Raw genomic sequence first — 56,988 nt, 5'->3', positions numbered from 1 at the left:
TTCAAATGACGGGCCGGAGAACCACATGTAAACGCCCCGCTCAAGCTCTTCTCCGACCTTTATCGCAGCCTCGATCAAGGCATCTTTCAACTTGGTGTCATAGGCGGTGGTCATTCCGACGAAGCGCCGATCGGTGGGTTCTCCAATGAGTGGATTGAGGCCGGAGAAATTGATGTGATCATCGATCAGCATCAAACTGCCCGGCGCAAGATCGGCGCGGACCGAGCCAGCCGCATTGGTAAGTATAAGCGTCTCGATACCAAGACCGGCGAGCGAGGCGATGACGGGGCGCATGACGGCAGCATCGCCTTTTTCATAATAATGAGCCCTGCCAGCCAGCATCAGGACAGGCTTGCCTGAAAGGTAACCAACGACAACTTCCCCCGCGTGGCCGGAAACGCCGCTTTGCGGGAACTCGGGCAGGTCTACGTAAGGGATCCGCACCGCGTCTTCCACAGCGTTGACCAGAGAACCGAGACCAGAGCCGAGAATGAATGCGACGCGGGGGGTCAAGCCGTTCAGTCTCCGGACAAGAACCTCCGTTGAACGTGCTATCATGCGGCACCCTTGCCCAAAACATCCGCTTCGAAGCCGTAAGGGAAAATGTCCTTCATGGTCATCGTTTCGACGATGCCATTGTTGTCGCACAGATGCAGGCGGGCATCTGGTCCGGCAAACTCAGCCAGGCGCTGGCGGCAACCACCGCAGGGCGTACACTTCGCCTTCTTTTCTGCAACTACAGCGATATCAGTGATTGTACCGCCGCCACCCATGACAAAATGTCCGAGCGCGGTGGTTTCCGCGCACCATCCTTCGGGATACGAAATGACCTCGATGTTGCAACCGGAATAGATGCGTCCGTCGCTTGTGCGTATGGCTGCGCCGACTGGAAATTGTGAATAGGGTGAGTGCGTCTTCTGCATTGCTGCAAAGGCGGCGTCGAACAGGTCCTTCATCTTCTATCTCTCTTTCACATAGGCAACGCCACCTGCCTTGGGCGGTATGGCCTTGCCGATGAAACCGGCCAGGAGCACAACGGTCAATATATAGGGCAAGGCCTGCATGAACTGGACCGGCACCTCGCCAATGAGCGGCAGTGGATGGCCTTGCATGCGTATCCCCACTGCATCCAGAAAGCCGAATAAAAGACAGGCGAACATCGCCTGAACCGGGCGCCATTTGGCGAAGATGAGTGCTGCCAGCGCGATGTATCCTTTTCCGGCCGTCATGTCCTTGACGAATCCCGCACCCTGCGCTGTCGCCAGGTACGCGCCGGCGATGCCGCAAAGGACACCGCAGCAAATCACCGCGCGATAACGCAGCCACGGCACAGATATGCCGGCCGTATCCACCGCCGCCGGATTTTCGCCGACAGCGCGCAGGCGCAACCCAAAGCGCGTGCGGTAGAGCGCCCACCAGGTGAACGGCACAAGCAGGAACGCCAGATAGACCAGGACTGAATGGCCCGAGATCAGTTCGGAATAAACCGGCCCGATGACCGGTACGCTGCGCATCGCCTCGGCACCCGGAAGATTTATCGGGTTGAAACGTGCGGCGTTTGGCAGCGACGGTGTGCGCCCGCCTTGGCTGAACCATGCCTGACCGAGGATGACGGTCGTTCCAGCCGCGATGAAATTGATCGCGACACCCGAAACGATCTGATTGCCCCGGTGGGTGATGGATGCGAAACCGTGGACGAGCCCGAGCGCGACAGATACCAGGATCGCCGCGAGCAACGCGAGATAGGCAGAACCAAACCAGGTTGCAACTGCGCCAGCGGCAAAAGCGCCGGCCAGCATCTTGCCTTCGAGCCCGATGTCAAAGATGCCCGCGCGCTCGGAATAGAGTCCGGCAAGACAGGCAAGCAGCAAAGGCGCGGAGAGCCGGATGGTCGAGTCGAAAAGCTGAAGGATCGTAGTGAAAGAATCCATCAGCGATTTCCTCCTGCAACGACGGCCGCCGCGGATTGGTTTTTTTCACGTCCAAGACGATGGAAAATCCGTTGCAGGGCGGGTCGGAACATATGTTCCAGAGCCCCAGCAAAAAGGATAACCAGGCCTTGGATGATGACGATCATGTCGCGCGATATATTGGGCATGTCGAATGCAATCTCGGCACCGCCCTGGTAAAGCATGCCGAAGAGGATCGCCGCGAGAACGATTCCGGCCGGGTGAGACCTGCCCATCAATGCTACGGCGATACCGACGAAGCCCGCGCCTGCGACAAAATCCAGCTGCATGCGATGTTGCGCGCCCATGATCGGGTTCAGCGCCATCATTCCCGCCAGCGCGCCTGAGATCATCATCGTGATGATAATGATCCGCAGTTCGCCGATACCGGCGTAGCGCGCTGCCTTCGGACTGAAGCCCATGGTTCGGATTTCATAACCGAGCTTGGTTCGCCAAATCAGTATCCAGACGAGAAAAGCCGCGATGAGCGCCAGCAGAAAACTCACGTTCAAAGGCGCCGACCGCATGGAAAGCCCGACGAGTTCGAGCAACCATCCGAGGCCCGGCAATTGTCCGCCTTCTGCGAAGACGCGTGTCTCCGGCGCCTGGCTACCTGCCGGCTTCAGTGCTCCTACAAGCAAGTACACCATGATACTTGCAGCAATGAAATTGAACATGATCGTCGTAATGACGATGTGCGAACCGCGTCTTGCCTGCAGCCACGCAGGTATAAGCGCCCACAGCGCTCCGACCAGGGCCGATGCGGCGATCGCAATTGGAAAAGTCAGCCACCAGGGGAGAAAATTGCCGAGCCACAGGCCAACAACCGTAACACCCAGACCGCCGATATAGGCCTGGCCCTCCCCACCGATGTTGAACAGGCCGCAATGAAACGCGACTGCGACGCAAAGTCCGGTGAAGATGAAGTTTGTCGCATAATAGAGCGTGTAGCCGACGCCGTCGCCCGAACCGAATGCTCCCTTGACCATCAACACAGCCGCATCGATGGGGCTCTCGCCGACCAGAAGCACCACAAGTCCCGCAACCAGAAACGCGACTATCAGGTTGATCAGCGGGAGGAGGCCATAGTCCGCCCAAGCAGGCAGTTTGGCAAAGGGCTGGCTCATGGCAAAGTCTCTATGATTGCGTCGGACGTGGTGATGCGGGCGTATTCGCCGTTCAGGACCGATAGCGACAGTGCGTGCACATCCTCCGCGGACCAATGCTTGCCGCGGTGATCCTTCCTGTCGATGCTGGCCACCGCATCTTCAGGAATAGTCACTTCAAATCCGAGATTTGCCGCCATTCTTACAGTCGCATCGACCGAATTTTCCAAAAGTACGCCGGTAACGACAAGGCTGTGAACCTGCAATTCATCCAGCACATCCATCAAGTCGGTGCCGATAAAGGCATTGTTGGTCCGCTTGTCCACGACAGGTTCGCCAATTTGCGGGGCAACCTCGGGTTTGAATTCGTTACCATCTGTGCCTGGCCTATAAGGCGACGTTGGATCGGTCGAATCGTGCCGGATGTGGATAATGGGCAGTCGCCTCTCCCGCCACGCGGCAAGCAGTTTGCCGATCATAGCCTCCGCGTCCGGCTGGCCGCGCCTGCCCCACTTCGGGTCATCGATGGCGTTCTGCACATCCACCACGATCAGCGCCTGCGTTGTCATTGCGCTGCCTCCTGGTGTTCGACACCGGCCATCAGCAGGCCAAGCTCACCCTCGTCGGCATCGGAGAGGCGCTCGCCAACTATGCGTCCGGCAAACATCACGAGGATGCGATCAGAGAGCGAGCGTATTTCGTCGAGCTCGACCGAGACAAGCAGCACGGCCTTGCCAGCGTCGCGCATCTCGATGATGCGCTTGTGAATGAACTCGATCGCACCGACATCGACGCCGCGCGTCGGCTGGCCGATGATCAGCACGCCTGGGTCGCGCTCCATTTCACGCGCGAGCACAATCTTCTGCTGGTTGCCACCGGAAAAATTGGCGGTTTTCAAACGGGGATCTCCAGGCCGGATATCATACTTCTCGATCTTCTTGCGGGCGTCCGACTTGATCGCCTCCAGATCGAGAAACGGCCCATTCAGATAAAGCGGATCGTCATGATAGCCGAGGATCGAGTTTTCGTATTCCTCGAAGGCGAGAACCAGTCCCATATGGTGGCGGTCTTCCGGTACATGGGCGAGGCCGCGGTCACGCAACTCGCCGGGGTCCGCGCCTCCGGTGATGTCGATCAATTGACCGTCGAGGAGCACCCGGCCTGAAACGGCGGCGCGAATGCCGGCGATCGTTTCTATCAGTTGCGATTGCCCGTTGCCTGCCACACCGGCAATGCCGACGATCTCGCCTGCACGCACTGAAAACGACGTATCATCGACCATCACCACGCCCCGACTGTCGCGTACGGTCAAATTTTCGACGGAAAGCTTGACGTCGCCGGGTTTCGCCTCGCCCTTTTGCACTCTGAGGAGCACCCGGCGACCGACCATCAGCTCGGCCAATTCTTCGACCGTCGTTTCCGCGGTCTTGCGCGTTGCAACGACAGCACCTTGACGCATGACGGAAACATTGTCCGTCACCGCCATGATCTCGCGCAGCTTGTGCGTAATGAGGACGATGGTCTTGCCCTGACTTTTCAGTTGCTCGAGAATACGAAAAAGGTGATCGGCCTCAGGCGGTGTCAGGACGCCCGTGGGCTCGTCCAGTACCAGGATTTCAGCACCGCGATAGAGTGCCTTGAGGATCTCCACGCGCTGCTGCAATCCTACAGGAAGTTCTTCGATCAGCGCATCAGGGTCGACGTCCAGCTGGTATTCCCGCTCCAGCCGCTTCAACTCGGCGCGTGCCTTGGCAATTCCGTTCTTGAGGAGAGGCGCTCCTTCGACACCGAGCATGACATTTTCGAGAACCGTGAAGTTTTCGACCAGCATGAAATGCTGGTGCACCATGCCTATGCCGAGGGCGATGGCGGCATTCGGATCGGCGATGTTGCTGGCTATGCCATTGATGCGTATCTCGCCACTATCGGCTTGATAGAAACCATAGAGTATCGACATAAGCGTGGATTTGCCTGCGCCATTCTCACCGATAATCCCGTGAATCGTGCCCTTGTCGACACGCATATGAATATCGCGGTTGGCATGAACGGCGCCAAAGCGCTTCTCAATTCCAACAAGTTCGATCGCCGGTTCGGCCATATCCCCATCCGCTGTCTGTCAGCTTTTCGTCGTATAGATGTCTGGACCCTAACACGGGATTTTTTTCTTTCCAGTCAAGAAACACAGGAATAGACAAGCTTGTCAAAGATGGAGACGTGCTATGATAGCGGACGAACCCGAGCGAATGACCCGTCTGGAAATGCTCGTGACCGAGCATGAAAAGACAATCGACGAACTTTCCGGCCAGATCGCCGAGCAGTGGAAGGTTATCGAAGGCATGCGCCGCAAGCTCGACGCTCTGACCGACCGGTTCCTGGTGCTGGAAGAGCAGACAGCTCCCGATGTTCCCGTTACAAAACCACCGCACTATTGATCACGGCTTGGCCCTCAGCGCTTCAAGCATGAGTTTGGTTCCCAAGGCTCCCATGACCACGCCTGCACCGCGATCGATCCACCGCTTCAGCCGGATATAGACGGAACGTGCACGCGACCCCGAGAATGCGAAGGCGACGACAGCGTACCATCCTGCTTCTACACAGAAGAGCATGGGCGGAAGAGCGACGAGAAGCCACAGCGGTGGCGAGGGCGGCATGAGAGCGGCGAAGATGCTGGCATAGACGATAGATGTCTTCGGATTGCTGAGTTGCGTAACGAGCCCGAGGACAAAGGCGCGCGAAACTGAGATGCCTTTCTCCGTTGCCCCGGCGCCGGACATCTTCAATGGCTCGGCTGCGCCGCGCCAGATGCGAATGCCGATGTAAATCAGATAGGCCCCGCCAAGCAGCTTCAGGAAGAGATAGAGCCACTCGAACTGCATCAGCAACGCGGTAAGGCCGAGCACAGCGAGGGCGGCGAATATGGCGCCGCCCAGACCCATTCCCAAAGCGGAAGCAAGGCCATGGCTCCGGGACGTTGCGACGGCTATGCGTGAGACAAGCACGAAGCTGGGTCCTGGACTCATCGCACCGATGAAGATCGTGGCAAGAATGCTGAGAAGAACGGCAAATGCTGTCATCGGCATTTTCCCCAAAGGTCAATCTTCAAAGCCAAGACCGCCGGCGCTGAACCGGCTGTTTACTTGAACTGCTGTGCTTATTTGTACGGGCAGGCATTGTCCGAGAAATAGCTGTGAACCTTGACCTTGCCGGAAATGATATCCGCCTTGGCAGTTTCGACGGCTTTCTTGACATCATCGGTCATCAGCTTGGCGTTGTTCTCGTCGACCGCATAGTCGACACCGCCTTCCTTGACGCCAAGAATGCTTACACCGGCCGTGAACTTGCCATCCGCGGCATCCTTGAAGGCGTTATAGGTGGCAACGTCGACGCGCTTGAGCATCGAGGTCAAGACCTTCCCGGGATGCAGGCCGTTCTGGTTGGAGTCGACGCCGATCGCCAACTTGTCCGCATCGGCCGCTGTTTGTAGAACACCGATGCCCGTGCCGCCCGCAGCCGCGAAGATAACGTCGGAGCCCTGATCGATCTGCGACTTTGCGATTTCACCGCCCTTGGCAGGATCGTTCCAGGCAGCAGGTGTGTCGCCGGTCATGTTCTGGATCACCTTGGCGTCTGGGTTCGTAGCCTTGACACCGCCCACATAGCCACAACCGAAATTACGGATAAGCGGAACATCCATGCCGCCGATGAAGCTCACGGTTCCGGTCTTGGACGCCTTTGCGGCGATTACGCCGACGAGGTAGGAGCCTTCATTGTCCTTGAAAGCTACCGAACGCACATTGGGTTTATCAACTTCGGCATCGATGATGACAAACTTCGTTTCCGGAAATTCCGTGGCGACCTTTTCGACGGCGGCCGCGGCGGAGAAGCCGGCAATGACAATGGGCGAGTTGCCGTCAGATGCGAATTTGCGAAGTGCCTGTTCGCGCTGTGCCTCGTTCTGGATTTCAAATTCGCGGTATTTGACACCGGAGTCGGCTGTGTATTTCTCGGCGCCGTTGAACGCGGCTTCATTGAAGGATTTGTCGAATTTTCCGCCAAGATCGTAGATGACGGCCGGCTTGTCATCAGCAGCAAAGGCCGAGACGGACAATGCTGTAGCAGCCAGGAGACCAAGAACAATACGCTTCATTTGATACCAACCCTCTGGATTTTTGTTGAGCAAGGTTAACTTCTGTCGCACCTGAAACCGTTGCGGATGGTCCACCGCCAGCCGCCCCCGAGGGACAATCTTGCATGCCGGTTGCTAAAATTCACGTGGAATTTTGCCTCTTGGTCACATATCCTTGGAAAATCCAGCAACCCCAGTTCGTTATGTCTTCGCAAGGGGGCCAGCCACGCCGGTGCCGGGGGCGCGAGCTTCCGTGGTGAAGACAGCTGATCGGAACGTCGATTGGCGTCCCTCGAACATCCAAGGCACTCGGTTAACGGGCGGCAAAGCGGCCGGCTCCATTCTCGCGTTTGTAGCCTATCGCGTAGAACAGGAATGCGATTAGCGCAAAGACGATGAAGGTTGGCGTCTCGAGCACAAAGAGCATGAAGGGGTCCCAAAGCACAGGATAGAAGTGGCTCTTGATGCCTGTTTCAGCAAAAACGAGCGACGAAGGCGAGATGGATTGCCATGCGTTCTGCAAGGAGGTCATGACGATTTGGGATGCACCAACCGAGCGTGCCGCATCGAGAACGGCAGCGATGATCGACAGGCTTAGGGCGACATAGGCAAGAAGCCTGAATATGAACCGGATCACAGAGGTCTCCCTAAAATACAATATATCAAACAGCATCGACACAATTGTTTGTAAAGCTTGACCTCCGGTGAAGGAACTCATTTTTGCGACCAGTTCGATGGGACAAACTGACATTTCTGGAAAAATCATCAGCGTTTTCAGTGGGAAACTCGAGAATTTCACCCAAAGCAAGATTATGTTGAAATAGGAGTTGATCAAGTGCCTGTTCTGACTATAGTGCGCGCCGCACGGGGTCGCTGCCGGCTAACCACCTACGGGCCCTGTGCGCTTATCCAGAACTGAGTGACCGATGGTTGACGGTGCTCTTGAAGCCGGTATTCCGGCTGCATATCAACCCGACCGGCCAGATGCCGGCGTATTGTGGAGAGGTGGCCGAGTGGTTGAAGGCGCACGCCTGGAAAGTGTGTTTACGTCAAAAGCGTAACGCGGGTTCGAATCCCGCTCTCTCCGCCATTTCAAAACTATGTGCGAAGCATCGCCGGAAGCGAGGGTAAGCCTTTCCGCCCAATCGCACACTTGCGCACCATTTGCGTCCGGTTGCATCGAGATGAGTTTCGTGATCTCCCCGGTTAGGCCTCATCTCAACTGTGTTGGGTCCATGCGTTTTGCCATGAACCGCTCCAGGTCGGGTTCTATGGTGCGATCTTCCGTAGAAACCCTTGCCGCCCGGGATGATTCAAGCACGCGGCGTAAGACCTATGGACGTCCATGGTCAGACCAAAGTCTGATTACCCTGAAGTCGATGTTTGATATGGGTTGAATAGGATTGTTTGACGGCGAGGGTCCTCTGCATCTGGCGAGGACGGTTTTTCGCAGCAGTCAAACTCAGACGCTGAACAATGGCAGCGCCATAGATTGTGATTGAGTAGTACCAGGTAAAATCAGCCCAGGAGATATGGTCAGCCTTTTGTTTTTAGTGGTTTCGAGGTTCGCAGTTCCTCTGGCACAATTTGCGCGGCAAGGCATGGTGGTAATCACGCGCCACTGCTGGAAAGTGAATCGAATGGCGAGTGCTTCAAGAACGAGCAGACATGGCGGGCCGCAGACACTGTGGCATGGCGGCACTGCGCGATCCTGGGGCCGGCCATCAATGCTCTACGCAGAGGGATTCCGATGTCGGATGTGCGTTATCGGCAGTTGGATGGTCTAAGAGCCGTCGCTGTCGCGCTGGTGCTTTACGCGCACTTTTTTGCTACGGATGGTTCCTATTGGGGGCATGTCGGGGTGCGCCTGTTCTTCGTATTGAGCGGCTTTCTGATCACGCGGCTGCTTCTGGATGCCCGCGCGGCGGCGGAGTTCCAGCCGGCGACGGCACTCAAGTCGTTCTACATACGCAGGTCGCTGCGTATATTCCCTCCTTACTTTGCCATGCTTGCCCTCGTGTGGCTCGCCAGTCTCGAGGAGTCCAGAAGGGTGCTGGCCTGGCACGCGCTCTACCTCTCGAACTTCTGGTATGCCTTTCGCGATGAGTGGAGCCCCTGGGTGTTGGTTCACACCTGGAGCCTGAGCATCGAAGAGCAGTTCTATCTGGTCTGGCCGTTGGTCATTCTGTTGGCCCCAAGACGTTCCATCGAGCGGATTTGCGTCGGCGTCATCATCTTTTCGCTAGCATTTCGTCTCTATTGGCCCGTCACGGGGACACCCTCTCTGGCGCGTGATCTCTTGCCTCCAGCGTCGATGGATGCGCTGGCATGCGGCGCATTACTTGCCGCGTGGCGGACAAGAACTATGCTTATACCTCTCTGGGTGAGGGTAAGCTGGGTGCCGCTCGCCACCGCCTTTCTTGTTCTATTGTGGCTCAGGCCAGTGTCGTTGCCGATGACGCTGGACTGGGTCCGCTGGATAGGGCTTGAAATCCTTCCCCTTGTTCCACTCGTGATGATCGTCAATTACTGTGCGACGGGACTAAGCGGATATGCTGGGCGGCTGGCCGAAAGCCGGCCGCTAACAGGCTTGGGCCGCATAAGTTACGGCGTTTATCTTTTTCACGCGCTTGTCCTGGCATTTGTGGTCAAGGCGCAGCCATGGCTTCCCGTCAATGTGTCCGAGCAAGGCCTCGGCCGGTTCCTCGTCGCAGGAACAGGCACCCTGGTCGTGGCTGCGATATCCTGGATGGTTCTCGAAAAGCGGGTCAATGCATTCAAAGGCTTATTCCCCTATGTCGTTCCAAAAAATCGTCATACGGAGCGACGGGGCAGCGGCAGAGGTGAACATCTCCTCCCCGCCTGTTTACATGCGGCAAGCGAGGAGGGCGATGCCCTCGCCAAAACCACAATCATCAAAGAACGGATGAGCTGAATCCATGTCCAATCCCCTGGTCTCGGTCCTGCTGCCTGTTTACAACGGCGAACCCTATCTGGACGCGGCGCTCGCCAGCCTGGTGCGTCAGGATCATAAACATCTCGAGATCATCGCGATTGATGATGGATCAACCGACGGCTCGTTGAAGATACTGCAACGCCACCAGAGAGCCGACGATCGTATCCGCATCGTTTCGCGAGAGAACCGCGGTCTCATCGCAACTTTGAATGAGGGCCTGAGCCTCGCCAGGGGCGAACTGATCGCCCGGATGGATGCAGATGATGTCTGCTACCCTGCTCGGCTTTCCCGTCAGGTCTCGCTGTTCCAGGAGCATCCGGATATTGCCGTCTGCGGTACAGGAATCGATACCATTGTCGGCGAGCGTGTCGTCCGCGGCACGAGCGATCCCATCTACGGTTGGGCGGATCTGCGGATACTTTCAAAGTTCTTTACCATCTTCATGCACTCGACGGTGGTTTACAACAGGAACGTCATCCCGGCTGACATGCTTCATTATGATCCGCGGTACCTGCACGCAGAAGATTTCGATCTCTTCAGGCGGATCACGGAACGCTTTCCCATCGCCATGATGAGCGAGAGCCTTGTTGCCTACCGCATTCACGGCGAAAGCGTGACAAACAAACACAAGCGGCAGATGCGCATCACCCATCTGAAGATCGTCGTCGAAAACCTCGAGCGGGAGGGATTGATCGACAATGCAGGCGCCCTTGAGGACATCGCGGCTGACGTAACGGCAAACAATATCAGAAACGCCGCCGAACGCTTGCTCGCCCTCGAGGCCAACGTAACGGGTTTGCCTGCAGCGGTGCGCGCCAGCTACGAAATAGGCGTATTGAACCTCTTTTACTTCCTTTATCAGCTCATCGGTGATGAGCGGCAGCCCCGATTGATGCACGAGTTCCTGACCCACACGCAGAAATGGGGGCAAATCAGGCGGCGCGAACGATACGGTCTGCTGCCCGGGGCCTACCTGCCCTGGTTCAGCGATATGTCGGTTGCAGCAAACAGGCGGGTGGATGCCTTGTCGCGTTACCTGCAATCCGTGCCCGCCGCGCGCGTCCTCCCCCCTTTTAACCTCATCGGATGAGCGCGAATGGATAGCGAACTCCATCATACGGCCCGCTTTAATTCCAGCGTTACAGGAGCGGGGCCGAGAGCGGCGGCGTCGTTTTCAGATGAACCGGTCCGCGCGAGCTTCATTGTGTGCACGCGCAATCGTGCGGCAGCACTGGCATCGTGCATCAGCTCGATTGAAAGAGCATGCAGAGCCCATCCAACTTTCACCACCGAGCTCGTCATTGTCGATAATGGCTCGACCGACGGCACGACAGAATATGTGAGCCGCATAGCTGCGAGTTCGGAAACTGCGATGAGGCTACTGCTTCAGCCGCGGCCGGGGTTGGCTGCAGCACGCAATGCCGGGCTGGAACAAGCGCGCGGTCGCATCGTCATTTTTATTGACGACGATTGCGAAGTCGACAGGGACTACCTCCATGATCTGGAGCGCCACTACGCAACAGGTGATGGCTTGCTCATACGCGGCGGCCGGGTGGAACTGGGCAATTCCGATGATTTGCCCTTCACCGTCAAGCGATCGCCCACACGGGCGCGGCTCACATGTGACGTCCATCCGGGCGGTTTCGTGCTGGGTTGCAACATGACGATGCATCGGGAGGTCGCAGCGCGTATCGGGCTGTTCGACGAGTGCCTCGGCGCGGGGGCTCCGCTTCGCTCCGCGGAGGATACCGATTATCTCATAAGAGCGTTTCAACTCGGCGTCCCCGTTGAGTATGTGCCTGACATGGCGGTCTTTCATCATCACGGACGGAGCTCCCGCCGGGACGTCGAAAAGCTCCACAGGAACTACAGCCTGGGCAATGGCGCACTTTATGCCAAGCACATTCGCAGTGCGCCATGGTTGCTTCGCCATTTCCGGTGGACCGTGCGATCGGCTTTCCGGGAGCTTTTTGGCGGCGCCCGGTTCGATCCTGAGCTACACTTGTCGCACTGGCCCATTGTCTTGATGAACTTGCTGGGCGCTGCTGCTTTCGCAGGTTTTCGGGCAACAAGATGGATGCGCCGCCGGCAAGTTAATAACAACGAAGAGACAAAACTTCAGCTAAGGTGAATTACAATGCTGGGAATCCTACTGCCAGGCACGCAGATGCTGCGAGATGCGCTGGGGCGGCAACTGCCGCTGCTTGCAGCTGTGGTCGTGCTCGGCCTCGGCAGTGCTGCGCTCGAGGGCACTGGTATCGGCCTGGTCATCCCGATGCTGAGCATCATCGCCGGACATGATAATGACGCCGCAATGGGCGGTCTCTCGGCTGTGTTTCAGAACGTGGGGTCCGGATTGGCGGACGGAGAAAGGCTCATCCTGATCGCGGCGATCATCATTGCCCTGATCACACTCAAGAACATTCTCGCATTTTCAAACACAATGTTGACGAACTATATCTACGGCAAGGCCAGCCACTCCATTCGAAGCGCGCTCTCACGGCAGCTTCTTACGATCGGGTATCCTTTCTTTCTGCAACAAAGCCCCGGGCGCCTTCTCAACATCATCTCCAACGAATCATGGCGGGCTTCGGATGCAATCCAGACCGTTCTCGCAGCGATTGTGAACGCATCGGCGGCGATCATTCTCCTGGGCTTCCTGCTGCTTTTATCATGGCCGATGACTTTGTTTGTCGCAGTCGGCCTCGCGCTGGTCCAACTGTCACACGCCCTGCTCTCGGCCAGCCTGAAAGACCCGAGCCGCAGCGTGACTTCGCTCAACAGCGAACTCGCATCGCGAATGCTCCACCTCGTGCACGCAGGAAGGCTGATACGTGTCTTTGGACAGGAGGAGCGGGAAAAGCAGATATTTGACCGGGCGTCAGATGCCGTTCGCCGCGCAGGGTTTATCCTGCAGACGCGCCAAGGTGCACTTCCCCCGCTGACGGAGGTGCTGCATTCCGTGCTTTTCCTCGCGGTAGTGGTTGGCGCATGGTTCGTGAATGTGAGTTTTCCGGTCATCGTCGCATTCATCGTTTTGCTTTACCGGTTGCAACCGCATATGCGGGCGCTGCAATTGTCCTGGAGCCAAATTCAGGGATGGAGCGGTTCGCTCGAGGAAGTGAGGTGGTTGCTGGATTCGTCGGACAAGCCTGCGCCGCCAGCAGGCACGCTTCCCGCCCTCGGCTTGCATCAGCAAATGGAATTCAATGCCGTGACCTTCAGATATCCTGGCGCCGGTTCCCGCGCCACCGTGTTGCACTCGGCGAGCTTCTCGATCCGCAGTGGCTGCTCGACGGCGATTATCGGCCGTTCAGGTGCGGGCAAGACCACGGTGGTCAATCTTCTTTGCAGATTTGTGGATCCCGACGAGGGTCAGATAACTGTCGACGGGGTGCCGTTGGATCAGATCGACCCGACCCAATGGCGCAACCAGATAGCGGTTGCAAGCCAGGACCTGGAATTGGTGGACGGCACAATCCTTGACAACATCACCTATGGGCAGGATCTGGCAACGGAGGCCGAAGCGGAGCGCGCGGCAAAACTGGCCGAGGCACACGAGTTCATCCAGAAATTGCCGCAGGGATATCGAACGGTCGTCGGCTACAGGGGCGTCAACCTGTCGGCTGGACAACGGCAACGCATTGCGCTGGCAAGGGCTATGGTGCGCGATCCCGAAATCCTTATCCTCGACGAAGCGACCAACGCGGTTGATGGCCTCTCGGAAGCAGCGATCGTCGAAACGCTCAAATCGCGGGCGAGGCGGCGAACCACGATTGTAATCAGCCATCATCGAAGCACGATAGCATTTTGCGATGAAGTCGTGATCCTCAGCGGAGGCCGCGTCAGGGGGCAGGCTGCCTTCGCCGATGTCGCTTCATTGAGCATGGATCAACTCTACGAATATGAACCGTCGGGGCAGAAGATTGCCTCTGGCTGAACGTGCGCCGGCTCCGGTCGCTGCCATGGTCAAAAGTCGACCTAGACAAAGCCTGTCCAGCGGCCTGCAACTATGGCACTGACCCAGAATATCAGGGAAAGAAGTGCCGGTAATCGCACCTTCCAGTGTGTCTTGCCTTGCAAAAGTGCGAGCCGCCAATAGCGGTTGCGGCTCAGCAAGAGCGCATTGATGACAGCCAGGCCGATCACCCCGATCTTGATGAGAAAAGCGGTATTCTGAAGATACGCCATGGGCCTTACCGAGAAGAGCATCAAGCCGGTGACGGCGGCAAGCGCCACGCCTGCCGCCGCTACGCGCGAAAGCGGCGGGCCAAGCACGGTTATTGGATACTGTTTGAAAAGCCCGAGTATCTTGAGATCAAGCGTCACGATGGCGCCGAACAAAAGACCGACGGAGATAATGTGGGCGGCGTTGACAAGCAGGTAAGCCACCTGGAATCGCCGAAGGACCATGGCCCCGGGCCAGTCGGAGACCGCTTGCAAAAACTCCATCGGCGCCGCTCAGTTTGTCCGTATCCGATCGGGATAAATGTCGAATGTCTTCCCGCCCACAGAAATCCGGACTGCCTTCATGCGCTTTTCGCCTGGATCGCTGGACCGGTTTCCCAGTGCGGTGATCTCATCGCCAATCTTCGCGGAACCCTCGACGAATCCCGACCGCTCCGTTTGCCGCGGATTGCCCAGCTCCACACGCCACAAGCCGTCATTTGCAGTCTCCACGTCAAGCGTGGGGTGCGGCGGCCCAACATAGACCGCGCGGATCACACCCTTCAGTTCCAGCTGATCGGCCTCAGCCCAGGACCAGCCGTGATGCGCCGCAGCACTTGAAACGATCGCTATCGTCAGCATCACGCCGGCAAGAAACTTTCCATAATGACTTGTCATGATTTTTTGCCTCCTTTGCCGCGGCAGTTGCGAGGTTGAGACAAGAAGTGTGACACCAATCGCCTTCCAGTTCAAATGCACGGGCCGCGTGGTGACTGTGATTTCACCGATGGCTGCAGGGCAATGATGCCAGCGTCGGGGGGATCTCGCAGGCAGCGAAAATGCTCCCGCCAACGGGGGAACAAAAAACGCTCGTCGATGTTCAGCAGTACAAATGCATTAACGTCCCAGCGCCCTGCGTTGGCCTGAATTTGGAGAATCTCGATGCAGGAACATAACAAAAATTCGACAAAACCTCCTCGAACCCACGAGACTGGCTCTGACTCTGGAGCGCTGTCAGGGAGTATCGAGACAAAGCCGAGCCTGGACAATCTCAAGCGCAAGGCGGCGGACGACCTCGACACCGTAAAAGAAAAAGCGAAGGCGCAAGTTCGCAACGTTGCCGACAAGGCCGAAGAGGTCGCGTCGGAGCAGAAAAACATTGCCGCCCGCTACGCCGCATCCCTCGGCTCTGCCTTGCAGAAGGTGGGCACTGAAATGCAGAAGTCCGATGATGCGACCGTCGGCAAGTATGCCAAGGAATTGGGTTCCACCGTCCAGTCCTTTGCCAAGAATATCGAAAACCGCAAGCTCGGCGATATGGCCGGCATGGCCGAAGACTTCGGCCGCAAACAGCCTCTGGCATTTCTGGGCATGGCTGCCCTCGCCGGTTTGGCAGCCAGCCGTTTCCTCACGGCGTCTGCCCAGAAGCGTTCTACGTCTACAGCGTCTTCGAACTTGCGCTCAGACAACTCGTCGTCAAACTATGGAGGGCAACGCTGATGGCTGACCTCAATCAAAACAAGCCGCTTTCCGAATTGATCGGAAGCCTTTTGGCAGATGTGACAGGACTGATCCGGAAGGAAATCACGCTAGCCAAGACTGAGGCTTCCGAAAGCCTTTCGCGCGCGCTTGGTGGGCTGGAGACACTGGGCATTGGCCTCGTTCTTGCGATAGGCGCTCTTGGTGTGCTGTTGAGCGCTGCGGTCACGGGAGTGACGGTGCTTCTCGTCGGGCAAGGGTTTACTGAAACGGCAGCCAGCGCCCTGGCTGCCCTCATCGTCGGCCTGCTCGTCGGTATTATTGCATGGGCCATGATATCCAGGGGATTTGCGGCGCTTCGCGCGAACAATTGGAAACTCGAACGCACCGCCGCCTCCATTGGCCGTGACGCCGAGGTGGTCAAGGAGAAAACATCATGACATACACTTCCGAACACCAAAGCGCCGCCGATATTCAACGCGACATCGATGAGGACCGCCGGCGAATAGAAGAGCGCATCGATGTGATTCAGGATCGCATGTCGCCTGGTCAGTTGATCGATGAAGTCATCGGATACGTCAAGAACAGTGGTGGAGGCGAGTATGCCGCCAACCTCGGCAATGCGGTCAAAACGAATCCCATCCCACTCGCCCTGATGGGCGTGAGTATGGCGTGGCTGATGGCAGGTGCAGGATCGGGGAGCTCCGTCGAATATGACGAGCCTCCACGTTCCAGATCAAGATCAAGGGAATATCCGCTCGCCACTGTGAGTGGTGAAATCCGGCGGGTGGACCCTTCCACGCCCGATGATAGTTATACCCACTTCATGGACGACGCAGGCAAGCGTTACCGGGCAATGGCGGATAGCACGGGTAAACGTGCCGGGCCATTCCTGGATGAGGCAGGTACAGCCTATAGCGGCTTCGTAGACGCCGCAGGCAACCGCATTTCAAGTATCAAGGACCAAGCCGGTGCAATCTGGGATGGAGCCACGGACTGGCTTTCCGACACTTTCCATCAGGTCAGCGATGCTGCGGTCGACGTCACCGATACGATGGCTGCGAAGGCTCGTTCGCTGGGAGATGCCTCTGCTTCCGCAGGTGCGGGACTTCGAGATCAGACCGCGAGGCTGAACCAAACGATCCTTACGCACTTTCGCGACCAGCCATTGGTGGGCGGCGCAATTGCCTTTGCAGTTGGCGCTGCCATAGGTGCGGCTCTGCCTCATACCGAAACTGAGGACGCGGTAGTCGGGGACGCTGCACAAAACGTACGAGACAGTTTGGTCGAGAAGGCGGAAGAACTCCTGGACGAGGGCAAAGCGGAGGCATCCGAACTCTATGACCAGGCAGTTGAGGTTGCCGACGAGGTCTATGATGCAGCCAGCGAGCGTGTGAGGGATACGACCAACCGACCAGGCAGTTGAACTTCGATCATCAGATTCGCCAGGCTAACAGAACTCTACCGTGCCTTTGCATGAAGGCACGGTAGAGTTACTTTGAGGAGGAGTTGAAGGGCCGGTGACCCTTCGTGCTATGCTGCACTTCTTCGAAACATTCTCGCGATGGCAATCAATATGCAGGCGCCTATGAAGCCCGCCACGAGATAGCCGATCCAGCCGCCAAGTACCACGCCAAACATAGACAATATCGCATTCGCGATGAGTGCTCCGACAATACCGAGAATGATGTTCATGAACACGCCCATATTACTCTTCATGAACATTTCAGCGAGCCATCCCGCTATGCCCCCGATAATTATTGCAGCGATCCAACCGATTCCAGCAGTTTCCATCAGATGTCTCCAATTCCCGTTGTCTTGAACCCATCAACACAACCCCGATTTCACCGGATTGTTCCAAAGCCAACCCGTTCCGAGGGGTGGAAGCGTGGCACATCGCGGCCGGATGGGACGATTCAATGTGAGCACGTCGACCATGCTTTTACCTGGCAGCCGACCCATCAAACCTCGGATAATCATCCCGGTATAAAATTACCTCAGATTAAACTGTATTTTGCTGACATCCCGGCCGGGTCGGACAATGTCTCAAACGGTTGACTTGTATGTTCATTGCTTCCAAATGTCTGCCATTGGCGCAAAGTACCGCATCTCACTCCGCGATAGTTCGTTGAACTCTCTCAACATCGAGTGGAGATGGGATAGCGGTTGGTCGCGACTGGGTATGGTCAGTGAATTTTGGAGGCTATGCCTGCATTGAGAAAGACCCTTCTACGATACGTTGACAATCTCCTCCACGTTCGTCGCGCAGTCCAGTTCGAACCTGTAGATGATGGGGGTGCTGGTGCTACCGATCTGCAGTGGACAACACGCTCAGGACTTGAGCCTGGTCACTACAGGGCCTGTCTCAGGCTTCAAGACGGCATTTCGCCCCTGTCCAGTGAGCGTCTCCATGTCCGAAACCTCGAAGGTGGTTGGGAGACCACTTATCTGCAGTTTTCCACTGATCGCAGCAATCACGCCGTCGCTGACTTTTTTCTGCCACGCGGCGCAACAACCTTAAAGCTTTCGCCGAGGACGCCACCGGTTTCTTTCAAGAGCGCGAACCTTCGTCGTGTAGGATCCGTCGAGCGTTATTTGATGCTCGTCAAAACAATGGGCGCTCTTGCGCTAAAAAACAGAGGCGATATCCGCAGGCTTGGCGGATACGGTGTCTCCCTCATGCGCCGGAAAGGAATTCGCGGTCTCGTTGCTCACATCCTCTACCCAAAGGGCGAGGAGACACCCAATGGATATAGCCTATGGATCGAAACCTACGACAGCCTCTCCGAAGATCAAGTTGCGGGTATTCGCGCCGAATTGGCAGATGCGCAGATGCAGCCTCGCATCTCGCTGCTCCTTGCGATTTGCGATCCGGATGTCAGGCATCTGAGGTCGGCAATCGACAGCGTGGTTACGCAGATTTACGGAAAGTGGGAACTGTGCATAGCCGGTGTTTTCTCATCACACCCTGAGATACGCCAGGTTGTGGATGAGTACGCGGCGGCGCATCCCAACGTCCGGACGGTAGATGACGGAATTGACGATCAGGTGTTCCGCGCCTCAAATTCTGCTCTTCGGCTCGCCACCGGCGAGTGGGCCGCGATCATTGGCCAGAATGACAGGCTCAGCCCGACCGCGCTTGCCGAGATGGTATTGGCAATCAACCGTCATCCAAGGGCGCAACTGATTTACAGTGATGAGGATACGCTGACAGAAAGCGGAGACCGCAAGGACCCTCATTTCAAACCGGACTTCTCGCTGCCATTGCTCCAATCCCACGACTTTCTTCACCGCCTTGCCCTGCACCGGACGGAGAACATCAAGTCGGCCGGGGCGTGGCGATCAGGTTTCGAAGGAAGCGAGAACTACGACCTCAATCTGCGTATTGTCGAAGGAATAGACGCGGGCAATATTTGTCACGTACCCAAGATACTCTATCATTCACGCGAAAGCCTATCGACTTCACCGCGTCTCGAGAGCGGCCTCAAGGCCCTTCGTGAGCATATCGGGCGTCTTCGATTAGCGGCAAAGGCGGAATTTGCCAAGGATGCTCCCTGCTACCGCGTGCGCTTCGATGTTCCCGTACCGCAACCGCAGGTTAGCTTGATTATCCCCACGCGAGACCAGGCCGGTTTGCTGCGCAACTGCATAAGCTCGATCATCGAGAAAACCGAGTACGACAACTATGAAATCATTGTCGTTGACAATGGCTCGGTCGAAGCAGAGACCCTCGCCCTTTTCCAGGAACTGAAAGACCGCTTCAACGTGGTTGTCCTACCATACAAGTTCCCATTCAACTATTCGGCGATCAATAATTTTGGCGTCAAAAATGCAAAGGGTTCGATCATTGGGCTGATTAACAATGATATAGAGGTGATCTCTCCCGGGTGGCTCACGGAAATGGTGTCCTGGGCGAGCCAGCCGGGCATAGGCTGCGTGGGCGCGAAATTATACTACGGCAATGGTACGATACAGCATGGCGGGATTATCCTTGGGATCAACGGGATAGCCGGCCATGCACACAAACACTTTCCCGGACAGCATCCGGGCTATTTCAATCGGCTGAAAGTGCATCAAAATTTTTCGGCGGTGACTGGCGCCTGCCTGATTGTGCGCAAGGAGCTTTTTGAGAAGGTCGGCGGCCTTGATGAAACCCACCTCGCGGTGGCGCTAAATGACGTGGATTTCTGCCTCCGGCTGCAAGAAGCCGGCTATGCCAACATCTGGACGCCCTATGCCGAACTGTATCATCTCGAGAGTGTCTCCCGCGGAAGCGAGAACAATCCGCAGAAAAAGAAGCGGTTCGAGCAAGAAAGAGAATTCATGCTTGAAAGGTGGGACCTTGAGAACGATCCTTACTATTCCCCGAACTTGACGCGCACCAGCGAGGACTTCGCGCCAAGGGTGCCGGAAATGCGCTAGAACGAACTTCACATTCTTGATCGCTACTGTTTCCGACTGAACCGTCGAAGGAACCCGCGAATTTACCCGTCTATGTGCCGATCGGTTCGATTCTCAAACCGTGAATGTCGATGGATGATCGTCGCAGTGGCGCTTAAATATCAATTGTTCGGCGTATACCGTCGTGAAACCTGGTCTTGGGTGACCAGTTCAAAAGCTTCATGGCCATGCTGATGTCAAGACTTGCTACGTCGACGTCGGTCTTGCGTGTGTCGACATATTCTCGCTCGAAGCGATGGCCTGTCACGTCCTCTATAGTCTCGACCACTTCCATGACTGAGCGGACCTCGCCACTGCCAATGTTGAGAACGAGCCTGGGACTGCCCGGAAGAAGTATCGCTGATGCGACCGCATCTATGAGATCGTCGATGTAGATGTAGTCACGAAGGGCAGTCCCCTCACCAAAGATTCTTATCGGGAGATTCTTTCGCCAGTGGTCCAGGATCGCCGGGATCAATCCCTGTCCCTTGCGGAACATCTGACCAGGTCCGAAAGGATTGGCCACACGCAAGATGATGTACTCCAATCCGCTCACGTGGCCATGCATCTGAATGTATTTCTCGACGACCAGCTTCGTCAGACCATGGGAGTTTATTGGGTTGGTGGGGTTCGTTTCGGGTGTCGGGATCACCGCACCGGGACCATAAACCGTGCCGCCGGACGAGAGGAAAATGTACCGTTTGACGCCGGCCTTGATGCAACTCTCAAGAAACTGAACGTGAGGTACGACGTTTTCGGCAATGTCAGCAATCGCATGGTCATTCTTCATGCCAGGGCTGGAAGTCGACACCAACTGTACAACCGTACTCAGGTCCTGAAGGGTTGAAGCCATATCAAGAGCTTGACGGAAATCCGCCTGAACGAATTCCGTTTTCCCAGCCAAACCGCGTATGAAATCGGCTTCGAACTTCCGTGAGACCGCCCGTGCAGGAATACCTGATTCGGCCAGTCTCCGTACGAGATGGCGTCCAATAAATCCGTTAGCTCCGTAAATTCCTATCATCAAGCTATCCTAAGGCGATCCCGGGGGTTTCTTGGAGGCAATTACATCCGGTTTGTCTGATTTGTACCATATCAAAGACCCTATTCCCCAGCGTGAAGGTACGACAAGAGCACTGGCTGGTGGTACTGGATCAACCTGCTCAAGACTTTGTCCTCGCCACCGAATATTGCGCCTGCCACATGCTCCTGATCGTCATTGCCACATTCCTCGCATGCGTGAACCGATATCGACCTGCAGTGTTCGCAGACCGGAACGTTCCGAAGCGGCTTGCCGCGCCAACGGCCATGCGACACATTCAAAATATTGCAGCAACGTCGCGGGGATGAATCGGGTACGTGACGCATAAACATGCCTGTCGCCCTGGGCATTTTGGCCGTGGGTAAAGAAGCGTTGCGGCACCACAAGATGAAGATTGTCCTTGGCGCGTGTCATGGCGACATAGAGCAGCCGTCTCTCCTCTTCGAGTTCCGCAGTGGAGCCGGTCCCGAGATCAGAGGGTATGCAGCCATCGACAACATTGAGCATATAGACCGATTTCCACTCCTGCCCCTTGGCCGAGTGAATGGTGGACAGGACCAGATAATCTTCGTCGAGCAGCGGCACGCCGGATTGATCGCTGGTGGCATCCGGCGGATCGAGCGTCAATTCGGTAAGAAATCGTTCCCGGGACGAGTAGCCGCCTGCAATCTGCTGCAATTGCAACAGGTCCGCTTGCCGCATCGGCGCATCGTCGTGAATCCGCTCCAGATGCGGTTCGTACCAGAGCCGCGCCTGTTCGATCTCGTTTGGCCAATCCGCATTAGATGATCGCACCTGTTGCAGCATTTGCACGAAGTCTGTCCAATCCGCGCCGGCACGGGGCGGTGCCTGAACTTCGGAAAGAGCAGCAATCGGATCTGCACTGTCTGACATTTGATCGAGCACACGCTGGGCCGACGACGGCCCGACGCCGGGCAGCAGCAACATCAAACGGAACCCGGCTACGCGATCGCGCGGGTTCTGCACAAATCGCAGCGCAGCCAGCATGTCTTTCACGTGCGCGCTATCAAGGAATTTAAGACCACCGAACTTCACAAACGGTATGTTGCGGCGAGTCAACTCGACCTCGAGAGGTCCACTGTGATGCGAGGTGCGGAAAAGCACAGCCTGTTGTTTCAGCAGCGTACCGTTCTCGCGGTTCTCCAGCACTTCTTCCACTATGTAACGCGCCTGATCCGTTTCGTCACGAACAGTAACGAGGTGTGGGCGCGCAGATGATTGGCGCTCGGTCCACAAATTTTTGGTAAACCGCTCCGAAGCCAGATCGATGACGCCATTGGCAGCGGCAAGAATAGTCTGCGTAGAGCGATAGTTCCGGTCGAGCGTGATAATATTCGCTGACGGCGTAAACGCCTTCGGGAAGTCTAGAATATTGCGAACCGTAGCAGCGCGAAAAGAATAGATGGACTGGGCGTCATCCCCAACGACTGTCAGACCGCGCCCCTCGGGCTTCAACGCCAGAAGAATGGAAGACTGCAGGCGGTTCGTGTCCTGATATTCATCCACCAATACGTGGTCGAACCGTCCGCTCATGTCCTCCGCAAGTATAGATACAGTGGCTGCTTGCGCCCAATATAGAAGAAGATCGTCGTAATCGAGCACGTTCTGGGCCTGCTTGGCTTCGACATAGGCAGCAAACAGCTGCCGCAGCTCGGTATTCCATGCCGCGCACCAGGGAAAGAAATTCTTGAGCACCTCTTCGAGAGGCGTCTCTGAATTGACGGTACGGGAATAGATCGAGAGGCAGGTGCCTTTGGTAGGAAACCTGCTTTCCTTCTTGGAAAACCCCAGTTCATGCCTGACGATATTCATCAAATCGGCAGAATCCTCGCGATCGTGAATGGTAAAATCCACGCCGAGGCCGATCTGCCCGGCATATTCGCGCAAGAGCCGGGCGCCAATGCCATGGAACGTACCGGCCCATTCGAGAGCATCGACCATGACACCTGATTTAGCACCAAGTACTTGATTACAAATACGTTCTACACGCCGTGACATTTCCGCGGCAGCCCGGCGCGAAAACGTCATGAGCAGAATCCGGCGCGGATCGGCTCCGTTTACGATGAGATGGGCGACACGATGAGCAAGCGTATTGGTCTTGCCGGAACCCGCACCAGCGATGACGAGCAACGGTCCGGCGTCCTGTCCGACGCCGAACTCGACGGCCATGCGCTGCTCGGCGTTAAGTTTATCCAGATAGGCGCTCATGTATTCCCCAACGGCAGCTTTCCGAATCGGCTGCGAACAGAGAGTGAACGTAGCATTGCCAACGATAATTGGGAAGGTCGTAAACCGGGGCCAAGTACCTCGATGAAACCATCGGCTCCGCGCAGCGTTGTACTGTCGATGGCACCAAGGGAGGCATGTTGCGCTTTGTACAAAAACAAAAAGAACATCGCTCTTGTCACCGGAAGGATGGCACCCATGGTCAATGATTTCGACGAAGACGATGAAGATGCTTGGGCAGTTCACAACTCTCAGGGTTGGTATGTGGCCGTATTTGCCACAGGCGTTATCGTGGCAGTGGTACTCGCATATTTCTTCTGAGTTGCCAGACTATCTTCAACCCGGTCTTTCTAAGAAATAGTAGCGAGTAGCAGGGTAATTGAACCACCCGGCACACCAGTGCACAGTGGCAAAGCTGATTTGACCCAGCAGAGGCCCGAAACTCGCCGGTTGTCCCCCACATCCAACCGGGTCTCTCCACGCAATTGCGCATGATCTTGATGGATTCAGACGAAAAAGACCCGCTCAAGACCGACTATGAGCCCTATCTGACCCCGATGCAGCCCTATATCGTGCTGTTCGTGGTGATAACGGTGATTGTGCTTTTTGCAGGATGGTTCTTCAGTCGCTGAAGATAAACGCTTCCGCTTCAAAGCACAGTCAAAGTAACTCACTCAACCGGCTGCACCTAAATTTCAACTATGTGGCGAGATTTTCGCGGCAAATTGGGCTGTTTTCGTTTGAAAACCTGGAAAAATGAGTCCAGGGCGATATTTTTCGGTTTGCTTCCGGTGTCAGATCCGGGCAAAGCCGAGGAAATATTGCGGCCCGTTGACGCTCGGCTGTGCCGGGACATTGCCTTCTTCCTGCTCCGGTGAAAAACTGGCCGCCTGTTCGCACTCTTGCAATGAGGCCCACCGGATCATCCGGTGCGGATATCCGATCCCCGGCATGTCAGACAACGACGAATCCAGCTCCTCGAGCGAGTCGCCTTACTGGCGGCAGAACCTCGTCGTCTGCCTGCTGGGCTCGTTCACGACGATTGTCGCGATGACTTTGATCCTGCCTTTCCTGCCGCTCTATGTTGAACAGCTGGGCGAAAAGGAACATGCGGCGATCGTGCAATGGTCCGGAATAGCCTATGGCGCGACGTTCCTGACCGCCGCGCTGGTCGCGCCACTCTGGGGAAGGCTCGCCGATCTCTATGGGCGCAAACTGATGCTCATTCGCGCCAGTCTTGGAATGGCGGTCGCAATGTCACTGATGGGCATGGCGACGGATGTCTGGCAATTGGTCTTCCTGCGGCTTCTGACCGGACTACTCGGCGGTTATGCGTCGGGATCAACCGTTCTCGTGGCAACACAGACACCGAAAGCTCGCACCGGATGGGCGCTCGGCACCCTCGCCTCGGGCATCATGGCCGGCAATCTCGTGGGTCCGCTGATCGGAGGGGCGCTGCCGCCGCTGATTGGAATTCGCCAAACCTTCTGGCTCGCCGGAGGCGTCATCTTCGTCACCTTCCTTGCGACGACCTTCCTGATCAAGGAAGAACGGCGCCCGGCAAGGTCGAAAACCGAGAAGCAAAGCGGCGGCTGGTCAGCCATTCCGGACAAGCGGCCCATCATCGTGATGCTGCTCGCTGGTATGCTCCTGATGCTCGCCAATATGTCCATAGAACCGATCATCACGGTCTATGTGGCACAATTGGTAGACAATCCCTCGCACATCACCATGGTTGCGGGTATCGTCATGTCGGCGGCAGCGCTTGGGAGTATCCTCTCGGCCTCGCGCCTCGGCAAACTGGCCGACCGCATCGGCCACTGGAATGTCATCGTTGCCGCCCTTGCCCTATCCGCACTCCTGCTCATCCCCCAGGCATTCGTGACGGAAGGCTGGCAACTCATATTGCTGCGCTTCCTGATGGGGCTTTCGCTCGGCGGGCTCCTGCCCTGCATCACCAGCGTGATTCGCCACAATGTTCCTGATCGCATTGCCGGGAACATCCTTGGCTATGCCACATCCTCGCAATATGCGGGACAGGTCGTTGGACCGCTGGCCGGAGGCTTTATCGGCGGACATTTCGGCATGCGCGCGGTTTTTCTCGGCACCTGCCTTATGCTTGGAGCCGGCGCGCTCTACGGCTGGCTGGCGCGACCGCGAGCGTCATGAATATTTCTTCAACTTGTCATGGAACCAGACTCAAACCAGACTCATTTTCATGATCGGTTCAGCGGCGCAAACTGCTGACATTCTGTCCGACATTATGGAGGAAATGATGAACGACAAGCGTTTTCCCATCCCGGTTATGATCACTATTGGAGCCGCAGGTCAAAGAGCGGTGACCAGCGTTTGGGAAGCGATTGAATGCCTGCGAAGTTACTGGCCAAGCACGAAGGGGCCAAGCTATCGCCGGGCCCTGCAAGCCTGCCTGGATGCGCTCGACGGTTGGAAACCAGCGCATAAGGCGCGGCACGCTTTTATCAGAGCAGCGCGGGAGGCGGGCGTATTTCTGGATCCGAGACTGCATTAGAGGTGCATAGGGTGCCGGTTTACCCTCCCCCTTGTGGGGGAGAAAGGATTTTCTTGGATTTAGTCTCTTTGCTAAATCCTTAGAAAATACAAGTGAGGGGGTAGCTCAGTGAGGCAAATCCCCTCTCTGGCGATTTCTAGCACTTGGCAAGGGCCAAGATGCTGAAATCGCTTTCCCCCGCAAGGGGGGAGATAATCGGCACCGTCAGCGAATATCTGCCCGAGCCCGCGGGCGTTTTTCATTCATTTCGTTGGAAAAGATCGCTGGCGGCAACGGCGGCAGGTCACGGATGATATCCGCACCTTTTTCGCCCATCATGATCGTCGGTGCATTGGTGTTGCATGAGGGGACGCGCGGCATGACCGAGCTGTCGCAGACGCGCAAGCCTTCAAGCCCGCGAACCTTGAGGTCAAGACCTACGACAGCCATCGCATCGGAGCCCATCTTGCAAGTTCCGACCGGGTGATGATCGGTCTTGGCATTGGCACAGCCATAGTTGAAAAGCTCCTCGTCCGTATTGTATTTCGGCCCCGGCAGGCGCTCCGCCATGACAAAGGGCTTCAACGCGGCCTGGCTCATGATTTCGCGTGCGAGCTTCAGCCCCTCGATCGACATCTTCCGATCGTGCGGATCGCTCCAGTAGTTCGGATCGATGAGCGGTGCCGCAGATGGATCAGCCGATTGCAACCGAACGGTGCCGCGCGAACGGGGATGCAGATAAGCGGAGTTGAGCGTCACACCGGCGTTCTTCAGCCGTTCGACACCCGCTTCGATTCCCGATCCAAGGCCGAGATGAAACTGGATGTCGGGCGAGCGCGCCTTGTCATCGGCATACCAGAAACCGCCAGTCTCGAAGAGGCTCGAAGCGACCGGGCCCGACCGGAACAGCACATATTGCAGCCCGGCCCACAGGGTACGATGCAGCTTGGCGACACCGTCATAGGTATGGTCGCCGGTACACTCGCAAATGACGAACAGGTCTAGATGGTCCTGCATGTTCTCGCCGACGCCGGGCAGATCATGCACCACCGGAACACCGACACTCTTCAAATGATCTGCGGGACCTATGCCCGATTGCAGGAGAAGCCTGGGCGAGCCTATTGCGCCTGACGTCACCAGCACCTCGCGATTGGCCAGGATGATCTCGCGCATATTATTGCGGATGGTTTCGACGCCGATCGCCTTCTTGCGTTCCACGACGATCCTGGAAACTTGCGTGCCGGTGCGGACGGTCAGGTTTTGCCGATCCTTGACAGGAGAGAGATAGGCCATCGATGCGGACGACCGGCGGCGGTCGCGCTGCGTCAACTGGTAGAAGCCGACCCCGCCTTGTGTCTTGCCGTTGAAATCATGATTATAGGGTATGCCAAGCTCCTGACCGGCACGAATATAGGCATCGCAGATCGGCAAGGTGGCAGCGGGCATGGAAACGCCTAGCGGCCCGCCATAGGAATGATAATCGTCGGCAAAACGCTGATTGTCCTCCGCCCGTTTGAAATAGGGCAGGACATCGCGATAGCTCCAGCCTTTGCAACCATCCTCGCTCGCCCACAAATCGTAGTCGGTTGCATTTCCGCGCGTGTAAAGCTGGGCGTTGATGCTCGATCCGCCGCCGATGACCTTTGCCTGCGTGTAGCGAAGCACACGATTTTTCATGTGCTTTTGCGGCACGGTTTCCCAGCCCCAGCTGGCGACGCCCTTGGTCATCTTGGCGAAACCCGCAGGCATATGGAAAAGCGGGTTCCAGTCTCCGCCGCCCGCTTCGAGAAGCAGCACGGATACTTGAGGATCTTCGCTCAGGCGATTGGCAAGAACGCAACCAGCCGGTCCAGCGCCAGTAATGATGTAGTCGTAGGTCATCGTATCGAGCCTCTAAAGCCTGCCTATCGAAAGAGCGCCATCGGCATTGATGACGGAGCCGGTGGCGAAGTTGAAGTCGCCGCTGGCGAGTGCGGCAACGATGCGGCCGAGATCTTCCGGCTCGCCCCAGCGTTTCATCGGCACCAGGCCTTCAGCGATAAGCTTGTCGTATTTCGCCGCAGCGACTGCAGTCATATCGGAACGGATAATGCCGGGGCGCACATCGAAGACGCTGACGCCCTGATCCGCCAGGCGCAGGGCGAGGCCCTGGGTGAAGGCAGCCAAAGCCGCCTTCGTCATGCAGTAATCGAGCCGTTCCGGCGAGGTCATCGCGGCGGAAACAGACGTGATGTTGATGATCGAACGCGGACGGGACGTCTGCTTTTGCGCCAGCATCATTCTTAATACTGCCTGGGTGAAAAACACAGTTCCGCGCAGATTGATGTTAAAAATTGCATCGTAGTTAGCTGGCTCAAGATCAATGAAATCTCCCCGGACTTTGGAGCCGATACCGGCATTGTTGACAAGGCAATCGATTTGGCCGAATTTTGCGATGGCGGTCTCGACTGTTGCGCAATGGCTTGAAAGGTCAGCTATATCCGACGGGATGAAGATGGCCCTGGCACCAAGCTTCTCGAGCGTCTCGATTGCCGATTGACTGGCGTCGTCATCGACAATGTCGGTGATCGCGAGGTCGAAGCCCTGCGACGCCAAGGCTTCTGCTATGCCTAAGCCAATGCCGCGGCGAGCGCCCGTTACGATGGCGACTGGTTTCCTCATGCCAGTTCCTTCGAAACGATGTGATCCGCCACACGCAATGCCTGCGCCGCAATGGTCAGCGCCGGATTGACAGCTGCGGAGGTTGGTAGGAAGGCAGCATCGACCACAAAAAGATTGGGATGCTCATAGGCGCGGCAATAGATGTCGAGCGGCGCCTTTGCCGGGTCCTCACCCATGCGGACCGTGCCGCATTGATGCGACGGGGTCTTCCGGTCGAAAGCCTTGGACAATACCAGCGGAAACCCGGCAGCGCGTAGCACCGACTTGATCTGCGCAACCAGCTTCAGGTGCGCAGGCCAATTGCTGCGGATCCATTCAAGGATGATCCTGTCGCCATCGACGCGAACGCGGCTTTCCGGCTTCGGGACATCCTCGCTCATCGCCAGGAAATCCACCGTGTGGGCGCAGAAGCGGTCGAGCATCCACTCCGGCACGAATTTCAGGTCGGACTTCAGCACCGGGCCGCTTATCCGCCCGAGCAATTGTGCATTGCCGAGGGGAGCCCCGCCCCTGCCATCGGAGAGATAGAAGTCGTTGAAGCCGAGCGTCTTCTGATAAACGCAATCATTGCAAAAGCGCGGATCGAAACCGATGACAGCGGAGAGATTGTGATTCATGAAATTGCGCCCCACCTGGTCGGACCGATTGGCCAGTCCGGCAGGGTTGGCATCATCGGCGGAACGCAACAGCAGCACAGCCGACTGGACGGCACCGGCGGAAAGGACGACAAGCCGGGGTTTGATGGCATAGGTTCTGCCGTCCTTTTCGTAATGCACGGCGGCGATGGTCTTGCCGTCCGGCGCAGCCTGCAGGCGCGTGACGCGGGAATTCGTCTGCAGACTGACATTCCCGTGCTTGAGCGCGGCCGCGAGGGCCGTGGTCTCGGCATCCATCTTGCCGTTATGGCTGTTGGGATGCGCGTCCCACGGCGTCTTTCCATGCGACAGCCACGTCTCGATATCGACGCCAAGCGGCAGGGTCGAGGGGTGGACGCCCGCCGTCGTCAGCCGCTCCCGCAGGGCAGCGATCGGCGCTTCGTCAGGAACCGGAGGGAAAGCATAGGGAGTGGAGTGCAGCGGTTCGGTCGGGTCCTCGCCCAGTTTCCCACGGACCTGAAACAGCGCTTCAGCCTTGCCATACCACGGCTCCAGTTCCTCATAGGGGAAAGGCCAGGCGGGCGACACGCCCTCAAGATGCTGCATTTCCTCGAAATCCTCGGAGCGATAGCGCGTCAGCACCGCCCCGTAGAATTTGGAATTGCCGCCCACATTGTAATAATTGCCGGGATTGAAGGCGCTGCCGGTCTCGTCGTACCAGTTTTCGAGGGGGCGGAAGAAGCCGCGCTGGAAGATCGCCCGCGGATCGCGATTTTCCGGGCGATCGGGCAAATGATCGCCGGCTTCAAGGATGAGAATATTCGCCCCGGAGGCGGCAAGCCCTGCCGCCATGGTCGCGCCGCCTATGCCCGATCCGATGATTACGATATCTGCGGCTGTGGCCGGTTGTAACTCGTGGCTCATGAGCATTCACCGTCCATGGCTGCGTTTCAGGCGCCGATACGCAATTGCGACTGCGGATCGAAGAACACTGCCTTGTCCAGGTTGAAGGCGAGCTGCGTCTTCTGACCGGGAACGATTTGCGCATCCGCACGCAGGCGGGCAACCACTTCCTTGCCGCCGAGCTTGGTGACCGCGAACGTATCGGAGCCCGCTGGCTCCACCACTTCGATCAGGCACTCGCCTTCCACCAGCGATCCGGCATTGCGGTCCGCGCCGTCCGGATCGGTCAAGGCTTCCGGACGTATGCCGAAGGTGACATCCTTGCCGGCATAGCCGAGAAGCGCGCTGTTGGTCTTCTTGACCGGCAGGCGCAGAGGCGCCGCATCGGGCCTTTCAAGCACGACCTGAAGGTCGGAAGCGCCGCCCTCGATCCTTGCCTTGAGGAGGTTCATGGCGGGAGAACCCATGAAATCGGCAACGAAGAGGTTGGTCGGATTATTGTAGATCTCGGCAGGCGTGCCGAACTGCTGCAACACGCCATCCTTCAGAACCGCGATCTTGCTGGCCAGCGTCATCGCCTCGATCTGGTCGTGCGTGACGTAGACGATGGTGGTCTTCATACGCTGGTGCAGGCGCTTGATCTCCGTGCGCATGTCGACACGCAGCTTGGCATCGAGATTGGAGAGCGGTTCGTCGAACAGGAACACCTGCGGGTTGCGAACGAGCGCGCGGCCCATGGCGACACGCTGGCGCTGGCCGCCGGAAAGCTGGCTCGGCTTGCGCTCGAGCAGATGGCCGATCTGCAGCATGTCGGCGACCTGCTTGATGGCCTTGTCCCGTTCGGGCTTCGGCACACCGCGGATTTCCATGCCGAAGGCGATGTTTCCGCCGACGGTCATGTTCGGATAAAGCGCATAGGACTGGAACACCATGGCGATATCGCGCTTGGAGGGATGCAGTCCACTGATCGACTTGCCGTTGATGGATATATCGCCCGAGGTGATCGGCTCCAGCCCGGCGATCGTGTTGAGCAATGTCGACTTGCCGCAGCCGGACGGACCGACGAGCACGAGGAAACCGCCCTCATCGATCTCGATGTTGATATCCTTGAGGATCGGCACGTTGCCGTAGGATTTGTGCAGGTCTTTGATCTTGAGAAATGACATTGATTTATCCCTTCACGGCGCCGGACATGAGGCCGCGGACGAAATAGCGTCCGGAAACGATGTAGACGATGAGAGTTGGCAGCGCCGCGAGAATGGCGCCGGCGAAATGCACGTTATATTCCTTGACCCCGGTCGACGAGTTGACGAGGTTGTTGAGCGCTACCGTCATGGGCGTGCTCGAAAAGCCGGAGAAGGAGGCACCGAACAGGAAGTCGTTCCAGATATTGGTGAATTGCCAGATGACGGAGACGACGATGATCGGTCCTGACGAGGGCAAAAGAATACGGCGGAATATCTGGAAGAAACTCGCACCGTCGATCTGCGCCGCGCGAACGAGCTCGGTCGGGAACGCCTCGTAATAATTGCGGAAGTAGAGGGTGGTGAAACCGAGCCCATAGACGATATGGACGAGGATCAGCCCCTGGATCGTACCGGCCATGCCGAGCAGCCCGAGCATGCGCGCCATCGGAATGAGCACGATCTGGAACGGGATGAAGCAGCCGAGCAGCAGCATGCCGAACATCAGGTTGGAGCCGCGGAATTTCCATTTGGTCAGGACATAGCCATTGAGAGCGCCGACGACAGTGGAGATGGCGACCGCAGGCACGACCATCAGGATCGAATTGATGAAATAGGGCCTCAGACCCGTGGGTTGCACGCCGATCTGCGCCGTCGACCAGGCGGTAAGCCAAGGCTGGATGGTCCATTCGCGCGGCGGCGACAGCATGCCGCCCTGGCGGATTTCCTCGAGTGGCTTGAGGGAATTGACCAGCATGACATAGAGCGGCAACAGGTAGTAGAAGGCGAATAGCAGCAACGCCGCGTAGATCAGAACGCGTGTCAGCCTGCCGCTGGAAATCGCATTGTCCGGGCTCTGGCCACTCATTTGTTGCCCCCTCTTATTTCCGAGTAGAGATAGGGAACGATGATCGAGAAGATCATGATCAGCATGATGATGGCCGACGAGGCGCCGATGCCCATGGAATTGCGGGTGAACGTATAGGAATACATGAACGTCGCGGGCAATTCGGTAGCCTGGCCCGGTCCGCCGCCGGTCAGCGCGATCACAAGGTCGTAGGCCTTGATCGCAAGATGTGCGAGGACGACGAAGGCGGACAGGAAAACCGGGCGCATCAGCGGGATGATGATGCGGCGATAGATGGTTCCGGTCGAAGCGCCGTCGATCTGGGCAGCCTTGATGATCTCGTTGTCGACACCGCGCAGACCCGCAAGGAACATGGCCATGACAAAGCCGGAAGATTGCCAGACGGCGGCGATGACCACCGTATAGATCGCCATCTTCGAATCCTTGATCCAGTTGAAGCGGAAACTCTCCCAGCCCCACTGGTGCATGGTATTTTCAAGACCGATGCCGGGATCGAGAAACCACTTCCAGGCGACGCCCGTGACGATGAACGAAAGCGCCATGGGATAGAGATAGACCGGCCGCAGAAAGCCCTCGATGCGGATCTTCTGATCGAGCAGAATGGCAAGCCCGAGGCCGATGACGGTGCAGACGATGATATAGAGCGAAGCGAAAATTCCGAGATTGGTGATCGCCCGCCACCAATGCGGCAGCGCCCAGAGCTTGCGGTAGTTTTCAAACCCTACGAAGCCATAGGATGGCAGCATCTTGCTGTCGGTAAAGGACAGGATGCCGGTGTAGGCGATGAAGCCATATACGAAAATCAGGACGATCAGAAAACTCGGTCCCAATACCAGTTTCGGTATCAGGTCCTGTATGCGGCTGCGGGCATCCATAGCCTCACCCCTCGAAATTTTACTTCATGTTGCCGCGATCCCTGTCGCGGGGAACCTGTCCGGGGCAATGTAGCCCCGGACAGAATGGCCGAACCTATTTTGCGGCTTCAACAGCCGAAACGAGTTCCTTGACTGCTTCTTCCGAGGTCAGGTCGCCGTTGAACTCACGGGTCACGACGTCGTAGATCGCGTTCTTGACAGCAGCCGGATTGGCATGGCCATGGGCCATCGATCCAAAGAGCGTGCCAGCCTTGTTGGCTTCGGCAAGATCCTTGATGGCCTTCTTGCCGCAATCGTCGAAGGCAGTATCCGGAACATCGGTACGCGCAGGGGCGGAACCCTTGACGACATTGAAGGCTGACTGGAAGGTCGGGCTTTCAATGGCCGACGCCATGACGAGCTGCGGCTTGAGCTGTGCGTCACTGACCTTGAACATGGCAAACTGGTCCGAATTGAACGTGACGGAACCCTGGGTGCCCGGGAAGCGCATGCAGACGAAATCCTTGCCTGGCACCTTGCCAGCCTTGATGAATTCGCCCTTGGCCCAGTCACCCATGAACTGCAGACCTGCCTTGTTTTCGATGACCATCGCGGAAGCAAGATTCCAGTCGCGACCGGAGAAATTGTCATCCACATAGGTACGCAGCTTGGTCATGCGGTCGAAGGCTTCCTTCATCTTGTCGCTGCCGAGAGCAGCGGGATCGAGATCGATGAAAGCCGACTTGTAGAAGTCAGTGCCGAGAGAAAGGACGACAGCATCGAAGATCGTCGCGTCCTGCCATGGCACACCGCCATGAGCGATTGGAGTGATGCCCTGCGCCTTGAAATTGTCGAGAAGAGCGATCAACTCGTCCCAGTTCGCAGGCTCCTTGCCGCCGGCCTTGTCGAGAGCCGCCTTGTTGATCCAGATCCAGTTGGTCGAGTGCACGTTGACGGGTGCTGCGATCCAGTGGCCGTCATATTTCGAGAACTTCTGCAGGGCGGTCGGGATCACGTCGTCCCACTTTTCCTTGGCAGCAACTTCATCGAGATTACCGAGGGCACCCTGTTTCGCCCAGTCGGTGATGTCGAAACCGAGCATCTGTACGGCCGTCGGCGGGTTGCCAGCGGTTACGCGGGCACGCAGAACGGTCATGGCTTCAGTACCGCCACCGCCGGAAACCGGCATGTCGGACCAGGTGATGCCCTTTGTTTCGAGATCCTTCTTGAGCACTTCCAGCGCCGTGGCTTCGCCGCCGGAGGTCCACCAATGCAGGACCTCGACGTTTTCGGCCGCGCGGGCCATCGTTGCTGTTCCGAGCAGCATCGCTGCAGCGGCAACAGTATTCATCAGCTTTTTCATAATAGTCCTCCCATGAGAAAAAAGAGATAAGATTTTAAATATCCGACCGAAGGTGCCCTAAGGTCCGGGGCATTCATACAATAGGCAGAATGGCTATTACAATCGATTTAACTGCGTGACCATACTACTTTCCTCCTACCCATGTGCATGTTCAGTGTCTTGGTTTCGGTGTAATCCTCCACCGCATGCCTGCCGAGTTCACGGCCGAGACCAGACTGCTTGTATCCGCCGAAGGGCAGCTCCGAGGCTCCATCCATGAACGTGTTCATCCAGATGGTGCCGGCGCGCACACGGCGACCCACTGTGAGACACGTATCGAAGTCCCGGCTCCAGACGCCGGCCGATAATCCGTAGTCGATGGAATTTGCGATCGAGACGGCATCGTCAAGCGTCTCGAATGTTAGCACAGACAGAACCGGCCCGAACACTTCTTCCCGCGCCACTGCCATATCCGGCTGAACGGCGGAAAGAATTGTCGGCGACAAGAACTGCCCCATGCCGAGATCGAGAGTCTCGCCGCCATGGCTTACATGGGCTCCGGCCGTCGCCGCGTTGCTGACATAGGTACTGATCTTGGCGAGGTGCTCTGGTGAGATGATTGCGCCGACCTTGGTTTGCGGATCAAGGGGATCTCCGACCCTGACCTCGCCTGCCAGCGCGGCAACGCGCTTTACGACCTCATCGGCAATGTCACGATGGACGATGAGGCGAGAACCGGCATTGCAGCATTCGCCGGCGTTGAAATAGGCACCGAAAACCGCCGCATCGATGAAATCATCGAGATTGGCATCGGGAAACACGATCTGCGGGTTCTTGCCGCCAAGTTCCAGCGAGACTTTTTTCAAGGTCTGCGCGGCGTTTGCCATGGTCAGCTTGCCAACGAGCGTCGAGCCGGTGAAGGAAACCATATCGACGTCCGGATGAACTGTCATCGGCGCCCCGACCTCCGCGCCCGTACCGGTGACGATATTGACCACGCCGGCCGGAACACCGGCTTCGAGGAGGATTTCACCAAGCACCAGCGTTGAACCTGATGTCAGTTCCGACGGCTTGACCACGGTCGTACAACCGGCCGCGAGGGCGAAAGGCAGCTTCTGGCTTACAATCAGGAATGGGAAGTTCCAGGGGGTGATGATCGAGACTACGCCGATTGCCTCGCGCAGCACCACGCCCAGAGTGGTGTCGCCAAGCGTGTTGTAACTTTCTCCATGCAAATCGCGGCCGAGCGCAGCCGCATAGCGCCAGATGTCGACAGCGCCACCGAGTTCGGCCTTGGCCTGAGAGATCGGCTTGCCGGATTCGATGCAATCGAGATAGGCGAGTTCACCCGAACGTGCGGCGATGAGATCGGCAGCCTTGAGAATGATGTTCGAACGCTCGGCGCCGGTCATTCTTGACCAGTGGCCATCGTCGAAAGCACGGCGCGCGGCGGTGATTGCTCTTTCCGCGTCTGCCTTCGTCCCTGCCTGATAGCGCGAGACCGCCACGCCATGACCGGGGCTCCTGCGCTCGATGACGCCGCCTTCCGCGCCATCGGTCCATTTGCCATCGATGAGCATCTGGAATTCGCGCACCTTGAAATTTTCGAGTGCCTGTGGCCGCACCAGAACTGTCATTACCATTCTCCCTTGAACACGGGCTCGCGCTTTTCGGCAAAGGCCGAAACACCTTCCTTGAGGTCCGCAGTTTTTGCCACGAGGATCGAGCCCAGAGCCTCGACCGCCGTTCCATTATCTTCGGCATTGGCTGAAGCGATCATCAGTTTTGCCACCTCCACGGCCGCCGGGCCGCGCCTGGCGACCCGCTCCGCATAGGCTTGCGCCGTGGCCAGTGCATCCCCGGTTTCCGCCACATGATCGACAAGGCCAAATGACCGGGCTTCGGCAGCGCTGAAAACTTCACCGCCCAGGACCATGCGACGTACGATCTGGGCACCGAAACGCCGGACGAGGCGCTGGGTACCGGACCAGCCGGGCACCATGCCGAGGCCGGTTTCCGGCAGGCCGAGCCTTATCTGCGTTTCGGCGATGCGAATATCGGCAGCGGCGGCGAGTTCGAGACCCCCGCCGAGCGCATGGCCGTTGAGAGCGGCAATGAGCGGCACGCGCAAGGTAGCCAGACGCTCGAAGACACGGTGGCCGAAGCGCACCCAGGCATGGCCGAACTCATTGGGCGTCATCGCCGCCCAGGCCTTGATATCGCCGCCTGCGGAAAATGCCTTGCCGGCGCCGGTGAGGATCGCGACCCGCACCTGCGCATTGGTTTCCAACGCATCGCATGCAGCGTCCAGTTGCTTCAACATGTCGAGGTCGAGGGCATTGAGCTTTTCCGGTCGCGACACGGTGATTGTCGCGATGTGCCCGGCAAAGGTGACTTCGATACGAGGATCAGCCATGGAGCGTCCTTTGCGGTTTCTGCGGCAGCTTCAGGCCAAGAGGCTGCGGTGCGAAAAGTTGCGCATCCATCACTTTGAGATCGGGCGCGACGATGAGCGGGAATTCCGACTGATCGAGAACATGCGCCTGCAGATCGACGCCAGGGGCGATTTCCGTCAGCACTACACCCTCCGGCCGAAGAACCATGACGCAGCGCTCGGTGACATAGGTGATATCCTGGCCCTGCTCGACGGCACGGCGGCCAGAGAAGGTGACGTGCTCGACTTGCCTGACGAGCTTCTTCAACTTGCCTTCCTTCTCGATGACCAGCTTACCATCCTCGACATGTACCTTCGCGCCGGCATTGAACATGCCGGAGAACACGATCTTGCGTGCCCTTGCGGTGATATCGACAAAGCCGCCGGCCCCGGCCGTCACGTGCGGACGGAAGCTGAGTTTCGACACGTTGACGGACCCCGATGCGTCGATCTCAAGGAATGACAGCAGCGAGGCATCGAAACCGGCACCCTGGAAATAGGTGAACTGATGCGGCGACGGCACAAAGGCCTCCGCGTTGGAAGAACAACCGAAGGCAAAGTCGAGCAGCGGGATACCCCCGACCGGCCCCTGTTCGATCACCCAGCTGACCGCGCCGTGCAGGCCTTCCTCAAGCAGGATACGCGGCACGTTTGCCGAAATGCCGAAGCCAAGATTGACGGCGCTGCCGGCTTCGAGTTCCGTGGCGACGCGGCGCGCAATGACTTTCTGGATGTTGAAGTCCGGAAGCGCAAAGTCTTCGAGCGGATGAAAAATCTCGCCGGAAATAGCGGGATCATAGAGCGTTTGCGTGGTCTGTTTCTGGTCGGGGTCAACCACGACGTAATCAACAAGGATACCGGGAACGCGCACATCGTGCGGCTTCATGGAACCGCTCTTGGTGATGCGCTTGACCTGCGCGATGACGATTCCGCCATTGTTTCGCACCGCGAGCGCCTGATCGAACCCGCCAAGATAGGCGCCTTCGTGCTCGTAGGTGAGATTGCCGCGCTCGTCGGCCGTGGTGGCGCGGATGATCGCGACCTGAGGGATGATGGGTTTGAAGAACAGCCATTCCTCGCCGCCGAATTCGACCTTGCGAACAACAGGATCCGCGGCAGCTGACGCATTCATGGCGCAGCCCTGCCGGTCAGGATCGACGAACGTATCAAGACCCACCTTGGTGAACACGCCCGGACGTTTTGCGGCGGCCTCGCGATGCATGTCGAAAAGAATGCCGGACGGAATATTATAGGCAGCAACCTCGTCATTGCCGATCATTTGCCAGATCAGGGGCGGTTCGGAACTCGAAGGACCTGACGGATAGGAGCCGCCGATGATTTTCTTCAAGAGGCCCTTCCTGGCGATGTGGTCGACACCCCTGATGCCGCTCATATCTCCCGCCGCTATCGGATGCAGCGTCGTCAGATCGCGCGGATGGCCGGTCGCATCGAAACGATCGCCGATGGCTTTCAGCATCCGATCCGGACAGCCGAGGCCGCTCGAAGACGATACCGAAACGATCGCTTCGTCGGGGATGAGGTTCGCGGCCTCTTCGGGGGTGATGTGCTTGTTCATGCTAGTTTCATTCTCTCAAAGTCCGGGATCGATCGTCTGCGCAGTGCCGGTTCTCGCAGCTTGCGTGACCGCGAGCCCCGCGGCGAGAGACCACAGGCCGTCTTCACCGCTCGCGGCCGGATGGCCGTTGCCGGCGATGGCGGCGTGGAATTTGGCAATGCCGGTTTCGTAGAGGTTCTTGTGGTCCAATTCGAGTTCGGTCTCGCCATCCGCGTTGCGCAAGGTAACGGTGCCGATCGGCTTCTGTGTCATGACGTTTCGCCCGACAAGCGAACCCTCGGTGCCATGAACTTCGAAGCCGGTCTCGGCATATTTCGTGGTGAAGCCATCATGAAACACGGCGATCACGCCCGACCTGAAACGCATGACGCCCATGACCGCATCTTCGAGCCCGGCCTTGGCAAGACCGCTTTTCTGAGCGAAGGCGGTGACCTCGACGGGATCGTCGCCGAGAACGTAACGAAGCGTGTCGGTGTCGTGAACCGTGATATCCAGAATAACGCCGCCTCCGGCCTCCGGACGATCAAGCCGCCAGCCCTGCAGATGCGGGGGAAGATAACCGGCATGAAAGACCTTGGCGGCCAGCGGCGTGCCGATCTTGCCAGCGGCAATCGCATTGCGCATCGCCGTATGGGTCGCGGCATTGCGAAGGTGATGATTGGTGGCGAAGACGACATTGGCGGCGCGGCACGCTTCGACCATGGTGCGCGCGTCGGCGAGACTCGTCGCCAGCGGCTTCTCGCACAGCACGTGCTTGCCGGCTTTCGCTGCGGCCAAAACCTGGTCCTTGTGCAACTCGTTGGTGGTTGAAATATAGACGGCGTCGACATCCGGATCGTTGACCAGCGCATCGAGAGCGGTCACCGAGCGGGGAATATTGTGATCCGCCGCATATTTTTTGCCGCGCTCTTCGTTCGTGCTCATCACAGCGACGATTTCGCCGCCACTGGCGCGGATCGCATCGATCACCCACTCATGCGCAATTGTGCTCGCGCCGATCAAACCCCAGCGTATCATGCCAGCTCCTCCAGTTGTTTTACAGGCGCACCGCAGCTCTGCCGCACGACGAGGCGCACGGATGTGACGATCGATTCGGGGATATTCTGTCCGGCATTGATCTGCTTCAGGACCAATTGCGCCGCCCGCTGCCCCATGCCCTGCGGATCGACCGAGATGGTCGTCAGCGCGGGCACGGCGGTCTTTGCCTCGATCACATCGTCAAAGCCGATGATGCCGAAGCCCTTTCCAGGCTCGATATTATTGGAGCGCAGCCCGTCGCACACGCCAAAGGCCACCGCATCATTGAGACAGAGAGCGGCCGTGGGGCGCTCGGCAAAGACCATCATGCGCTCCACCGCAGCGACACCGCCAGCGCGCGACGGCGCGGAGTGGATGACGAGTTCCTCCGCGAACGGAATATTCGCCTCCAGCAGGGCATCGACGTAGCCGCGAAGCCGCTCGCCGAAAACCGCCGTATCCACGAAGCCGCCCATGAACGCGATGCGGCTATGGCCAAGCGAAATCAAATGGCGGATAGCCGCCTTGGCGCCTGCATAATTGTCGGAAATCAGCCTCGATACTTTCGCGCCAGGCACATTGCGAACCACCACCACCACGGGAATGCCGCTATCGGCGAGCGGCTTGATATCTCCGACTTCGGTGCCGCGCGCCGGTGACAGGATCAGCCCAGCAATACCATTCTCGCGCATCGAAGAAATGACTTCGCGCTGGCGGTCGACACTCTCGCCGCTGTGAGCCAGGAACTGCACGTAACCTGCCGACTGAACCATCATGTCCATGCCGACGGCAAGCTCGGCGAAGAAGCTGTTGGTGAGGTCGTTGACGACAATGCCGATGATCTTCGATCTCGACTGGCGCAGATTGGCGGCGCCGCGATTATACACGTAGCCGAGATCGCCGATGATAGTATTCACCTTCTCCCTGGTCTTTTCATGGACCAGCGGGCTGCCCTGGAGAACCAGCGACACAGTGGATTTCGACACGCCGGCGGCGCGCGCAATATCCACGATACTGGTTCGGCTTTTGCTCAACGGAAATCCTCCACTGGGATCTATATAATTGGAACGTTCCAAATTCGTCAAGCCGTTTATTGCATTATCTTAAGGCAGATAGCCTCGGGATTCGCCCTTGTTTTTTGGATCGTTCCAATTTAATGTTGATGTATTCCTGTGGGGAGCGATGCGGATGACCCTGAAAATCAAATTGCCGGATGCAAGCGGCGCAATCACAGATTACGCGTTGACGGGCACCCCGATAGAAGCGCCGCCTGCCCCTCCGGCCTTCAACCGCATCGCCTATGCGGCCGCCCATGTCGTTTCCGATCCATTGCGCGACGCCCAGCCCTGGAGCGCACCCGCAATCGATTGGGATGCAACCATGGCATTCCGTCATCACCTGTGGTCGCTCGGGTTCAAGATCGCCGAGGCAATGGACACGGCGCAGCGCGGCATGGGTGTTGACTGGACTGCGGCGCGCGAACTCATTCGCCGTTCGCTGGCGGAATCGCGGTCAGTTGCGGGCGCGGACCTTGCCTGCGGCGCCGGAACCGACCAGCTGTCGCCGCAAATTGCGCGAACGCTTCAGGACGTGATCGACGCCTATGAAACGCAGATCGGCTTTGTCGAGGCGGAGGGCGGGCGGGCGGTGATGATGGCCAGCCGTGCCCTAACCCGCGTGGCGCGCTCGGCCGACGACTACCGCACGGTCTATAACCATATCCTGGGCCAGACGCGCGAGAAGGTCGTGCTGCACTGGCTGGGCGACATGTTCGACCCGCAACTCGCCGGATACTGGGGCTCGCATTCGTTCGAGGAGGCGCTGGAGACAGTTCTTGCAATCATTAGCGACAACAGGGGCAAGATCGAAGGGATCAAGATTTCGCTGCTCGACAATGCCAAGGAAATCGAATTGCGCAAGCGGCTGCCGGAGGGAGTGCTCTGCTTTACCGGCGACGATTTCAACTATGCCGAATTGATCGAAGGCGATGGCCAGAGATATAGCCACGCCCTTCTTGGTATATTCGATGCGGTGGCTCCGTCTGCCTCGAAAGCCTTGTCACTATTGGCCAAAGGCGAAGTTGAGGGGTTCCGCGCCGTCATCGAGCCGACGGTTCCGCTCTCCCGCAAGATATTCGAAGCGCCGACGCAGTATTACAAGGCAGGCGTGGTGTTCCTTGCGTGGCTGAACGGCCACCAAAGCCACTTCACCATGCCGGCCGGCATGCAATCGGCACGCGGCATAGTCCACTATGCGGATATTTTCCGGCTGGCAGACCAGGCGAATGTTCTGGACAGACCCGAACTTGCCGTGAACCGGATGAAGGGCCTGCTGCAGGTCTACGGTATCTGACAAATGAAAAAGGGCGGCGCCGAAGCGCCACCCCTCCCCTCGCCAACAAGTGGACCTTACTTGTTCCAGCTCTTGACCAGCTCATCATAGTTGATGGTCTGGGGCTTTTCCTTTTCGTTCTCGACCTTCAACTGCGGAGCGAGATTGCCGTTTTTCACAGCATCGGCATTCCAGTAAGCCAGATCATGTTCCTCAGCCAGTTTCGGACCGATGTCGCCCTGAACGCCTGAACGCTCCAGACGGCCAAGAACTTTCTCCTGCTCGGAGCAGAGCGAATCCATGGCTTCCTGGGCGGACTTTGCACCTGAGGACGCATCGCCGATGGCCTGCCACCAGAGCTGGGCCAGCTTCGGATAATCCGGAACGTTGGTACCCGTCGGCGACCATTGCAGGCGAGCCGGCGAGCGGTAGAACTCGATCAGACCGCCAAGCTTAGGCGCACGGTCCGTGAACGACTTGTGATCGAGCGTCGACTGGCGGATGAACGTGAGACCAACATGGCTCTTCTTCACGTCGATGGTCTTTGACGTAACGAACTGTGCATAGAGCCAGGCAGCCTTGGCGCGATCGTCCGGGGTGGATTTGAGCAATGTCCAGGATCCGGCGTCCTGATAGCCGAGCTTCATGCCATCCTTCCAGTAGACACCGTGCGGCGACGGGGCGAAACGCCACTTTGGCGTGCCATCCTCATTGACCACAGGCAAGCCCGGCTTGACGAAGTCGGCGGTGAAGGCGGTGTAGGTGAACATCTGCTGGGCGACCTCACCCTGCGACGGCACCGGACCCGACTCGGAGAAGGTCATGCCTTGAGCTGCGGCCGGAGCGTAGGCCTTCATCCAGTCCAGATATTTCTGGATCGAATAGACCGCAGCCGGGCCGTTGGTGTCGCCACCGCGCGCCACGCAGGAACCAACGGGGCGAGAATTCTCGTCCACCTTGATGCCCCATTCGTCGACCGGCTTGCCGTTCGGGATGCCCTTGTCGCCGTTGCCGGCCATGGAAAGCCAGGCGTCCGTGAAGCGCCAGCCGAGTGACGGGTCCTTCTTGCCATAGTCCATGTGACCATAGACCTTCTTGCCGTCCACTTCGCGGCCGGTGAAGAATTCGGCAATATCCTCATAGGCCGACCAGTTGACCGGCACGCCAAGGTCGTAGCCATACTTCGCCTTGAAGTCTGCCTTGTTCTTCTCGTCGTTGAACCAGTCGTAACGGAACCAGTAGAGGTTCGCGAACTGCTGGTCGGGCAATTGATAAAGCTTGCCGTCCGGCGCAGTGGTGAACGACTTGCCGATGAAGTCGTCGATGTCGAGTTCAGGATTGGTGACGTCCTTGCCTTCGTTCGCCATCCAGTCGGTCAGGCTGCGGGCCTGCTGGTAGCGCCAGTGGGTACCGATCAGATCGCTGTCGTTGATATAGGCATCATAGACGTTTTCGCCCGACTGCATCTGTGTCTGCAGTTTTTCAACGACGTCGCCTTCACCGATCAGATCGTGCGTGATCTTGATGCCGGTAATATCGGTGAACGCCTTGGCAAGGGTCTTCGACTCGTACTCATGCGTGGTGATGGTCTCCGAGACCACCTTGATGTCCATGCCGGCAAAGGGCTTTGCCGCATCGACGAACCACTGCATTTCCTTTTCCTGACCGGCACGATCAAGGGTCGACATGTCGCCGATTTCCTTGTCGAGGAAGGCCTTTGCCTCGTCCATGCCGGCAAAGGCGCTGCCTGCGCCAAACAGCAGCGCGAGGGCTGTAGTTGTTGTCAATAATCGCGTTCGCATATGTAGTCCTCCCAGAGTTGCGATTGCATCGTCAATTGCCCGGCGGGTGCCGGGCATATTGTTTCTAGACAAAGCGGAATACGCCGATTGCGTAGACCACAGAGAGAGCCAGAGCCCACCAGAGGTTTGGACCGATCAGTCCGAGCCAGGCGAGGTGAATGAATGCGCTGCCGAGCAGCGACACGAACAGGCGGTCGCCACGGGTCGTCTCAAAGCGCAGAATGCCGACGCGCGGATTGCCGCCTGGAGATGCATATTCCCAGACGGCCATAAGCGACATCAGAAAGAAAATCGTCAAGAAAAACAGAGCGGTCGGGAAGGTCCAGGCCATCCAGCCGCCTTTGACCAGCGGCGCAAACCAGTCCCGCGCACCATCCTTGAGCGGGATGGCTCCCACAAGCAGCCCGATCATGATTGCGAAAGCGGCGACGACTGCCGCCAGCACCAGTGGCCAACGCCTTGTCGTTTCCATTATACCCTCCCCAGGGCGAAGCCCTTGGCGATGTAGTTGCGGACGAAATAGATCACTATTGCGCCAGGAATGATGGTCAGTACCCCGGCAGCGGCAAGAACGCCCCAATCCATGCCCGAAGCCGAGACCGTGCGGGTCATGATGGCGGCGATCGGCTTTGCCGCGGTGGTCGTCAGGGTGCGGGCGATCAGCAATTCCACCCATGAGAACATGAAGCAGAAGAAGGCAGCAACGCCGATGCCGCTGGCGATGAGCGGTACGAATATCTTCACGAAGAAACGCGGGAAGGAGTAGCCGTCGATATAGGCGGTTTCATCGATTTCTTTCGGAACTCCCGACATGAAGCCTTCGAGAATCCACACGGCCAGCGGGACGTTGAACAGGCAGTGCGCGAGCGCCACGGCAATGTGGGTGTCGATCAGGCCGAACGCCGAATAAAGCTGGAAGAAAGGCAACGCAAACACCGCGGGCGGCGCCATGCGATTGGTCAGCAGCCAAAAGAACAAATGCTTGTCGCCGAGGAAGCGGTAACGTGAGAAGGCATAGGCGGCAGGTAAGGCGACCAGCACCGAGATTACCGTATTCATCACCACATATATGATGGAGTTTATATAGCCCTTGTACCAGGACGGATCGGTGAAAATCACCGCGTAATTTTGCAAGGTCGGGTTCTGCGGCCATAGGGAGAAGGCGCCGAGGATTTCCTGATTGGTCTTGAAGCTCATGTTGATGAGCCAGTAGATCGGCAGCATCAGGAAGATGATATAGACGGTCGGGATCAGCCACCAGAATTTGGATTCGTCGCCGCGCTTGCGCATCTTGCGGGCAAGCGCCTTGTCGATCCGGTGCTGCTCGGCTTCCGGACGTCCGCTTGTGCGTGCAAGTGTGTCTTGTTGCACCGACATTTCAGCGCTCCGCATCGTAATTGGTCATGACAGTATAGAAGACCCATGACAGCAAGAGGATGATCAGGAAGTAGATGATGGACATGGCCGCTGCCGGACCAAGGTCGAACTGGCCGACCGCCACCTTGACGAGGTCGATCGACAGGAACGTCGTCGAGTTGCCGGGGCCACCGCCCGTAACCACGAACGGCTCCGTATAGATCATGAATGAGTCCATGAAGCGCAGCAAAACGGCGATCAGCAGCACACGGTTCATCTTTGGCAGCTGGATGTAGCGGAAAACCGCCCAGCGCGACGCACCATCAATCTTGGCTGCCTGGTAGAAGGCATCAGGTATCGAAACGAGACCAGCGTAGCAGAGGAGAACGACGAGGCTCGTCCAGTGCCAGACATCCATGATGATGACGGTGAACCAGGCATGCATCGGGTTCTGCACATAATTATAGTTGATGCCGAGATTGGCGAGCGTGCGTCCGAGCAGCCCGATATCGACGCGTCCAAACACCTGCCAGATGGTACCCACGACATTCCACGGAATGAGCAAGGGCAATGCCATGAGGACGAGGCAGACCGGAACGCCCCAGCCCTTGCGGGGCATGTTGAGCGCAATGATGATGCCAAGCGGAACCTCTATGGCAAGTATGATGAACGAGAAGACGAGATTGCGCCCGAGCGACGCATGGAAGCGTTCGGAGTGGAGGACTTCTTCAAACCATTCTGTTCCTGCCCAGAAGAACTGGTTGTTGCCGAAAGTGTCCTGCACCGAGTAATTCACCACCGTCATCAGCGGTATGACGGCCGAGAATGCGACGAGCAGCAGGACCGGCAGGACCATGAACCAGGCTTTGTTGTTCCAGGTCTTTTCCATGGCTACTGCCCTCCCACGCGCCAGCTATCGGCATAGATGTTGATGCCCTTCGGGTCGAAGGCGACGTGCGGTTCGGCCGGGATATCCCCGCCCTCCTCGACGATGATCGCTATGTCCTGGTTTTCGAGTTTGGTCCGGACGATCTTGTGCCGGCCGATATCCTCGACCTTGGCAATCTTTACCGGCATCCCCGTGCGCCCAAGACGCACATATTCAGGACGGATACCAAGTTCAATTACCTTCGCGTTGGCGGGCATCACTGGCGAAGGCAGCTGTATCTGATGACTGCCGATCTGCGCCATGCCGCCGGAAAGCTTCACCGGCATGACGTTCATTCCGGGTGAACCGATGAAATATCCGACGAATGTATGCTTCGGGCGCTCGAAGAGTTCTTCCGGCGTCCCGATCTGCACGATCTCGCCGTCATACATGACGACCACTTTCTGGGCGAAGGTCAGCGCTTCGGTCTGGTCGTGCGTGACATAGACCATCGTATAGCCGAAACGCTGGTGCAACTGTTTCAACTGCGATCGCAGCACCCATTTCATGTGCGGGTCGATGACGGTCAAAGGCTCGTCGAAAAGGATGGCGTTGACATCGGAACGGACAAGGCCGCGGCCGAGCGAAATCTTCTGCTTCTGGTCCGCCGTGAGCCCGCGCGCCTTCTTGTCGGCCCAACTGGCCAGATCGATCATCTCGAGCGTCTCGCGCACCTTGCGATCTATTTCCGCTTGCGGAACGCCGCGGTTGCGTAAAGGGAAGGCAAGATTGTCATAGACCGTCATGGTGTCGTAAATGACCGGGAACTGAAACACCTGTGCGATATTGCGTTCCTGCGTGGAGAGATTTGTCACGTCGACGCCGTCGAACAGCAATTGTCCGTGCGAGGGATGGATCAGCCCGGAGATGATGTTCAGAAGCGTGGTCTTGCCGCAGCCGGAGGGGCCGAGCAGAGCATAGGCACCGCCATCTTCCCAGCTGTGATGAACCTCCTTGAGCGCATAGTCCTTGTCCGACCTGGGATTTGAACCGTACGCGTGGCGGATATGGTTGAGATCGATGCGTGCCATGGTCCCCCCTATGCCGCCAGTTTCTGGCGGCGGCTGACGGAATTGCCGCTCGCGTCGAAAATCATCAGATCGCGCGGGTCGATGAAGATCTCGATCTCCTCGTCGGGCGAATAGATGTGAATGCCATGGGCCAGCATCGTCCAGCGCGCATCGGCGAAGGAGAGATGGACGAAGCTTTCCGAACCGGTGATTTCGGTGGCCGTGACCGTTGCCCTGAGGCCGATCTCGTCCGGGCCTTTTCGGCTCGTGTTCACATGATGGGGCTGGAAGCCGACCGTATAGGTACCGTCGGCGAACTCGGCCAGATGTGCCGGGACCGGCAGCGCGACGCCGCCTTCCAGCTGGAACGCCTTGCCGAACTTTGCCAGCGCGATTGTATTGAGCGGCGGGTCGGCGAAGGTTTGTGCGGTGATGAGATCGTCCGGTTTGCGGAAGACCTCGATGGTCGGGCCAAACTGGGTGATCCGGCCTTCGGACAACGTGGCTGTATTGCCGCCAAGCAGCAGCGCCTCATGCGGCTCGGTCGTGGCATAGACGAAGATCGTGCCGGATTCGGCGAATATCCTTGGCAGTTCCTGACGAAGCTCCTCGCGCAGCTTGTAATCGAGATTGGCCAGCGGCTCGTCGAGCAGAACCAGCTTGGCATTCTTGACGATGGCGCGGGCCAGCGCCGTGCGCTGCTGCTGGCCACCGGAAAGGCTGAGCGGCGTACGATCGAGGAATGGCGTGAGCTTGAGGATTTCGGCGGCCTTGCGCACTTCGCGATCGATCGTGGCCGCGTCGGCACCGGCAACGCGCATGGGCGAGGCAATATTCTCATAGACGGTGAATGCCGGATAGTTGATGAACTGCTGGTAGACCATGGCGACCGAGCGCTTCTGCACCGGCACGCCGGTCACGTCCTTGCCGTCGAACCACACCGAGCCGGAGGTCGGAACATCGAGGCCGGCCATGATGCGCATGAGGCTGGTCTTGCCGGACAGGGTCGGCCCGAGAAGGACATTGAGCGTGGCATGTTCCAAAGCCAGCGATATATCGCTGAGATGGGGCTTGCCACCCACCACCTTGGATACATTTCTCAGTTCCAGCATTCCAGCTCCTCCCAGAGACGGCGCAGACCCCGGTCCACGCCGCGCAATATACTCTATTCCGCCGCGATCTGACGCCTTCTGTCGATCGCATTTTTCATGAACCCGTCGAGCACAGCCGCTTCATCCGCGCTCAGATGCAGGCCCTTTTTGGTGCGGCGCCACAGGACATCCTGAGCCGTCAGCGCCCATTCGTGTTCGATCTGATAGCGTATCTCGGCCTCATAAAGGTCAGAGCCGAAATGCCGGCCGAGATCGGCGAGCGACGTGGCTGTGCCGAGCAGTACCCGCGCCTTCGTGCCGTAAAGCCGGAACAGGCGATGCGCATGGCGCACATCCAGAAACGGATAATCGGCCTGCAATTTGCGCAACTCATCGTCGAAACCGGCTGGCGCGAAGTCGCCGCCGGGCAGCGTTCCGGTTGCCGTCCACGGCTTGCCGCGCTTGCCGAGCCGGTCTTCGATCTTTTCAAGCATATGTTCGGACAGGCGCCTGAACGTCGTGATCTTGCCGCCGAAAATATTGAGCAAGGGCGCCTGGCCCTCGGGGGCGTCGGCCTTCAGGACGTAATCGCGCGTCGCTTCCTGCGCCTTCGAAGCACCATCATCATAGAGCGGACGTACCCCGGAATAGGTCCATACAACGTGCTCGCGATTGACCGGCTGGATAAAATATTCGCTGGCTGCGGCGCAGAGATAATCGATCTCCGCGTCGCTGATCCTCACCTCGGCCGGATCGCCGTGATAGTCCTGGTCGGTAGTGCCGATGAGCGTGAAATCCTGCTCGTAGGGGATAGCGAAAATGATGCGGCCGTCAGTGTTCTGGAAGAAATAGGCGCGCGGGTCGTCGAACTTCTTCTTGACGACGATGTGGCTGCCCTGAACGAGACGAACATTATGCGCGTTGTTGCTGCCGACGACGCCAGTCAAGACTTCATCGACCCAGGGCCCGGCCGCATTGACGAGGAGCCGCGAGCGAACTTGCTCCGTTGCACCCGTCAGCCCGTCCAGCAGCGTCAGCGTCCAGTGATCCGCGTCGCGGCGAGCGCTGACGACCTTGGTACGCGTGCGGATCACGGCGCCGCGGTCCGCGGCATCACGGGCGTTGAGCGTGACCAGCCGCGCATCGTTGACCCAGCAATCGGAATATTCGAACGCCTTGGTATAGAGCGATTTCAGCGGTTTGGCAGCCGGGTCGCGGGTCATGTCGAGCGTGCTGGTTGGCGGAAGCTTCCTGCGCCCGCCGATGTGATCGTAGAGGAAAAGGCCCAGCCGCAGGAGCCAGGCGGGGCGCAATCCCGCGTGATGCGGCAGGACGAAACGCAGCGGCCAGATAATATGCGGAGCACTTGCCCAAAGCACTTCGCGCTCCATGAGCGATTCGCGCACCAGCCGGAATTCGTAATATTCGAGATAGCGCAGGCCGCCATGGATGAGCTTGGTCGAGCCGGAGGATGTGCCACTTGCAAGATCGTTCATTTCCGCAAGGAAAACAGAATAACCACGACCAACCGCATCACGGGCAATGCCGCATCCATTGATGCCGCCGCCAATGACGAAAATGTCGTAGATCATGTCTGCCGGACTGGCCAAGCTCTAGACTCCCTATTTCGCAGCGCACCATCTCTTCGCAAATGCGAAAGACATATGGAAGCGTTGCGAAAGCGATACGAAACTAAAAGGAACTATAACGCGCATGGTCACGCTGCACAAGTCCGTTGTTAAACCGACGTTTCGATGAGCCTGACATCCGCATCGGCGCAAATCTGCCGGACCGCTTCGCTATCGCAGCGATCGGTGATGAAAGTGTGAACCTGCGACAGATGGCCGATACGGACTGGCGCCGTGCGTTCGAATTTGGTCGAGTCGGAGACGAGGATGACATGACGTGCATTAGCCATGATCGCCTGCGCCACCTTGACCTCGCGAAAATCGAAATCGAGTAGCGCGCCGTCGCTGTCGATTGCGGACGTGCCGATCACCGCGAAGTCAACCTTGAACTGCCGGATGAAATCGACGGCCGCCTCGCCGACGATACCGCCGTCAGAACCGCGAACGACGCCGCCGGCGATAACTACCTCAATGTCGGGGTATATACGTAACCTATTGGCAACATTTATGTTATTGGTAATTATCATCAGACCCTTGCGGTCGAGAAGCGCTTGGCCGACAGCTTCTGTCGTGGTGCCAATATTGACGAAGAGTGAAGCATTGTCTGGGATGAGGCTGGCCGCTGCGCGCCCGATCGCCTCCTTCTCACCCGCCGCTATCAGCCGCCGCGCCTCATATTCCAGATTTTGCACGCCCGAGGGAAAGAGGGCGCCGCCGTGTATGCGGTTGAGCAAGCGCTGGTCGCATAGATCGTTGAGGTCCTTGCGGATGGTTTGCGGTGTCACATTGAAATGAACGGCAAGATCGTCCACGAGAACGCGACCATGCTCCTTGGCCATTTCCAGAATTTCGGCATGTCTGGGCGCTAGGAACATGCGTGAGCCTTCATTTTCGTTTTTCGATTGCATATACGAAAACGAAAATGCGCCTGTGTCAATCTTCGCCCAAACGAAAACGGTTCGTTCAGCTACGCCGTCGCGCCCTCGATAATGTCGAAGCCCGTATCGATGATCGTTTTTCCGGCGGGCCGCTCGCGACTTTCCAGAAGTTTTTCGGCTGCTGTCTTGCCGATAAGAAAGCGCTTGGAGAGGATCGTGGACAGTGGCATGGGCATTGCCTGGCCGATATCGAGACCATTGAATCCGAATATACCAAGCTTTTCCTTGACGGCTATTCCCGCATGCATGCAGTGAAAAATGCCGCCCATCGCCATATCGTCATTTGGAAACACGACCACGTCGAGACCGGGGGTCGCTGCAAGGAGTATTTGCAGGGCTTCGCGCCCTGCCTTGGTTGAACTGGCGCCGGGATAACAATGCTCGGCAATCAGGGACAGCCCGCCCTCCTTCAGCGCCAAGCAAAGACCCTCATAGCGGGCACTGGCTCGATCGTCTGTCGATATGTTGTGCCTGGCGTAACCGAAGCGGCGGTACCCCCGCTTGATGAGATGTTTGCCGGTTTCATAGCCAGCCTGCCGATGCGACATGCCAACGGCAATGTCTACCGGTTCGCCATCGATATCCATCAACTCGGCGACGCGGAAGCGGCCATGCTCCAGATGGCGGCGTGCGGTCGGAGTGTGGTGCAGCCCGGCAAGGATAACCGCCGCCGGCTGCCACGCGAGAAAAGAGACGAGAATTCGCTCTTCGACCAAGGGATCATAGTCGGTGACGCCGATGACGGGCTGGAAAGCGGTTTCGGTCAGCGCCGTGTGGATGCCGCGCAAGACGTCGGGGAAAACGATATTGGACAGGGACGGCAAGAGTACGCTCATCAATGTCGATTCAGCGGAAGCGAGACTTCCCGCGGCACGGTTCGGGATATAGCCGAGTTCGGCAATTGCGCTCAACACGCGCAAACGTGTCGCCTCCGCGATCGGCCCCTGGGCGCGGACAACACGGGATGCCGTAATCTCGCTCACACGGGCAAGCCGCGCAACGTCGGCCAGCGTCGGCATGTCAGGGCTTCTGTGAGCATTGCGTTTGCGCGGCATGGGCACCGATTCAGTGCGTGTGACAAGATTTATGACAGCGCTACCATAAAACGCTTGATGAATGCTAGTCAGTGTGCATAACTTTGCGCCACTCATATACCAGTTCTACGAGCCCGGGAGGGGCTTGCAGGGAGGAATTCTTCTTATGCATGTTTTGGTTATCGGCGCAGCCGGGATGGTTGGCCGCAAATTGCTCGACAGGATTGCGGCTGAACCGGGCTCTCTCGGTGGCGACATCGACAGGTTTACCCTCGTCGACGTGATCGAACCTGTCGCACCGGCTGTCTTCGCCAGCAAATCCGCAACCAAGGCAGCGGACCTGTCCGACCCAGGCGTTGCCGAGGCGCTGATCGCAAGCCGGCCGGACATGATCTTTCACCTCGCGGCGATCGTTTCGGGAGAAGCGGAAGCGGATTTCGAAAAGGGCTACAACGTAAATCTCGACGGGACGCGTTCCCTGTTCGAGGCGATCCGGCTGGAAAGCAAAAATGCTCCCTACAGGCCCCGCGTGGTTTTTGCCTCATCGATTGCAGTCTTCGGAACGCCTTTCCCGGACAAGATCGGAGATGAATTCTTCACGACGCCCCTGACCAGCTACGGTACGCAGAAGGCCATTTCGGAACTGCTCCTGTCCGACTACAGCCGCCGTGGTTTCTTCGACGGGATAGGTATCCGCCTGCCGACGATCTGCATTCGTCCAGGCAAGCCCAACAAGGCGGCTTCAGGGTTCTTTTCCAACATTCTGCGGGAACCGCTCGTGGGTCAGGAAGCGGTACTTCCCGTGGACGAAAATGTGCGGCACTGGTTTGCCAGCCCCCGCGCTGCCGTTGGGTTTTTCCTCCATGCCGCAACGCTGGATCTCGAAAAGGTCGGTGCAAGGCGCAACCTTTCCATGCCCGGGCTCTCGGCTTTGGTCGGCGAAGAAATCGCCGCGCTGCGCCGGGTGGCCGGGGAGAAAGCCGTCAAGCTCATACGCCGCGAGCCGGACGCCACGATCCAGAAGATCGTTGCCGGCTGGGCAACCGACTTCGACACCACGCGCGCCACGAAGCTTGGCTTCAAGGCAGAGACCGCCTTCGATGACATCATCAAGGCGCATATTGACGACGAATTGGGCGGGAAGATTCCGGGATGACGAAAGAGAATTCAGGCAAGGGCAAGATCGCCCTTGTAACCGGCGGTGGCACAGGTGTTGGCAAAGCGATAAGCACTGCATTGCTTGAGGCGGGATATACGGTGGTGATCTCCGGCCGGCGCAAGGATGTGCTCGACGATGCGGCGACGTCCCTGGCTTCCGGAACCGGTGGCACGGTCAAATCCATAACGGCCGATGTAAGCGACCCGAACTCCGTTGCTGCACTCTTCGAAGCCATCAAATCGGATTTCGGCCGGCTCGATCTTCTGGTCAACAATGCGGGCGTGAACGTTCCGAACATTCCGATGGAGGAACTGACCTTCGATCATTGGAATTCGATCGTCGGCGCCAATCTCACTGGCGTCTTCCTGTGTACGCAGCAAGCCATGAAAATGATGAAGGCCCAGACCCCGAGGGGCGGGCGCATCATCAACAACGGCTCGATTTCGGCACAGACACCTCGGCCGAACTCCGCACCATATACGGCCACGAAACACGCGGTTACCGGCTTGACGAAGTCGACGGCCCTCGACGGCCGGCCATTCGATATTGCCTGCGGCCAGATCGATATTGGCAATGCCACGACGGAAATGACGTCGAAAATGGCAACCGGGGTGCTGCAGGCCAATGGCGAACTGGCGAGCGAGCCAACAATTCCCGCGCATTATATTGGCGATGCCGTCGTTCATATGGCAAGCTTGCCGCTGGAGGCCAATGTGCTGACGATGACGATCATGGCAACCAAAATGCCGCTGGTCGGGCGCGGCTAAAGGATACTCGACAGCGATTTTTTCAGAGAACGTTGTCTTATGAAATTTTTGGAGGAGAAGGCATGGCATCGGTTGAATTCGCCAACGTACGAAAGTCATTCGGGACACACCCGGTCATCAAGGGTGTCGACATCGAGATCGCCGACGGCGAATTCGTAATTCTTGTGGGGCCTTCCGGCTGTGGCAAGTCCACTTTGCTGCGCATGCTGGCGGGGCTTGAGAACATCTCCGCAGGCGAGATCAAGATCGGCGGCAAGGTGGTCAACAATCTCGCGCCGAAAGAGCGCGATATCGCCATGGTTTTCCAGAATTACGCTCTCTATCCGCACATGACGGTCGCCGACAATATGGCGTTTTCGCTGAAGTTGAAGGGCGCTCCGAAGTCCGAAATCGACAAGCGGGTGAAGCCAGCAGCGGAAATCCTCGGGCTTTCTCCCTTGCTGGACCGTTTTCCGCGCCAGCTTTCCGGCGGTCAGCGCCAGCGCGTTGCCATGGGCCGGGCCATCGTGCGCGACCCGCAGGTCTTCCTGTTCGACGAGCCGTTGTCCAATCTCGACGCCAAGCTGCGTGTCGCCATGCGCGCTGAGATCAAGGAGCTGCACCAGCGGCTGAAGACTACAACCGTCTACGTTACGCATGACCAGATCGAAGCCATGACCATGGCCGACAAGATCGTGGTGATGCATGACGGGCTGGTCGAGCAGATCGGCGCGCCGCTCGAGCTTTATGACCAGCCATCCAATCTCTTCGTGGCAAGCTTCATCGGCTCACCGGCGATGAACATGATCAAAGGCAAGCTCGATCCGAATGACGGGCTGAAGTTCACCACCGAAAAAGGTGTCGTTCTGCCGGTTGCCAAGGCGCCGGAAAGCGCCAAGGGCCGTACACTGATCTATGGGCTGCGCCCCGAACACATGACCATTGCGGACGGGGGAATTCCCGCCGAGGTGGTGGTCATAGAGCCGACGGGTTCGGAAACCCAGATGATCATGCGGGTCGGCGGCGATCTCGTCACCGGCGTTTTCCACCAGCGCATCAGTGCAAGGCCCGGCGAGATCGTTGGCCTATCGATCCACGCGGAGGCGACATATCTGTTCGACGCAGAGACGGGCAAGCGGCTCGCCTAGACCCGGCAAACAGTATCTGCACGTCGGGGGCAGATGCTGGATAGAATTTCCCGCAAACAGGCCCGGGATGCGGGAGCATCTTGCCAAGGCCTTTCCAGTTTATCCGGTCGTTAAATGGAGGAGCATCAATGACCATCAACAGAAGACACCTACTCGGCGCATCTGCCGGGCTCGTAGCAGCAGCCGGAATGGGCCGGTTCGGGCTTACGCCTGCCTTCGCGCAGTCGGCGCCCGCCTATAAGCCGGAGGAAGGTGCCACACTTCGCCTCTTGCGCTGGGTTCCGTTCGTACCGGCCGAAGAGGCCGCGTGGCTGGCCAATACGAAGAAGTTCACCGACGCGACGGGCGTTCAGGTGCGCATCGACAAGGAAAGCTGGGAAGACGTTCGTCCGAAGGCTGCCGTTGCGGCCAATGTCGGCTCCGGGCCGGACATGGTCATGAGCTGGTTCGACGATCCGCAGCAATATCCTGACAAGCTGGTCGATGTGACCGAGCTTGGCGACTACCTTGGCGGAGCACATGGCGGCTGGTATCCGGGCCTCGAGGGTTACGCCAAGCGCGACGGCAAGTTCATCGCCCTGCCGCTTTGCGCCATCGGCAACGCGGTTGTCTATCGCGACAGCCACATGAAGGCAGCAGGCTTCAGCGAGTTCCCGAAGGATACGGCCGGTTTCCTCGAGCTTTGCAAGGCCATGCAGGCCAAGGGCACGCCCGCAGGCTTCCCGCACGGCAAGGCGGTGGGCGACGGCAACAATTATGCGCATTGGCTGCTCTGGAGCCATGGCGGCAAGATGGTCGACGAGAGCGGCAAGGTCGTGATCAACAGTCCTGAGACGCTGGCTTCGGTCAAATATGCGCAGGAATTGTACAAGACGTTCATTCCGGGCACGGAGAGCTGGCAGGACGTCAACAACAACCGTGCCTTCCTTGCCGGCCAGGTTTCGCTGACAGCCAATGGTGTTTCGGTCTACTACGCCGCCAAGAAGGATCCTGGCATGGCGGCGATCGCCGAAGACATGCGCTCGACCAATCTGCCGATCGGTCCTGTCGGACAATCGGTCGAACTGCACCAGACGTCGACGATCTCGATCTTCAAGCACACCAAGTATCCTGAGGCCGCCAAGGCCTATCTGCAATTCATGTACCAGGCTGAAAACATGAATGCATGGATCGAGGGTGCCAGCGCCTATTGCTGCCAGCCGCTGAAAGCTTTCGCCAACAATCCGGTCTGGACGTCCAACCCGATCCACGCCGCCTATGCGAAGGCATCCGGAACCCTGCGCCCGAACGGCTATGCCGGCCCGCTTGGGGCAGCTTCGGCTGGAACCATGGCGGACTATGTTCTGGTGGACATGTACGCCACGGCCGTAACGGGCCAGATGAGCGCCGAAGAAGCGATTGCCCAGGCTGAAAAGCGCGCAAATCGTTATTACAGGGTCTAGAAACGAGGTTCGGCCTTCGCTGCCTTCGGGCGGCGAGGGCCGATGATCCAACGCTAATTGGGCAACCGGAGATATCCGATGACAATGACGACAACTGCGAAACAGCCTTCGGCCTTCGGCGACATCGCCCGGAGCAATACGACTGTCGGGCTGTTCTTCATGCTGCCGGCGGCCGTCTTTCTCCTGTGCTTCCTGACTTATCCGCTCGGCCTCGGTGTCTGGCTCGGCTTTACCGATACGACGATCGGCAGGGACGGCATTTTCATCGGCCTTGAGAACTATCAGGCGCTCGCCAGGGATTCCGTCTTCTGGATGGCGGTTTACAATACGATTTTCTACACGCTCATCGCCTCGATCCTGAAATTCGGGCTCGGCCTGTGGCTGGCATTGATCCTCAACGAGCATCTGCCGTTCAAATCCTTCTTCCGCGCAATCATCCTTCTGCCATGGGTTGTCCCGACCGTGCTGTCGGCACTCGCATTCTGGTGGATCTACGATGCGCAGTTTTCAATCATTTCCTGGTCGCTGATGGAGCTTGGCTGGATCGACAGGCCGATCAATTTCCTGGGCGACCCGAACAATGCGCGCGCGTCCGTTATCGCAGCCAATGTCTGGCGCGGCATACCTTTCGTCGCTATTTCGCTGCTCGCCGGACTCCAGACCATCCCGCAATCACTGCATGAGGCAGCTTCGCTCGACGGAGCAACCGGCTGGCAGCGGTTCCGGTTCATCACGCTGCCCATGCTGACGCCGATCATCGCCGTGGTGATGACATTCTCGGTGTTGTTTACATTTACCGATTTCCAGCTGATCTATGTGCTGACCAAGGGCGGCCCGGTCAACGCCACCCACCTGATGGCGACCCTGTCATTCCAGCGCGGCATCCCGGGCGGCCAGCTTGGCGAAGGTGCGGCGATCG

55 protein-coding genes and 1 tRNA gene (2 of these 56 only partly in view) are annotated in these 56,988 nt (G+C 58.0%); 20 read left to right on the top strand and 36 right to left on the bottom strand.

Annotation, left to right across the window (positions count from 1 at the left end; translation table 11 throughout):
• The 6 genes in view from CU100_RS02740 to CU100_RS02715 are tightly spaced (at most 3 nt apart) and all read right to left on the bottom strand, a layout consistent with a single transcriptional unit that may run on beyond the window.
• Positions 1-558: the 5' portion of a purine-nucleoside phosphorylase gene (locus tag CU100_RS02740; RefSeq protein WP_106715007.1), read on the bottom strand. Its footprint begins 243 nt before the window's first position; 558 of the gene's 801 nt are visible here — the first part of the coding sequence; it begins with the start codon at positions 556-558; its stop codon lies off the left edge, out of view.
• Positions 555-956, bottom strand: a complete 402-nt coding sequence (locus CU100_RS02735; protein ID WP_106715006.1) for a cytidine deaminase — start codon at positions 954-956, stop codon at positions 555-557. The genes CU100_RS02740 and CU100_RS02735 overlap by 4 nt, the downstream gene beginning before the upstream one ends.
• 3 nt (positions 957-959) lie before the next feature.
• On the bottom strand, positions 960-1,931 hold the full coding sequence (locus tag CU100_RS02730; protein ID WP_106715005.1) for an ABC transporter permease: 972 nt from the start codon (positions 1,929-1,931) through the stop codon (positions 960-962).
• Positions 1,931-3,076 carry an ABC transporter permease gene (locus tag CU100_RS02725; protein ID WP_106715004.1) on the bottom strand — a complete coding sequence of 382 codons (1,146 nt, stop codon included), beginning with the start codon at positions 3,074-3,076 and terminating at the stop codon, positions 1,931-1,933. Before CU100_RS02725 ends, CU100_RS02730 begins: the two co-directional genes overlap by 1 nt.
• Positions 3,073-3,624, bottom strand: coding sequence for a cysteine hydrolase family protein (locus CU100_RS02720; RefSeq protein ID WP_106715003.1), 552 nt, complete (start codon positions 3,622-3,624; stop codon positions 3,073-3,075). Before CU100_RS02720 ends, CU100_RS02725 begins: the two co-directional genes overlap by 4 nt.
• Positions 3,621-5,153 carry an ABC transporter ATP-binding protein gene (locus tag CU100_RS02715; protein ID WP_106715002.1) on the bottom strand — a complete coding sequence of 511 codons (1,533 nt, stop codon included), beginning with the start codon at positions 5,151-5,153 and terminating at the stop codon, positions 3,621-3,623. The genes CU100_RS02720 and CU100_RS02715 overlap by 4 nt, the downstream gene beginning before the upstream one ends.
• A 121-nt stretch (positions 5,154-5,274) precedes the next feature.
• Between CU100_RS02715 and CU100_RS02710 the strand changes: the two genes are divergently transcribed.
• Positions 5,275-5,487 carry a SlyX family protein gene (locus CU100_RS02710; protein WP_106715001.1) on the top strand — a complete coding sequence of 71 codons (213 nt, stop codon included), beginning with the start codon at positions 5,275-5,277 and terminating at the stop codon, positions 5,485-5,487.
• On the opposite strand, the gene CU100_RS02705 is transcribed toward CU100_RS02710, so the two are convergent.
• From CU100_RS02705 to CU100_RS02695, 3 genes are all read right to left on the bottom strand, one after another.
• A complete protein-coding gene (locus CU100_RS02705) occupies positions 5,488-6,129 on the bottom strand; it encodes a LysE family translocator (protein ID WP_106715000.1) in 642 nt (213 codons plus the stop codon).
• A 77-nt stretch (positions 6,130-6,206) separates the two neighbouring features.
• The gene (locus CU100_RS02700) at positions 6,207-7,202 is read right to left on the bottom strand and encodes a BMP family lipoprotein (protein WP_106714999.1); all 996 of its coding nucleotides are present in this window, start codon (positions 7,200-7,202) and stop codon (positions 6,207-6,209) included.
• A 292-nt stretch (positions 7,203-7,494) separates the two neighbouring features.
• Positions 7,495-7,818: a hypothetical protein gene (locus tag CU100_RS02695; protein WP_106715954.1), complete on the bottom strand. Its 324-nt coding sequence runs from the start codon at positions 7,816-7,818 to the stop codon at positions 7,495-7,497.
• Positions 7,819-8,180: 362 nt separating this feature from the next.
• On the opposite strand from CU100_RS02695, the gene CU100_RS02690 reads away from it, so the two are divergent.
• The 5 genes from CU100_RS02690 to CU100_RS02670 all read left to right on the top strand — a co-directional run bounded on the left by CU100_RS02690 (position 8,181) and on the right by CU100_RS02670 (position 14,077).
• Positions 8,181-8,271 (top strand) — tRNA-Ser (locus CU100_RS02690).
• A gap of 660 nt (positions 8,272-8,931) precedes the next feature.
• Complete coding sequence (locus CU100_RS02685) at positions 8,932-10,116, top strand: acyltransferase family protein (RefSeq protein ID WP_106714998.1); 1,185 nt, start codon at positions 8,932-8,934, stop codon at positions 10,114-10,116.
• Positions 10,117-10,120: 4 nt separating this feature from the next.
• The gene (locus tag CU100_RS02680; RefSeq protein ID WP_106714997.1) at positions 10,121-11,227 is read left to right on the top strand and encodes a glycosyltransferase family 2 protein; all 1,107 of its coding nucleotides are present in this window, start codon (positions 10,121-10,123) and stop codon (positions 11,225-11,227) included.
• Between the two features lie 6 nt (positions 11,228-11,233).
• The gene (locus tag CU100_RS02675) at positions 11,234-12,268 is read left to right on the top strand and encodes a glycosyltransferase family 2 protein (RefSeq protein WP_106714996.1); all 1,035 of its coding nucleotides are present in this window, start codon (positions 11,234-11,236) and stop codon (positions 12,266-12,268) included.
• Positions 12,269-12,274: 6 nt separating this feature from the next.
• Positions 12,275-14,077, top strand: coding sequence for an ABC transporter ATP-binding protein (locus tag CU100_RS02670; protein ID WP_106714995.1), 1,803 nt, complete (start codon positions 12,275-12,277; stop codon positions 14,075-14,077).
• A gap of 41 nt (positions 14,078-14,118) precedes the next feature.
• Here the strand turns inward: CU100_RS02670 and CU100_RS02665 are convergent, their stop codons facing one another.
• Together CU100_RS02665 and CU100_RS02660 are read right to left on the bottom strand one after the other, a co-directional pair.
• Entirely contained in the window at positions 14,119-14,589 is a 471-nt protein-coding gene (locus CU100_RS02665; protein WP_106714994.1) for a DUF2214 domain-containing protein, read from the bottom strand.
• A gap of 9 nt (positions 14,590-14,598) precedes the next feature.
• Entirely contained in the window at positions 14,599-14,982 is a 384-nt protein-coding gene (locus tag CU100_RS02660; protein ID WP_106714993.1) for a DUF6152 family protein, read from the bottom strand.
• Between the two features lie 264 nt (positions 14,983-15,246).
• Here CU100_RS02660 and CU100_RS02655 point away from each other — a divergent pair, with 264 nt between their 5' ends.
• The 3 genes from CU100_RS02655 to CU100_RS02645 are packed head-to-tail and all read left to right on the top strand — an operon-like array spanning position 15,247 to position 17,209.
• Positions 15,247-15,804 carry a nutrient deprivation-induced protein gene (locus CU100_RS02655; protein ID WP_106714992.1) on the top strand — a complete coding sequence of 186 codons (558 nt, stop codon included), beginning with the start codon at positions 15,247-15,249 and terminating at the stop codon, positions 15,802-15,804.
• The gene (locus CU100_RS02650; RefSeq protein ID WP_106714991.1) at positions 15,804-16,223 is read left to right on the top strand and encodes a phage holin family protein; all 420 of its coding nucleotides are present in this window, start codon (positions 15,804-15,806) and stop codon (positions 16,221-16,223) included. The genes CU100_RS02655 and CU100_RS02650 overlap by 1 nt, the downstream gene beginning before the upstream one ends.
• Complete coding sequence (locus tag CU100_RS02645; RefSeq protein ID WP_106714990.1) at positions 16,220-17,209, top strand: DUF3618 domain-containing protein; 990 nt, start codon at positions 16,220-16,222, stop codon at positions 17,207-17,209. Before CU100_RS02650 ends, CU100_RS02645 begins: the two co-directional genes overlap by 4 nt.
• A gap of 107 nt (positions 17,210-17,316) precedes the next feature.
• Here CU100_RS02645 and CU100_RS02640 read toward each other — a convergent pair whose 3' ends face one another.
• Positions 17,317-17,577, bottom strand: a complete 261-nt coding sequence (locus CU100_RS02640) for a GlsB/YeaQ/YmgE family stress response membrane protein (RefSeq protein ID WP_106714989.1) — start codon at positions 17,575-17,577, stop codon at positions 17,317-17,319.
• Between the two features lie 420 nt (positions 17,578-17,997).
• Between CU100_RS02640 and CU100_RS02635 the strand changes: the two genes are divergently transcribed.
• A complete protein-coding gene (locus CU100_RS02635; RefSeq protein WP_170113711.1) occupies positions 17,998-20,205 on the top strand; it encodes a glycosyltransferase family 2 protein in 2,208 nt (735 codons plus the stop codon).
• 133 nt (positions 20,206-20,338) lie between these two features.
• Here CU100_RS02635 and CU100_RS02630 read toward each other — a convergent pair whose 3' ends face one another.
• Together CU100_RS02630 and CU100_RS02625 are read right to left on the bottom strand one after the other, a co-directional pair.
• Entirely contained in the window at positions 20,339-21,247 is a 909-nt protein-coding gene (locus CU100_RS02630; protein WP_106714987.1) for an NAD-dependent epimerase/dehydratase family protein, read from the bottom strand.
• 192 nt (positions 21,248-21,439) lie between these two features.
• A complete protein-coding gene (locus CU100_RS02625; RefSeq protein ID WP_106714986.1) occupies positions 21,440-23,494 on the bottom strand; it encodes an ATP-dependent helicase in 2,055 nt (684 codons plus the stop codon).
• Between the two features lie 165 nt (positions 23,495-23,659).
• Here CU100_RS02625 and CU100_RS26685 point away from each other — a divergent pair, with 165 nt between their 5' ends.
• A complete protein-coding gene (locus tag CU100_RS26685) occupies positions 23,660-23,833 on the top strand; it encodes a hypothetical protein (protein ID WP_170113710.1) in 174 nt (57 codons plus the stop codon).
• 170 nt (positions 23,834-24,003) lie between these two features.
• Entirely contained in the window at positions 24,004-24,144 is a 141-nt protein-coding gene (locus CU100_RS26680) for a hypothetical protein (protein ID WP_170113709.1), read from the top strand.
• 162 nt (positions 24,145-24,306) lie between these two features.
• Here the strand turns inward: CU100_RS26680 and CU100_RS26675 are convergent, their stop codons facing one another.
• Positions 24,307-24,474, bottom strand: coding sequence for a hypothetical protein (locus CU100_RS26675; RefSeq protein ID WP_170113708.1), 168 nt, complete (start codon positions 24,472-24,474; stop codon positions 24,307-24,309).
• Between CU100_RS26675 and CU100_RS02615 the strand changes: the two genes are divergently transcribed.
• Positions 24,464-25,681 carry an MFS transporter gene (locus CU100_RS02615; protein ID WP_106714984.1) on the top strand — a complete coding sequence of 406 codons (1,218 nt, stop codon included), beginning with the start codon at positions 24,464-24,466 and terminating at the stop codon, positions 25,679-25,681. The two genes, CU100_RS26675 and CU100_RS02615, sit on opposite strands and share 11 nt — an antisense overlap.
• 49 nt (positions 25,682-25,730) lie before the next feature.
• A complete protein-coding gene (locus CU100_RS02610) occupies positions 25,731-26,042 on the top strand; it encodes a DUF982 domain-containing protein (RefSeq protein ID WP_342588288.1) in 312 nt (103 codons plus the stop codon).
• 204 nt (positions 26,043-26,246) lie between these two features.
• Here CU100_RS02610 and CU100_RS02605 read toward each other — a convergent pair whose 3' ends face one another.
• From CU100_RS02605 to CU100_RS02550, 12 genes are all read right to left on the bottom strand, one after another.
• The gene (locus tag CU100_RS02605; protein WP_106714983.1) at positions 26,247-27,902 is read right to left on the bottom strand and encodes a GMC family oxidoreductase; all 1,656 of its coding nucleotides are present in this window, start codon (positions 27,900-27,902) and stop codon (positions 26,247-26,249) included.
• Positions 27,903-27,914: 12 nt separating this feature from the next.
• Positions 27,915-28,682 carry a 3-ketoacyl-ACP reductase gene (locus CU100_RS02600; RefSeq protein ID WP_106714982.1) on the bottom strand — a complete coding sequence of 256 codons (768 nt, stop codon included), beginning with the start codon at positions 28,680-28,682 and terminating at the stop codon, positions 27,915-27,917.
• Positions 28,679-30,208, bottom strand: a complete 1,530-nt coding sequence (locus tag CU100_RS02595) for a GMC oxidoreductase (RefSeq protein ID WP_407070290.1) — start codon at positions 30,206-30,208, stop codon at positions 28,679-28,681. The genes CU100_RS02600 and CU100_RS02595 overlap by 4 nt, the downstream gene beginning before the upstream one ends.
• A 20-nt stretch (positions 30,209-30,228) precedes the next feature.
• Positions 30,229-31,347, bottom strand: a complete 1,119-nt coding sequence (locus CU100_RS02590) for an ABC transporter ATP-binding protein (RefSeq protein WP_106714981.1) — start codon at positions 31,345-31,347, stop codon at positions 30,229-30,231.
• 4 nt (positions 31,348-31,351) lie between these two features.
• Positions 31,352-32,233 carry a carbohydrate ABC transporter permease gene (locus tag CU100_RS02585; protein WP_106714980.1) on the bottom strand — a complete coding sequence of 294 codons (882 nt, stop codon included), beginning with the start codon at positions 32,231-32,233 and terminating at the stop codon, positions 31,352-31,354.
• Entirely contained in the window at positions 32,230-33,108 is an 879-nt protein-coding gene (locus CU100_RS02580; protein WP_106714979.1) for a carbohydrate ABC transporter permease, read from the bottom strand. The genes CU100_RS02585 and CU100_RS02580 overlap by 4 nt, the downstream gene beginning before the upstream one ends.
• Before the next feature lie 94 nt (positions 33,109-33,202).
• Positions 33,203-34,450 (bottom strand): ABC transporter substrate-binding protein, encoded by a 1,248-nt coding sequence (locus CU100_RS02575; protein WP_106714978.1) that lies wholly within the window; start codon positions 34,448-34,450, stop codon positions 33,203-33,205.
• 107 nt (positions 34,451-34,557) lie between these two features.
• On the bottom strand, positions 34,558-36,066 hold the full coding sequence (locus tag CU100_RS02570; RefSeq protein WP_106714977.1) for an aldehyde dehydrogenase family protein: 1,509 nt from the start codon (positions 36,064-36,066) through the stop codon (positions 34,558-34,560).
• A complete protein-coding gene (locus CU100_RS02565) occupies positions 36,066-36,845 on the bottom strand; it encodes an enoyl-CoA hydratase/isomerase family protein (RefSeq protein WP_106714976.1) in 780 nt (259 codons plus the stop codon). The genes CU100_RS02570 and CU100_RS02565 overlap by 1 nt, the downstream gene beginning before the upstream one ends.
• Complete coding sequence (locus CU100_RS02560; RefSeq protein ID WP_106714975.1) at positions 36,838-38,439, bottom strand: acyl CoA:acetate/3-ketoacid CoA transferase; 1,602 nt, start codon at positions 38,437-38,439, stop codon at positions 36,838-36,840. Before CU100_RS02560 ends, CU100_RS02565 begins: the two co-directional genes overlap by 8 nt.
• 15 nt (positions 38,440-38,454) lie before the next feature.
• On the bottom strand, positions 38,455-39,456 hold the full coding sequence (locus CU100_RS02555) for a Gfo/Idh/MocA family protein (RefSeq protein WP_106714974.1): 1,002 nt from the start codon (positions 39,454-39,456) through the stop codon (positions 38,455-38,457).
• Entirely contained in the window at positions 39,453-40,490 is a 1,038-nt protein-coding gene (locus CU100_RS02550; protein WP_106714973.1) for a LacI family DNA-binding transcriptional regulator, read from the bottom strand. The genes CU100_RS02555 and CU100_RS02550 overlap by 4 nt, the downstream gene beginning before the upstream one ends.
• Positions 40,491-40,644: 154 nt before the next feature.
• On the opposite strand from CU100_RS02550, the gene CU100_RS02545 reads away from it, so the two are divergent.
• Positions 40,645-41,808, top strand: coding sequence for a dihydrodipicolinate synthase family protein (locus tag CU100_RS02545; protein WP_106714972.1), 1,164 nt, complete (start codon positions 40,645-40,647; stop codon positions 41,806-41,808).
• A 56-nt stretch (positions 41,809-41,864) separates the two neighbouring features.
• Here the strand turns inward: CU100_RS02545 and CU100_RS02540 are convergent, their stop codons facing one another.
• The 9 genes from CU100_RS02540 to CU100_RS02500 form a co-directional block, all read right to left on the bottom strand.
• Positions 41,865-43,589, bottom strand: a complete 1,725-nt coding sequence (locus tag CU100_RS02540; protein ID WP_106714971.1) for an ABC transporter substrate-binding protein — start codon at positions 43,587-43,589, stop codon at positions 41,865-41,867.
• Positions 43,590-43,653: 64 nt separating this feature from the next.
• A complete protein-coding gene (locus CU100_RS02535) occupies positions 43,654-44,061 on the bottom strand; it encodes a DUF2160 domain-containing protein (RefSeq protein WP_106714970.1) in 408 nt (135 codons plus the stop codon).
• Complete coding sequence (locus CU100_RS02530; protein ID WP_106715951.1) at positions 44,061-44,879, bottom strand: carbohydrate ABC transporter permease; 819 nt, start codon at positions 44,877-44,879, stop codon at positions 44,061-44,063. The genes CU100_RS02535 and CU100_RS02530 overlap by 1 nt, the downstream gene beginning before the upstream one ends.
• An 88-nt stretch (positions 44,880-44,967) precedes the next feature.
• Positions 44,968-45,834, bottom strand: a complete 867-nt coding sequence (locus tag CU100_RS02525) for a carbohydrate ABC transporter permease (protein WP_106714969.1) — start codon at positions 45,832-45,834, stop codon at positions 44,968-44,970.
• Between the two features lie 2 nt (positions 45,835-45,836).
• The gene (locus CU100_RS02520) at positions 45,837-46,904 is read right to left on the bottom strand and encodes an ABC transporter ATP-binding protein (RefSeq protein ID WP_106714968.1); all 1,068 of its coding nucleotides are present in this window, start codon (positions 46,902-46,904) and stop codon (positions 45,837-45,839) included.
• Positions 46,905-46,912: 8 nt separating this feature from the next.
• Positions 46,913-47,995: an ABC transporter ATP-binding protein gene (locus tag CU100_RS02515; RefSeq protein WP_106714967.1), complete on the bottom strand. Its 1,083-nt coding sequence runs from the start codon at positions 47,993-47,995 to the stop codon at positions 46,913-46,915.
• A gap of 53 nt (positions 47,996-48,048) precedes the next feature.
• Positions 48,049-49,566 (bottom strand): glycerol-3-phosphate dehydrogenase, encoded by a 1,518-nt coding sequence (locus tag CU100_RS02510; RefSeq protein ID WP_106714966.1) that lies wholly within the window; start codon positions 49,564-49,566, stop codon positions 48,049-48,051.
• A gap of 146 nt (positions 49,567-49,712) precedes the next feature.
• Positions 49,713-50,477: a DeoR/GlpR family DNA-binding transcription regulator gene (locus CU100_RS02505; RefSeq protein WP_106715950.1), complete on the bottom strand. Its 765-nt coding sequence runs from the start codon at positions 50,475-50,477 to the stop codon at positions 49,713-49,715.
• Between the two features lie 92 nt (positions 50,478-50,569).
• The gene (locus tag CU100_RS02500) at positions 50,570-51,559 is read right to left on the bottom strand and encodes a LacI family DNA-binding transcriptional regulator (protein WP_245418902.1); all 990 of its coding nucleotides are present in this window, start codon (positions 51,557-51,559) and stop codon (positions 50,570-50,572) included.
• A 181-nt stretch (positions 51,560-51,740) separates the two neighbouring features.
• On the opposite strand from CU100_RS02500, the gene denD reads away from it, so the two are divergent.
• The 5 genes from denD to CU100_RS02475 all read left to right on the top strand — a co-directional run.
• On the top strand, positions 51,741-52,730 hold the full coding sequence (gene denD / locus CU100_RS02495; protein ID WP_106714964.1) for a D-erythronate dehydrogenase: 990 nt from the start codon (positions 51,741-51,743) through the stop codon (positions 52,728-52,730).
• Positions 52,727-53,500: an SDR family oxidoreductase gene (locus tag CU100_RS02490; protein WP_106714963.1), complete on the top strand. Its 774-nt coding sequence runs from the start codon at positions 52,727-52,729 to the stop codon at positions 53,498-53,500. The genes denD and CU100_RS02490 overlap by 4 nt, the downstream gene beginning before the upstream one ends.
• Positions 53,501-53,562: 62 nt before the next feature.
• Positions 53,563-54,627 (top strand): ABC transporter ATP-binding protein, encoded by a 1,065-nt coding sequence (locus CU100_RS02485; protein WP_106714962.1) that lies wholly within the window; start codon positions 53,563-53,565, stop codon positions 54,625-54,627.
• A 128-nt stretch (positions 54,628-54,755) separates the two neighbouring features.
• A complete protein-coding gene (locus CU100_RS02480; protein WP_106714961.1) occupies positions 54,756-56,069 on the top strand; it encodes an ABC transporter substrate-binding protein in 1,314 nt (437 codons plus the stop codon).
• A 159-nt stretch (positions 56,070-56,228) separates the two neighbouring features.
• Positions 56,229-56,988, top strand: partial view of a carbohydrate ABC transporter permease gene (locus CU100_RS02475; RefSeq protein ID WP_407070306.1) — the 5' portion only. The gene runs 92 nt beyond the window's last position; only the first 760 of its 852 coding nucleotides appear in the window; the start codon lies at positions 56,229-56,231; its stop codon lies off the right edge, out of view.

The organism is Phyllobacterium endophyticum (assembly GCF_003010935.1).
GTDB classification, from domain to species: domain Bacteria; phylum Pseudomonadota; class Alphaproteobacteria; order Rhizobiales; family Rhizobiaceae; genus Phyllobacterium; species Phyllobacterium endophyticum.
The sequence above is the reverse complement of the archived record's forward strand: the minus strand, read 5'-3'. Positions and strand labels throughout refer to the sequence as shown.

Excerpts from the sequence above, each read along its gene's own strand:
- CU100_RS02640 (WP_106714989.1), bottom strand. The coding sequence starts at position 17,577 with ATGGAAACTGCTGGAATCGGTTGGATCGCTGCAATAATTATCGGGGGC.
- CU100_RS02575 (WP_106714978.1), bottom strand. The coding sequence starts at position 34,450 with ATGAAAAAGCTGATGAATACTGTTGCCGCTGCAGCGATGCTGCTCGGA.
- CU100_RS02590 (WP_106714981.1), bottom strand. The coding sequence starts at position 31,347 with ATGTCATTTCTCAAGATCAAAGACCTGCACAAATCCTACGGCAACGTG.
- CU100_RS02735 (WP_106715006.1), bottom strand. The coding sequence starts at position 956 with ATGAAGGACCTGTTCGACGCCGCCTTTGCAGCAATGCAGAAGACGCAC.
- CU100_RS02705 (WP_106715000.1), bottom strand. The coding sequence starts at position 6,129 with ATGACAGCATTTGCCGTTCTTCTCAGCATTCTTGCCACGATCTTCATC.
- CU100_RS02570 (WP_106714977.1), bottom strand. The coding sequence starts at position 36,066 with ATGACAGTTCTGGTGCGGCCACAGGCACTCGAAAATTTCAAGGTGCGC.
- CU100_RS02710 (WP_106715001.1), top strand. The coding sequence starts at position 5,275 with ATGATAGCGGACGAACCCGAGCGAATGACCCGTCTGGAAATGCTCGTG.
- CU100_RS02480 (WP_106714961.1), top strand. The coding sequence starts at position 54,756 with ATGACCATCAACAGAAGACACCTACTCGGCGCATCTGCCGGGCTCGTA.
- CU100_RS02680 (WP_106714997.1), top strand. The coding sequence starts at position 10,121 with ATGTCCAATCCCCTGGTCTCGGTCCTGCTGCCTGTTTACAACGGCGAA.
- CU100_RS02585 (WP_106714980.1), bottom strand. The coding sequence starts at position 32,233 with ATGAGTGGCCAGAGCCCGGACAATGCGATTTCCAGCGGCAGGCTGACA.
- CU100_RS02615 (WP_106714984.1), top strand. The coding sequence starts at position 24,464 with ATGTCAGACAACGACGAATCCAGCTCCTCGAGCGAGTCGCCTTACTGG.
- CU100_RS02725 (WP_106715004.1), bottom strand. The coding sequence starts at position 3,076 with ATGAGCCAGCCCTTTGCCAAACTGCCTGCTTGGGCGGACTATGGCCTC.
- CU100_RS02675 (WP_106714996.1), top strand. The coding sequence starts at position 11,234 with ATGGATAGCGAACTCCATCATACGGCCCGCTTTAATTCCAGCGTTACA.
- CU100_RS02500 (WP_245418902.1), bottom strand. The coding sequence starts at position 51,559 with ATGCCGACGCTGGCCGACGTTGCGCGGCTTGCCCGTGTGAGCGAGATT.
- CU100_RS02625 (WP_106714986.1), bottom strand. The coding sequence starts at position 23,494 with ATGAGCGCCTATCTGGATAAACTTAACGCCGAGCAGCGCATGGCCGTC.
- CU100_RS02670 (WP_106714995.1), top strand. The coding sequence starts at position 12,275 with ATGCTGGGAATCCTACTGCCAGGCACGCAGATGCTGCGAGATGCGCTG.
- CU100_RS02730 (WP_106715005.1), bottom strand. The coding sequence starts at position 1,931 with ATGGATTCTTTCACTACGATCCTTCAGCTTTTCGACTCGACCATCCGG.
- CU100_RS02650 (WP_106714991.1), top strand. The coding sequence starts at position 15,804 with ATGGCTGACCTCAATCAAAACAAGCCGCTTTCCGAATTGATCGGAAGC.
- CU100_RS02630 (WP_106714987.1), bottom strand. The coding sequence starts at position 21,247 with ATGATAGGAATTTACGGAGCTAACGGATTTATTGGACGCCATCTCGTA.
- CU100_RS02610 (WP_342588288.1), top strand. The coding sequence starts at position 25,731 with ATGATCGGTTCAGCGGCGCAAACTGCTGACATTCTGTCCGACATTATG.
- denD (WP_106714964.1), top strand. The coding sequence starts at position 51,741 with ATGCATGTTTTGGTTATCGGCGCAGCCGGGATGGTTGGCCGCAAATTG.
- CU100_RS02685 (WP_106714998.1), top strand. The coding sequence starts at position 8,932 with ATGTCGGATGTGCGTTATCGGCAGTTGGATGGTCTAAGAGCCGTCGCT.
- CU100_RS02555 (WP_106714974.1), bottom strand. The coding sequence starts at position 39,456 with ATGATACGCTGGGGTTTGATCGGCGCGAGCACAATTGCGCATGAGTGG.
- CU100_RS02565 (WP_106714976.1), bottom strand. The coding sequence starts at position 36,845 with ATGGCTGATCCTCGTATCGAAGTCACCTTTGCCGGGCACATCGCGACA.
- CU100_RS02535 (WP_106714970.1), bottom strand. The coding sequence starts at position 44,061 with ATGGAAACGACAAGGCGTTGGCCACTGGTGCTGGCGGCAGTCGTCGCC.
- CU100_RS02560 (WP_106714975.1), bottom strand. The coding sequence starts at position 38,439 with ATGAACAAGCACATCACCCCCGAAGAGGCCGCGAACCTCATCCCCGAC.
- CU100_RS02700 (WP_106714999.1), bottom strand. The coding sequence starts at position 7,202 with ATGAAGCGTATTGTTCTTGGTCTCCTGGCTGCTACAGCATTGTCCGTC.
- CU100_RS02715 (WP_106715002.1), bottom strand. The coding sequence starts at position 5,153 with ATGGCCGAACCGGCGATCGAACTTGTTGGAATTGAGAAGCGCTTTGGC.
- CU100_RS02605 (WP_106714983.1), bottom strand. The coding sequence starts at position 27,902 with ATGACCTACGACTACATCATTACTGGCGCTGGACCGGCTGGTTGCGTT.
- CU100_RS02520 (WP_106714968.1), bottom strand. The coding sequence starts at position 46,904 with ATGGCACGCATCGATCTCAACCATATCCGCCACGCGTACGGTTCAAAT.
- CU100_RS02545 (WP_106714972.1), top strand. The coding sequence starts at position 40,645 with ATGACCCTGAAAATCAAATTGCCGGATGCAAGCGGCGCAATCACAGAT.
- CU100_RS02720 (WP_106715003.1), bottom strand. The coding sequence starts at position 3,624 with ATGACAACGCAGGCGCTGATCGTGGTGGATGTGCAGAACGCCATCGAT.
- CU100_RS02540 (WP_106714971.1), bottom strand. The coding sequence starts at position 43,589 with ATGCGAACGCGATTATTGACAACAACTACAGCCCTCGCGCTGCTGTTT.
- CU100_RS02665 (WP_106714994.1), bottom strand. The coding sequence starts at position 14,589 with ATGGAGTTTTTGCAAGCGGTCTCCGACTGGCCCGGGGCCATGGTCCTT.
- CU100_RS02505 (WP_106715950.1), bottom strand. The coding sequence starts at position 50,477 with ATGTTCCTAGCGCCCAGACATGCCGAAATTCTGGAAATGGCCAAGGAG.
- CU100_RS02645 (WP_106714990.1), top strand. The coding sequence starts at position 16,220 with ATGACATACACTTCCGAACACCAAAGCGCCGCCGATATTCAACGCGAC.
- CU100_RS02660 (WP_106714993.1), bottom strand. The coding sequence starts at position 14,982 with ATGACAAGTCATTATGGAAAGTTTCTTGCCGGCGTGATGCTGACGATA.
- CU100_RS02525 (WP_106714969.1), bottom strand. The coding sequence starts at position 45,834 with ATGGAAAAGACCTGGAACAACAAAGCCTGGTTCATGGTCCTGCCGGTC.
- CU100_RS02655 (WP_106714992.1), top strand. The coding sequence starts at position 15,247 with ATGCAGGAACATAACAAAAATTCGACAAAACCTCCTCGAACCCACGAG.
- CU100_RS26680 (WP_170113709.1), top strand. The coding sequence starts at position 24,004 with ATGATCTTGATGGATTCAGACGAAAAAGACCCGCTCAAGACCGACTAT.
- CU100_RS02530 (WP_106715951.1), bottom strand. The coding sequence starts at position 44,879 with ATGCGCAAGCGCGGCGACGAATCCAAATTCTGGTGGCTGATCCCGACC.
- CU100_RS02490 (WP_106714963.1), top strand. The coding sequence starts at position 52,727 with ATGACGAAAGAGAATTCAGGCAAGGGCAAGATCGCCCTTGTAACCGGC.
- CU100_RS02595 (WP_407070290.1), bottom strand. The coding sequence starts at position 30,208 with ATGCTCATGAGCCACGAGTTACAACCGGCCACAGCCGCAGATATCGTA.
- CU100_RS02510 (WP_106714966.1), bottom strand. The coding sequence starts at position 49,566 with ATGATCTACGACATTTTCGTCATTGGCGGCGGCATCAATGGATGCGGC.
- CU100_RS02600 (WP_106714982.1), bottom strand. The coding sequence starts at position 28,682 with ATGAGGAAACCAGTCGCCATCGTAACGGGCGCTCGCCGCGGCATTGGC.
- CU100_RS02515 (WP_106714967.1), bottom strand. The coding sequence starts at position 47,995 with ATGCTGGAACTGAGAAATGTATCCAAGGTGGTGGGTGGCAAGCCCCAT.
- CU100_RS02485 (WP_106714962.1), top strand. The coding sequence starts at position 53,563 with ATGGCATCGGTTGAATTCGCCAACGTACGAAAGTCATTCGGGACACAC.
- CU100_RS02580 (WP_106714979.1), bottom strand. The coding sequence starts at position 33,108 with ATGGATGCCCGCAGCCGCATACAGGACCTGATACCGAAACTGGTATTG.